This window comes from Gaetbulibacter sp. M235 (assembly GCF_043876835.1).
GTDB lineage: Bacteria > Bacteroidota > Bacteroidia > Flavobacteriales > Flavobacteriaceae > Yeosuana.
In genome coordinates this window covers 173,015-230,127 of record NZ_JBAWJZ010000001.1, presented here as the reverse complement: position 1 = coordinate 230,127, position 57,113 = coordinate 173,015, and the positions used below count along the sequence as shown (strand labels likewise).

The following is a 57,113-nucleotide window of genomic DNA, read 5'->3' as shown; positions in this document are numbered from 1 at the left end:
TAACCAAACCCCTGTAACTGTTTTGAGACTTCCCTGCAGAAATACCTTTTGAAATAATGGTTGACTTGGTATTTTTACCCAAATGAATCATTTTAGTTCCAGTGTCAGCTTGCTGATAATTATTGGTAACGGCTATTGAATAGAATTCACCAACAGAATTATCACCTTTTAAAACACAGCTAGGGTATTTCCAGGTTACAGCACTTCCGGTTTCTACTTGAGTCCAGGATATTTTTGCATTGGTTTCACAAAGCCCACGTTTTGTAACAAAATTAAAAACACCACCTTTGCCTTCAGCATTTCCTGGATACCAGTTTTGAACGGTAGAATATTTTATTTCTGCATTGTCGAGCGCAATAAGTTCAACAACTGCAGCATGTAATTGGTTTTCATCTCTACTTGGTGCTGTACAACCTTCTAAGTAACTTACATAGCTACCTTCATCTGCAATAACAAGGGTTCTTTCAAACTGACCTGTACCTGCTTGATTAATCCTGAAATACGTTGAAAGTTCCATTGGGCAATGCACTCCTTTTGGGATGTAGCAGAAAGATCCATCACTAAAGACAGCGCTGTTAAGAGCAGCATAAAAATTATCTTTTTGAGGAACTACCGTGCCAATATATTTTTTTACAAGTTCTGGATGCTCTTTAATAGCTTCAGAAATACTCATAAAAATGATTCCTTTTTCTCCTAGTGTCTTTTTAAATGTAGTAGCAACAGAAACTGAATCGACCACAACATCCATAGCTACATTGCTTAGTTTTTTTTGCTCATCAATAGATATACCCAATTTTGCAAAAGTTGCTAATAATTCTGGGTCAACTTCATCAAGACTATTATATTTAGGCTTGCTGTTTGGAGCAGAATAATATGAAATTGCCTGAAAATCTGGTTTGGCATAATGAACATTTGCCCAGTCTGGTTCTATCATTTCTTTCCAAGCTTTAAAAGCTTCAAGTCTCCAGTCTGTCATCCATTGTGGTTCTTCTTTTTTAAGAGAGATTGCTTTAACAATTTCTTCGTTGAGGCCAACAGGGAATGTGTCTGATTTTATATCAGTATAAAAACCATATTCATATTCTTTGGTTTTTAATTCTTCTCTTAAATCGTCTTCAGTATATTTATTCATTCTTTTTGTTCTTCAGTATGCAGATTATTAAAGTGAAAAAGATTCACCACAACCACAAGTTCTATTTGCATTAGGGTTATTGAAAACAAACCCAGTTCCGTTTAGGCCTCCTGAATATTCAAGAGTTGTTCCAATTAAATATAAAAAGCTTTTTTTGTCAACAATAATTTTTACCTCGTTATCAACAAATACCTTGTCTCCTTCATGGTTTTCTTTATCAAACTTTAAATCGTATGATAAACCAGAACAACCACCACTTTTCACACCAACACGAACATAATCTGTAGATGGATTATAACCATCTTCTTGCATAAGTTCAATGACTTTTTTCTTAGCTGTTTCCGAAACTTTAATCATAATTATTTAAAATAGATTTATAACTTTTAACTGATATTTTGGGAACCTTTTATTAAGAAGGTTTCTAAATAGGCTACAAATATACAATATAAGTCAGGGATTTCCATATAAACTAACATTATATTAGCATATAGTTTTATAGGTTTTTTTTATTGATTTAGAAAGGAAGAATTATTGATGAAATATATAAATAAGCTTCTTATTTTTGCACCATGATAGAAGATAAAGACCAACAACGCACTCAACTAAGTGATTTAGGAGAATTTGCACTTATAGATCATTTAACTAAAAACTTTAAAGTGAAGCAAACATCAACTATTAAGGCAATTGGTGATGATGCTGCTGTTTTAGATTTTAAGAATAAAAAAATTGTTGTTTCAACCGATTTATTAGTTGAAGGTGTTCACTTTGATTTAAGCTATATGCCTTTAAAGCATTTAGGATACAAATCAGTAGTAGTAAACCTGTCTGATGTTTGTGCTATGAATGCTGTTCCTACACAAGTAACAGTTTCGATTGCTTTGTCAAACAGATTTCCATTAGAAGCTTTAGAGGAACTTTATGCAGGTATTGAAACTGCCGCAGCAATTTATAATGTAGATGTTGTAGGTGGAGACACTACATCTTCAACTAAAGGGTTATTGATTTCGGTTACCGCTATTGGGACTTTGGAAGGAGATAATGAAGTTTATAGAAGTGGTGCAAAACCTAATGATTTATTGGTGATTTCCGGTGATTTGGGAGGTGCTTATATGGGGCTTCAAATTCTTGAAAGAGAAAAAGAAGTTTATAAAGTAAACCCAAATAGTCAACCAGATTTAGAGCCATACAGTTATATTATTGAGCGTCAATTAAAACCAGAAGCTAGAAAGGATATTATTAAACTTTTTAAAGATTTAGATGTTAAACCAACGTCTATGATTGATATTAGCGATGGGTTGTCTTCTGAAATCATGCATATTTGTAAGCAAAGTGAAGTTGGTTGTGATTTATTTGAAGAAAAAATTCCTTTAGATCCTGTTGTAATCTCAACTTGTGAAGAATTTAATATAGACAGTACAACTGTTGCGTTAAATGGGGGAGAAGATTATGAATTGCTGTTTACAATTTCTCAGGAAGATTATCCTAAAATAAAAGCGAATCCAAGTTTAACGGTAATAGGTTTTATTAAAGAAAAAGAAGCAGGGATACATTTAGTAACCAGAGCAGAAACCAGAATTCCGATTAAGGCCCAAGGATGGAAAAATTTTAGTGCTTAAAAACCAATAAGTTTTCAAATAAAATTTTTTCTCTTAATTTCTTTTTGTTGCGTTTCGTATGAATACGCTCTAACACATCATTTATTTCTTTAAACTTAGGAGTTAGTTTAACAAGCTCGCCACTTACACCAGTGGTTAATTGTTTATGGCATCGGGTACAAGTATATTCTTTGACATGATAGGTAACGTTTCTGGAGATATGATAATCATGCCCAAACATCTTGCAATGTATTTCTTTCATAAACTTTTAATTGTATCTTAGGAGAGACGACTAAAAGTATAAAAATCAATTTAAAATGTTTAACAACTTATTAATAAATCGACGAAGTGGCCAATTTTACCTTTGAACGTTGAGTTCTGGAATTGTGGATTCTTTCTAAAATGCTATTTATCTCTTTAAACTTTGGAGTTAGCTCGATTAAATTCCCATTGCTGTTAGTGGTTAACTGCTTCTTGCAGTGTTTGCAAGTGTATTCTTTAACATGATAGGTAACTTTCTTTGTAACTTCAAAATCATGACCAAAAAGGTAGCAATACATGGTTGGGATGAATGCCGGCTTATTAGTAGTTTTTTTCATAAATTTCAGATTTAGAACACTCTAAATATAGAAATAAAAACGACAAAAGCGATGAAAATATAAAATTATTCGATGAAATGCATAATATTATGTAAGAATTGGTCTCTATTTTCAACATGACTCATATGTCCGTCAGGAAATATTGCTACATTTATGTTTGTTTTGTTAGTTTGTTTAATTAATGATTCAAAATCTAAAACCGGATCTTTTTTACTAATAATCATTAACTTTTTAAAATTCACTTTTTTAAAGAATTGTTCTCTATCCTTTCTTATTTTCATACCTTCTAAAGCGGCTATAATTCCTTGAACAGGTGTTTTTAAAGCTTCTTCTTTTATATGCTTAATTTTTTCGGAGAATATCTTTCTGTTTTTAGGTCTGAATAAATTAACAATGGCTATTCTTACAAAAGCTTTATAATTATTCTTTACGGCAATAATGGCTCTATCTCTGTTTTTCTTGCGCACATTGCTATCTTCATTTGGAGTGGAATTCATTAAACAAACACCTTTTACAATTTCAGGGTAGTTTTCAGCAAAAGCTAAGCAAACATAACCTCCCATTGAATGACCAATTAATGTAGCTTGATTTATTTTTAAATGGTTGAGGACTTGCTTAACAGTTTCGGCCATCAATTCCATGGTGTGAATATATCCTAAGCAACCTGTTTTTCCATGACCTAGTAGATCAATACAAATAACTCTATTATTTTTAGAAAGTTCAGGAATAAATTCGTCCCACATAGTTGAGTTTTCTAAAAAACCATGAAGCAAAACAATGGTATTGCCTTTACCATTATCAGTATAAAATATGTTTATGCCTTTGTATTGTAAAATCATTTTTATAGTATATTAGGCAAAGATATAATTGAGTTATGAATAAAACTAAACAAACCTTTGTATTTGGCTTTGCTTTATTTGCTGGTTTTTTTGGTGCTGGCAATTTAATTTTGCCTCCTTTATTAGGATTCAATTCCGGGCCAGATTGGTGGTTAGTTACTTTAGGGTTTATTATTTCTGCTACGATTATTCCGCTACTAGCTTTATTTGGTCATGCCAAACTTCAAGGAACCATGATTGAGTTTGGTAATAAAGTGTCTCCAATATTCAGTTTAATTTTTTGCCTTTGCATTTACATCATTATTATTGCATTACCTTGCCCTAGAACAGCTGCTGTAACCCATGAAATGGCCATTGCTCCTTTTTTCAATACAAGTCCTTTACTAACTAGCATTATATATTTTTCTTTAGCATTTCTTTTTGTTGTTAATAGAAATAATGCATTAGAAATACTTGGTAAATACTTAACGCCTATAATAGTTTTAATATTATTTGCTATAATTATAGTTGGTGTTTTTTGTGATGTAGCACCAATGAGAGGTTCCAATTTTGAATCTCCTATGGTTAGTGGATTGTTAGAAGGATATCAAACTTATGATGCTATAGCAGGACTTGTTACGGGTGGAATTGTAATAATTTCTATTAATAATTCAACAGGCAATATGTCGTTCATAGACAAAAAGATAATGATAGCTAAATCTGGATTTATAGCTATGGCAGGATTGTTTATTATTTACACAGGGCTAATTGCTCTTGGTGCTTTTTATAATTCTGAATTTCCAAGTGATATTTCTAGAGCAGAATTGCTTTCTGGACTAGCAACAAAAACTTTAGGGAATTTTGGGGGTGCCTTTTTAGGCGTTTTGGTTGGGTTAGCTTGTTTTACAACAGCAGTGGCAATAATTATGAGTACGGCAGATTTTTTTAAAGCACTATTTAAAGAATCACAAAGAGCATATATTATAACAACTATTGTATGTTGTGTAACGGGAATTTTTATTGGGCAATTTCAGGTTTCTTATATTATAACTATTGCATTACCTTCTTTAATGCTTATTTATCCGTTATGTATTGTTCTTATTTTATTAAATGTAATTCAAGAGAAGTATGCATCTAAATTGGTTTTTAGATGGGTTGCTTTTATCACTTTTTTATTTAGTTTACCTGATTTTTTACAATTTGTAATGCCACCCGAACAATTGGAACCTGTCACAAGTTATATTCTTTTTGCAAAGCAAAATTTAGGATGGGTTTTACCAGCCTTAACGACATTTATTGTTGTGAGTGTTTTTTTAAAACTTAAAAGTAGAGAAGCTAAATTTTAAATTAGTTTTTAAGTTTTTTAATCGCTAAAAAAGCATTATCCACATAATTTTCTTCGACTAAAATAGTGAATTCGTTGGTTGTTGATATTACTTCATATAAAACAACACCTTCCCAAGCCAATCGTTTAAAAAAGTGATAGTATAATCCAGCAATTTTTGAATTGTCTTCAGGTAAATTAATACTTATCGCAGTTAACCCTTCTTGAACAGCAATAAAGGTTTCATCTTGAAAATGAGTGTTTACATAATCGTTTAAACTGCTTGAAACGATGATGTTACTTTCATGAATTCCTCTTGTAAATGTGTAAAAAAGTTTGGTTTCTTCATTAATCTTTTTTAAAATCTGAGAATGGTTATCAATTAAGGTTTCAGAATTTTTAACGGTAAAGTCTGTTAAGTTCGATCTTACAGTAATATCGCCCAAGTTCTGAATAACCTTTTTCATTTTAACAGTATTTGATAACGAAACAGGTGGATTGTAGCGTCTTAAAGCCATCATGATAGCACCAGGTTTTACCTCTTTTTTAAGCATTTTGCTTATAGGTTCTGTTAATTCTATTGCTAAAGCGCTAAAATTTATGATATTTCTTGAAAGCGCTTCTTCTAAATAAGGTTGCGCAATTAAAATATCTTCTACACAGTTTGATACGGTTTTCATGTTAATTATTTAACAATTTGTGCAAAAGTAATCTTTTTTTTTAATAAATATCTTATTTTGAGTAATGTACTATACTTTCGCTGTATAAATTGATTAAAAATGAAAGTATTAAAATTTGGAGGGACTTCTGTAGGTAGTGTTGAAAACATGTGTAATGTAAAAAATATTATCAACGATGGAAGAAAAAAAATTGTGGTTTTATCAGCCATGTCTGGTACTACAAATATTTTAGTTTCTATAGCAAATAACATTGCACACGATATGACTAACGAGGCTATTGAAAAGATAAATAAATTACATGAAACGTATTTTAACACCATTGACAAATTACTTTTAGATGAGTCTTTGAACATCGATGTTAAAAATTATGTAACAGGAATATTTAATTTTTTAGTTGAATGTACATACCAGGAATATTCACTTCATTTAGAAAATAAAATTGTTGCTCAAGGTGAGTTGCTTTCAACTTATATGTTTAACAGCTATTTGGCACAAGAAGATGTAACATCTACTTTGTTGCCAGCATTGAACTTTATGCGTATTGATAATCACAAGGAGCCAGATATGTTTTATATAAAACAAGATTTTGAAGCCGTTTTTAATGAAGCTCCAGATGTTGATATTTACATTACCCAAGGTTTTATTTGTTTAGATGAAGAAGGTAACATTTCAAATTTACAACGTGGAGGAAGTGATTATACTGCCACAATTATTGGTGCAGTAATTAAAGCAGAAGAAGTAGAGATCTGGACAGACATAGATGGGATGCATAATAACGACCCAAGATATGTTGAAAACACAAAACCTATTTCTAATATATCTTTTGATGAGGCTGCTGAGTTGGCCTATTTTGGAGCAAAAATTTTACATCCGCAAACAGTTACTCCAGTAAGGGCAGATAATATCCCTGTACGATTAAAAAACACCATGGATCCTGAAGCTTATGGAACTTTAATTAATGATGATCACACAGAAAATGGCGTTAAAGCTATTGCGGCAAAAGACAACATTACTGCCATAAAAATCAAATCTGGGCGCATGTTATTGGCACATGGGTTTTTGAGAAAAGTTTTTGAAATATTTGAAGTTTATGAAACTTCAATCGATATGATTACAACTTCTGAAGTTGCCATTTCACTTACTATTGATGACGATAGAAATTTAGATAAAATTTTAACCGAATTAGAGAAGTTTTCTGTGGTAGAAGTAGATAAAAATCAAACTATCGTTTGTTTGGTTGGTCACTCAATAGTAAATCATCATGAAACTTACAGATTGTTTCAAATTTTACAAGATGTTAAAATTAGAATGATTTCTTACGGTGGAAGCAGAAATAATATTTCATTATTAATAAATGCAAACGATAAAATTAAAACGCTAGGCAAACTAAATGATTATCTATTTGAATTAGTCACTCTTTAAAATAAAATTTTAGTCAGGTTAGCAAAAGGGTCGTTTTAAACGACCCTTTCTTCTTTTATTTTGAATTCATTAATTCTTCAATTTCATCGGCTTCTATAGGTATATTGCGCATAAGATTAAACGGTTCACCAGTTTTTTGGATAACCACATCATCTTCTAAACGAATGCCAAACCCTTCTTCTGGAATGTAAATTCCAGGTTCAACAGTAAAAACCATATTTGCTTTCATGGGTTCAGTTAATATCCCGTAGTCATGTGTGTCTAATCCCATGTGGTGGGACGTTCCGTGCATGAAATACTTTTTGTAAGCTGGCCAGTCTGGATCCTCATTTTGAACATCGGCTTTATCTAATAGTTTTAGCCCTAGTAATTCCGATGTCATCAATTTTCCAACTTCTTTATGATACTTTGCCCAATCTGTCCCAGGAAGAAGCATTTTGGTGGCTTCATTTTTAACTCTGTTCACTGCATTGTAAACTTCTTTTTGTCTTTTTGTGAATTTTCCAGAAACAGGAATTGTTCTAGTCATGTCACTTGAATAATTTGCATATTCAGCGGCTACGTCTAATAAAATTAAATTTCCTGATTTACACTGTTTGTTGTTTTCAATATAATGTAAAACGTTTGCACTATTGCCTGAAGCTATTATAGGAGTATAAGCAAATTTTCTGGAACGGTTTCTGGTAAATTCGTGGATAAACTCTGCTTCAATTTCATATTCCCAAACATCTGGTTTTACAAAATTTAAAACACGTCTAAATCCTTTTTCTGTAATATCACAGGCTTGCTGGATTAAATCTATTTCAATAGGATTTTTAACAGATCTTAAACGCTGTAAAATTGGATTACTTTTAGCGACAGAATGAGCAGGGTATTTATTTTTTAACCATGTAGTAAAACGATCTTCACGAGTTTCTGTTTCAACATTTGCTCTGTAGTGTTCATTGGTATTTATATAAACCATGTCACATTGAGTCATTAGCTCAAACATGATTTTTTCCATGTCTTGAAGCCAGTAAACAGTTTTAATTCCACTGGTTTCAAAAGCAGCTTCCTTGGTTAGCTTTTCGCCTTCCCAAACGGCAATATGATCATTGGTTTCTTTTAAAAATAATATTTCACGATGTTTATCTTTTGGGCAATCTGGAAATAATACTAATATACTTTCTTCTTGATCTACGCCACTTAAATAAAAAATATCCCGGTGTTGTTCAAAAGGTAAAGTACTATCTGCGCTTATTGGATAAATATCATTTGAATTAAATACAGCCAGACTATTTGGTAACATTTTAGCTGTAAAATTTCTTCGGTTTTGTATAAATAGATTTCTCTTTATAGGATGGTATTTCATGGAATTAGAATTTAACGATAAAATTACAAAAACAAATAAAACTTTATTAATAATTCTGTATTTTTGAGATATATAGAATCTAACATTATGAAAACGAATCTCTTAAGTATATTTATTGTTGGGTTATTTTTAACAACTAGCAATTTGATATCTCAAGTGATGCTAAGAGAGATACCCTTAAAGCAACAGATAGAAAATGCCTCTTTGGTAGTTGAAGGGAAGGTTCTTTCTAAAAAATCTTTTTGGGATGTAAAACATGAAAAGATATACACGGCTAATACAATTGAGGTTTATAAGGTTTTTAAAGGAGAACCTGTTGCAACTATCGATGTTATTACAAAAGGAGGCGTTGTAGGAACGGATTTTCTAATAGTGTCTTCTGCGTCAAAAATAAAGGAGAATGACAAAGGTGTTTTTATGTTGCAAAACACAAACATTGGACATGGTACCAATGATAAAATAATCACCAAAAAATACAAACCCTATGGTGCTGTTCAAGGGTTTTATAAGTATGATTTGTATAGTGATATCGCAGTAAATCCTTTCAATAAAAAACAAGGTATTTTCTCATCATTTTATAATGAAATAATGGATATTACAAAGACAGGTTTTGTTGAGGTTGCTAAATATAATGTTAGTGAAACTAATAAAAGTCTTAATGTAAGCAAAGCTTTGGGAACACCTATTGTCTCAAGTTTTAACCCCACAACGCTTACGGCTGGAACAAAATCGCAACTTACTATTAATGGGTCTGGTTTTGGTAGTTCTGGAAAAGTAAGTTTCCCAGATGCAAATAATGGAGGTTTTCTCTTTACTGATGCGCTAGCATCTCAAATTGTCTCTTGGAGTGATACACAAATTGTTGTTGAAGTCCCTTCAGATGCCGGAACAGGAAAATTCCGAGTAACCAATGATGACTCTCCTACACCTTTAAGTAGAGTTGCATCTACCGATTTAACAATATCTTATTCTGAATCAAATATTGAATATGATCCAGGAACAGGCTTACAAGCATATCCGCTTCAACATTATGATGAAAATGGAAATGGCGGATATGAATGGGAAATGCAAACAGATTTTTTTAATGATACAGAACATCCAGGTGCCAAAGCTTCTTTTGAAAGAGCAATGGACACTTGGAGATGTAATACAAAAATAAATTGGACGATAGCTAATTCTGCTACGAATATAGATGTTGTAGCTAGAGATGGTACAAATATAGTGAGATTTGATAATGGTGATGAGTTAGAAACGGGAGTTCTAGGTGAGTGTTCTTATTGGCCAAATTATTACACAGGATGTGCCATAGGAGAATCAGTACAATTTTATGTAAAAGAATTAGAAATTGTGTTTGATGATGCTACTTCTTGGTATTTTGGTACTGGAGATCCAGGATTAAACTATGATTTTGAAAGTGTAGCGGTACACGAATTAGGACATGGTCATCTATTAGGTCATGTTATTGATACCAATGCAATAATGCATTATAATTTAGGCCTTGGTGAGTTTAATAGAATTTTAAGTATTAATGATATTAATGCTGGTCTAGATGTACAAAGTAGAAGTACATCTACTTCAGTTTGTGGTACATTAGATCCTATGACTGATTATACAGGTACATGCAATTTAAGTGTAGATGATATAGCCTTTAATGAAGCGGTTAAAGTCTATCCTAACCCATCAAATGGACAATTCTATATAAATAATAAATTAGGCTTAAACTTAACTAAAGCAGTGGTTTTTGATATGAGTGGAAGACTGATCTCAGTATTTGATATTTTAAATTCATCAAACACCAAGCAAATTAATTTAACTGGTTTATCAAAAGGTATTTATTTAGTAAATATTCATTCTAACTATGCATTTGTAACCAAAAAATTAGTTTTGGAATAATGAAAACCTAAATAAATAGATAAAAAGGCACCATTTGGTGCTTTTTTATTTACCTAATTTAACTTCTTTAAAATGATTCTAAATAAATATTTAAGTGCATAAGTTTTTGTCTATAATGGTAATGAAGTGTATTTTTGTGTACATATTTTTAACTTCTAAATAATGGGCGGATTTTTTAAATCTTCGATTGGAAGAAAGGTAGCCATGTCGCTTTCAGCTTTTTTCCTAATGTTTTTCTTATTAATGCACGTTTCAATAAATTTATTATCAGTTTTTAGTGAAGAAACTTTTAATGCGGCGTCACATTTTATGGGAACAAATTGGTTGATACAGTTTGTAATGCAACCAGTTTTAATTTTTGGTGTAGTGTTCCATTTTGTGATGGGATTTGTATTAGAAATCAAAAACAAAAAAGCACAAGGTGTCGCTTACGCAAAAAATAATGGAGCTGCAAATTCAACTTGGATGAGCAGAAACATGATTTACAGCGGATTGGTGATTTTAGCTTTTATAGCAATACACTTTGCAGATTTCTGGCTTCCAGAATTAAATTACAAATACATTGAAGTAAACCCAGAAGATCCAACTCGTTATTTTCATGAATTACACGAAAAATTTGTTCCAATTTGGAGAGTTGCTGCTTATGTTGTTGCATTTGTATTATTAGGTTTGCATTTAGCTCATGGTTTCACATCAGCATTTCAATCTTTGGGAATAACAGCCGGAAGGAAGAAAACTCTACAATCTATTGGGAAAGCATATGCTATTTTGATTCCACTAGGATTTATTTTTATTGCACTTTATCATCATTTTAACCATTAATCTTAAATAAGTATGACTTTAAATTCAAGAGTACCAGAAGGTCCAATTAAAGATAAATGGACAGATTATAAAAACCATATCAATTTAGTAAATCCGGCTAATAAAAGGCATATAGATATTATTGTAGTTGGAACAGGATTAGCAGGAGGTTCAGCAGCTGCAACGTTAGCAGAATTAGGATATAATGTGAAAGCATTTGCATATCAGGATTCTCCACGTAGAGCACATTCAATTGCAGCTCAAGGAGGTATTAATGCTGCTAAAAATTACATGGGCGATGGAGATTCAACATATAGATTATTTTACGATACTGTAAAAGGTGGTGATTACCGTTCTCGAGAAGCTAATGTTTATCGTTTAGCTGAGGTTTCAGCAAATATAATTGACCAATGTGTGGCACAAGGTGTTCCTTTTGCTCGCGATTATGGTGGATTGTTAGATAACCGTTCATTTGGTGGCGTGTTGGTTTCTAGAACATTTTATGCAAAAGGACAAACAGGACAGCAGTTATTATTAGGAGCTTATTCTGCAATGAACCGTCAGATTGCCCGTGGTAAAATTGAAATGTTCAATCGCCATGAAATGCTTGACGTTGTTAAAATAGATGGCAAAGCAAGAGGAATTATTGCTCGTAATTTAATTACAGGCGAAATAGAAAGACATTCGGCACATGCTGTTGTTATAGCAACCGGTGGTTATGGAAATGTATATTTCTTATCAACAAACGCGATGGGAAGTAATGCAACAGCAGCTTGGAAAATTCATAAAAAAGGAGCATTTTTTGCGAATCCTTGTTTTACACAAATTCACCCAACATGTATTCCGCGTTCGGGAGATTATCAGTCTAAATTGACTTTGATGTCAGAATCGCTTCGTAACGATGGACGTATTTGGGTGCCTAAAAACATTGAAGATGCCAAAGCCGTTCAACAACGAAAAATGAAGCCTACTGAAATTGCTGAAGAAAACAGAGATTATTTCTTAGAGCGTCGTTATCCAGCTTTTGGTAATTTAGTGCCTCGTGATGTAGCTTCAAGAGCAGCAAAAGAGCGTTGTGATGCTGGTTTTGGTGTAAATGCAACAGGTGAAGCGGTTTATTTAGATTTTGCTTCAGCTATAGAGCGTTATGGTAAAACACAAGCTAAGATTCATAATATTGAAAACCCTTCAAAAGAAAAAATATACGAATTAGGTCAGGCTATTATTGAAGAAAAATACGGAAACTTATTCCAAATGTACGAGAAAATAGTTGATGAGAATCCGTATAAAACTCCAATGATGATTTACCCTGCTACTCATTACACAATGGGTGGTATTTGGGTCGATTATAATTTAATGACAACCGTCGATGGCTTATATTGTATTGGTGAGGCAAACTTCTCAGATCATGGTGCAAACAGATTAGGAGCTTCTGCCTTAATGCAAGGTTTAGCCGATGGATATTTTGTATTGCCTTATACTATTGGGGATTATTTGTCAAAAGAAATTAGAACAGGAAAAATTCCAACAAATACGCCTGAGTTTGATGAGGCAGAAAGAGAAGTAAAAGACAGAATAGATTTCTTCTTAAATAATAAGGGGACAAAATCTGTTGATTACTTCCATAAACGACTTGGAAAAGTAATGTGGGATAAAGTAGGAATGGCACGTAATGAAAAAGGTTTAAAAGAAGCCATGGCAGAAATTAAACAAATTCGTGAAGAATTTTGGAAAGATGTTAAAGTTCCGGGGACTGCAAATGAAATGAACCCAGAACTTGAAAAAGCAGGACGTGTGGCAGACTTTTTAGAATTAGGTGAGTTATTTGCTAAAGATGCCTTAATGAGAGAAGAATCTTGTGGAGGTCATTTCCGTGAAGAATCGGTAGAATTAGATGGTGAGCAAAAAGGTGAAGCAAAGCGTAACGATAAAGATTTTGCATTTGTAGCTGCTTGGGAATATAAAGGAGAACCTGCAGATGCTGTTTTACACAAAGAACAATTAGAATTTAAAGATATTGAACTAAAACAACGTTCATACAAATAATAAAGGCACTATGAATTTAACACTTAAAATTTGGAGACAAAAAGACTCAAAATCAAAGGGTCAAATGGTCGATTATAAAGTAACTGATATTTCAGAACATATGTCTTTTTTGGAAATGATGGATGTTTTGAACGAGCAATTAGTAAATAGTGGAGAAGAACCTGTAGCTTTCGATCACGATTGTCGTGAAGGTATTTGCGGGATGTGTTCTATGTATATTAATGGTGAAGCTCATGGACCAGATAGAGGCGTTACTACTTGTCAATTACATATGCGTATGTTTAAAGATGGAGACACCATTACCATTGAACCATTTAGAGCGGCAGCTTTTCCAGTAATTAAAGACTTAGTTGTAGATAGAACAGCTTTTGAACGTATTCAACAAGCTGGAGGATATATTTCGGTAAATACTTCAGGGAACACTCAAGATGCTAACTCAATTCCAATTTCGAAACATGCAGCCGATGAAGCAATGGATGCTGCAACCTGTATTGGTTGTGGAGCTTGTGTTGCTACTTGTAAAAACTCAAGTGCTATGTTATTTGTTGGAGCAAAAGTATCACAATATGCTTTATTGCCTCAAGGACAAGTTGAAGCTGCCGATCGTGTGCGTAATATGGTAGCACAAATGGATTTAGAAGGTTTTGGTAACTGTACAAATACTGGTGCGTGTGAAATAGAATGTCCTAAAGGTATTTCTTTAGACAATATTGCAAGAATGAATAGAGAGTTAATGAAAGCTAGCTTATCATAATTATTTCCTTTCATCGATAATTAAAAAACCCTTGCTCTCGCATGGGTTTTTTTGTTTAGTTTTGGCTTCTTAATTTTTAAAATGAACAAAATAATCTGCTTTTGTGTATTTATATGCTTCTTAAGTATTAAAAGTAATGCACAATCAATAAGTGAAAATATCACTAATAAAAACAAGGTATTGTTTAATGAGACAATGTTACTTCAAAATATAAAAACATTATCATCGGATGCTTTTGAAGGTAGGCGGACAGGAACAAAAGGTGCCAACAAAGCAAAAGAGTATATAGCAAATCAATTTTATCATCTTAATGTATTGCCTTTGGGTGAAAAATTTGAACAATCATTTTATTTTTCTAGTAAAGGGAAAAGTTATAATGGCACCAATATTTTAGGGTTAATAAAAGGAACTGAGAGCAACGAAAAATATATAATTATAAGTGCACATTATGACCATGAAGGCATAAAAAAAGGACTTATTTATAATGGAGCTGATGATGATGCTTCTGGTGTTAGTGCGTTAATTAGTTTTGCAGAGTATTTTAAAAATAACCCACCAAAGCATTCCATAATTTTAGCTGCTTTTGATGCGGAAGAGTTAGGGCTTCAAGGCTCAAAATATTTTGTAAACAATTCTATTGTTCCAATAAACAAAATCATGGTTAATTTAAATATGGATATGATTAGCCGAAGTGATACCAATGAATTATTTGCTGTAGGAACAAGATTTAATAAAACACTTAAAGAGGTTATTTCAAATTTGAAACAATCAAAAACTGTAAAGCTTATAGCTGGTCATGATGGAATTGATGGTCTTGAAGACTGGACAGATTCATCTGATCATGCCTCGTTTCACAAAAAAGGAATCCCTTTTATTTATTTTGGGGTTGATGACCATAGAGATTATCATATGCCAACGGATGATTATGAAAATATTCAACCAGAATTTTACAAAGAATCTGTAAAAGTAATTATGGAAGTTTTTAATAAAATTGATAAGCTTAATTTTTAAAAATAAGCTTTTAACTGTACAGTTCCGGTGTGAATAGTTTTGCTTGTTTCTGTTTTTCTTCCAAAATAACTTAGGTTTAAATCCAAAAATTTCGTCAGTTTTTTTTGTGCTAACAAACTCCATGTAAAATTTATCCCAGGTTGTAAACCTTCTAACATTTGATAGGAAACGGGAGAATTCGGGTTGCCTTTAAAATTATTTGAAAAGTAATTAAACTCACCATTTAAAGCTCCTTTTTGATTACTCGAAAAAGTAAAAGAAGCACCATATTTTTGTTGTTTTAAAGATTCTAAATCTCCTATTGAATTATTGGTTGAAGCATATTGATAAAATATATCAAAACGAGCATTATCATTAAATAAGTAAGATAATTTAGGATTGTATTTTTGCTTATTAAAGTTATAGTTTTTGCTAGCATAATTTTCGCTTAAACTTTCATTGGAATCGAAAGCAGTTAGAAGATCTATTAACCACGATTCTTCAATTTTATGGTTGAAATTAAATTGATGGCTTTTTAAACTATTTTCAATAAACCCAATTGATAAAATGTTTTTAGATTTATTAGATAAATAGGTGTAGGAAGCTGTGTAATGTTGTTTTCCGCGATTTAAAAACAAAACATTTCTTAGATTTAATTGTAGTCCTAATTGATTAGCTGCGTCTGCCTGAAACGGATTTATATTAAAATTATTTCCATCTCTTTTTATTTTTCTATCAATCAAATAGCTGGTTTGATTATAAAAATGAGACCAGAATTTTCCAGTTTTATTTTCACTTATATTTAATTGTTGTGGGTTAATAGTTAAGGTTTGACTCAATCTATTTTGATGTGTTTTTATGAAAACACGGTTAGGTAAAAGAACCCTGATGTATTTTCCTTGATCTTGAAATTGAGCAATTTCAAATTCTTCCAATTCCTGAATTCCGTTGTTATTATAATCAATCCAAGTATAAGTTCCTTGTCCTGGCTCCACTTCAACATAGGTAAAATCCTGTTGAGCTAAACTCCCGGAATTGGTTTCAAAAACAGTATTCCACTGAATAAGTTGTTTTAAAAACTTTTGATTGTATAACAATCTTGAGTTAATAGACTGCTCATCATCAATGTCTTTATCGATATTGTTTAGTGTTCTATAATTAATGTACAGGGATAAATTAGTGTTTGTATTTTGAATAATTCTGGAGTCTAAATAAAATGTATTCGAGGTGTTTACTTTTTGTAATTCATTATTTCTTAAACTGTCATTAACTCTGTTTTTATAACCAAATTCTGCAAAAACTTTGGTGCTATCGCCAATACCATAAAATGCCTCGTATGATTTAAATTTCTGGCTCAAAGGTGTGAGTGTTGAAGTTGTTTTGTCTTTTTGTTTATTATCTTCAACAGCAAGTTTTAAACCTATCCAGCTTTTATTCATACTATAAGAAACTCTATTGTAAGACCTTAAAAAAGTTGATGAATTAATATCAGATTCAGCATTTAAAAAACTGGAATAGGACACGATGTTGAATTTATTTAAAGCCAGATTTAAATTCGCTACATGTCTGTTACCATTAAAATTTTCAGAGTATCCTAAATGTTCAAACTGGTATGAAGCAATTCCTTTTTCAGGGTGATTTAATTGCAATCCGGTAATGAAAAGCTGTTGATTTCCCAAAGGGTTTTCAATGTTCCAATCTCTTGAAAATTCAGCTTTATATAAACGCTCAATGGTTTTAAAATTCTTTTGAATATAGTCAACATCCACAAAGGCATTTAAGTTCCAAAGGCTGTCTTTTTTTATAAGATTTTGAGAGATTTTAAGTTTGCCAGCAAAACCATCATTATTTGAATCGTCTATGTTTGAAAATAAATTCAGGTCATTTTTACTACCAGCTATTTCAAAATTAATAGCCATTTTTTCTGAAGGATTATAGCTTCCGTTTAACACGGCTATCTGAAGTTTTGTTGGCGCAATAAGTTGAACAATTGGCGCATAATTTCCTTGTGGAATTCCTGCAATTGGTTCTACATATTCATAAATATTGCTAATGGCATTAATAGTACTTAAAACGTAATCGCCTTTGTTTGAACCAACTAAACTGAAAGTAACTCTATATAATTCATCATCAGGATTATTGGAAAACACAAAAGCTTCAACACCATTAATGAGTTCTTTTTTGTACAAAATCCTATTGTCACTATAACTGTCTAAAACATCTGAAGGAGCAACCATTAATTTTTTATCATCGCCAGCATTAGCAAGAATTTGTACTTGTTCTTGTGATAGATTTTGCTGCAAAGGCTGGTTTTTAGCATCGTTTTCAGAATATATAGAAACACCTATATTAAGTATTTCACTTTCAAATTTAGCACCACCATAAGCTACTAAGCGCGAATAATTACGCTCACTGTATTGGTAATCAACTGTAATTCGCATTTCAGAAGTTATAGGAAAAGTTGAATTAAAAATAATTTCACCAGCATTATAATCAATAATATAATCTTCATTTTCACCACGTTTTAGTGCAACTCCGTTCACATAAACGGTTTCACTTCCAGAAACAATAAGAACATACAATTCGCCATTTTGACCTTGTAATTTATAAGGACCCTGATTGCCTTCTTGAGCAGTAAACTGGCTTCTTGTAAATTGGCCTCTTACTAAAGCACCAGCAGCAAACAGATTGGTTTTGTGTTCGTCATCACCTAGGTTTACATTTACAAATAAGCCTTGAACACGTTTGGAGAAATTGGCAAAATATGAATTGGTGTTAATCAAATCAATGTCGCCAGCACGCACGTTCCATTTATCGCTAAATAGTTCAATAAACACTTGGTCAAATTCATCCAAACGTTGCGAATATCCGCTTTCTTGCAGTGGAATATTAGCATCTTGAATAGAAGCTCTAAGCGATACTTTATCATTTAGCTTTCCAGTAATTTGTAGGTCTAATTCGCTTTTTAAAACAGAGTTTTGATTGTTTCCAATGGTAACACCACGAGAAATACTACCAGAAGTTGTTAAACCATCAAAGGGAACAAAATTAGATTCTTGATTGCTTTGAGACAGTTTATAAAGCGTTTGGATGTTATCATTGTTTTCGACAATTATTTTCTCATCCAATTGCTTATAGGTTTTAGTCAAAAAATCAGGAAAACGCAAGTAATTTATAATGATAGAATCGGTTTCGACAGACTTTTTAAATGTCAAAATAGCCTTTGGGAAATCAACAGTATAAAAACTAGTATCAAGATATAAGTTCTCTTTTGTTTTAATGGAAAAGAAATTAGAATTGATACTTACACTATCTATCAAAATAGTATCATTTACAGCAACTTTTTTAGTTCTATAATTAGAATTCTGATTTTGGGCAAAAGCACAAAACCCAATAAAAAAGACAAAAAGAAAGGCTATAAATTTCATCTGATACTTAAACTACAAATAGTTTAAAATATTTTGTTAATAGTTTTCGTTAAAAGTGCTATAAATTAATAGTGTAAAAGTAACGTAATATTTATTTTAGCTAAAATTCTTATTTTATTTCATGAAGATAATCTCATATAACGTAAATGGTATCAGAGCTGCAATTAACAAAGGATTTCTAGATTGGTTAAAAAGTGCCAATCCAGACATGATTTGTTTACAAGAAATTAAAGCTTTGCAAGAGCAATTGGATTTAGACCTTTTTGTTGAAGCAGGTTACAAATATAACTATTGGTTTAGTGCTCAAAAAAAAGGATATAGTGGTGTAGCTATATTAAGCAAAATAAAACCAAATCATGTTGAATATGGCACAGGAATTGCATCAATGGACCATGAAGGACGAAATCTTAGAGCTGATTTTGATAACTTTTCAGTGATGAGCTTGTACTTGCCAAGCGGTACAAATGATGACCGTTTAGACCATAAATTAGAATACATGGATATGTTTCAAGAGTATATTGATACACTTAAAAAAAAGATTCCAAATTTAATTATTTGTGGCGATTATAATATTTGCCATGAAGAAATTGATATTCATAATCCAAAAGGATTAAGTAATGTTTCAGGGTTTTTGCCGGTTGAAAGGAAATGGATTGGCAGTTTTATTGATAGCGGATTTATTGATTCTTTCAGACATTTAAATAAAGAGCCTAACAATTATACATGGTGGAGTTATCGAGCGAATTCAAGAGCTAATAATAAAGGTTGGCGATTAGATTATGCTATGGTTTCAAAACCATTACAAGAAAAAATCAAAAGAGCCGTTATATTGTCAAATGCAGTTCATAGTGATCATTGCCCCATTTTAGTAGAAATAGAAAATTAATTTAAAACGAACCAAAATCAGAACTTAAAAAATGATAAAAAAGATTTCATTAGCAGTAATAACTTTAGCACTTGTAGCATCTTGTGTGTCTCCTAAAGTTTATAAAGAATTAGAAGGGAAGTATACCAATTTAAAACAAGAAAACAGAAAACTATCAGAAGAAAATGAATCGCTTTTAAGTGCGAAAACAGCTGCTGAAAATGAACTAAAGCAACTACAATCTGCATATGATGAAGCAGTTGCTGAGCGCGATAGATTACAAAGCGACTATAATGCAGCTAAAGCCAATTTAGATAATTTAAAAGCTTCTTATGATGCTTTAGAAAAGAATAGTTCTGCTGCCATTGCAGCCAATTCACAAAAAAACAGAGAACTATTGGCACAATTGGAAGCTAAAGAACAAGCCTTAGCTGCAGAAAATCAACGTTTAGAAAGTCTTAAAAAAGCATTAGAAGATCGCTCTAACAGAGTAGCGGAACTTGAAAAAGTTATTGCCGATAAAGACGCTGCAATGACTGCTTTAAAAAATGCGATTTCAAGAGCCTTAACCGATTTCGAAGGAAAAGGTTTAACCGTAGAACAACGTGACGGAAAAGTGTATGTTTCTATGGAGAATAAACTATTGTTTAACTCAGGAAGTTGGGCTGTTGGAACTGAAGGGAGAAGAGCTGTACAGCAATTGGGAAGTGTGTTAGGGCAAAATCCAGACATAGCTGTGTTGATAGAAGGACATACCGATAATGTGCCTTATAAGGGTGACGGACAATTAAGTGGTAACTGGGATTTATCTACAAAACGTGCAACGGCTATTGTAAATATTCTTAGAGAAAATGCTGCTATTAATCCTGAGAACTTAACTGCTGCAGGACGAGGAGAGTTTGCGCCTATAGCCACAAATGATACAGCAGAAGGAAAAGCAAAAAACAGACGTATTGAAGTTATTTTAACACCTAAGTTAGATGAACTTTCAAAGTTGTTAAAAGACAATTAACACCAAATCTTAATAAAGTATTAAACCTTTCAGTTACCATATAACTGAAAGGTTTTTTTATCTTTAAACTTTAAAAATAAATTCAAATTCATGAAATATACATTACTTCCTAATACCAATATAAAAGTCAGTAAAATTTGTTTAGGCACCATGACCTGGGGAAATCAAAACACTGAAGCAGAAGGTCATGCTCAAATGGATTATGCCCTTGAAAAAGGAGTTAATTTTTTTGATACTGCTGAAATGTATCCGGTTCCAGCATCACCCGATACCCAAGGTAGAACCAGTAAGATTATTGGAACCTGGTTTAAAAAAACGGGTAACAGAGATAATGTTGTTTTAGCAAGTAAAATTATTGGACGTTCTAGTGATTATTCAGCTCATATCAGAACCACAGGGATTACTTCAGATTCAATAAAGGAAGCGGTTGATAAAGAATTGCAAAGATTACAAACCGATTATATTGATTTATATCAAATTCATTGGCCAGAGCGTTTAACGAATACGTTTGGTATAAGAGATTACAAGCATGACCCAAATGATGAATGGAAAGATAATTTTAATGAAGTACTTCATTCACTTGAAGAGCAAATAAAAGCTGGAAAAATTCGTCATATAGGTATGTCTAATGAAAAGGCCTGGGGAGCGATGCGTTATATTGAAGAATCAAAAAAAGGTTTACCTAGAATGATTACCATTCAAAATGCATATTCCTTAATAAACAGAGTTTTTGAAGGCGATATGGCCGAAGTTTCTATAAGAGAGAACTTAGGATTATTAGCATATTCACCAATGGCATTTGGAGTCTTGTCAGGAAAATATATAAAAGGAACAGCTGGCCCAGATACCAGATTAAAACTGTTTCCTCGTTTTGCAAGATATAGTAGTGAACAGTCAACCGAAGCAGCCAAACGTTACTTAAAAATTGCAGAAGATAATAATTTGTCCTTCGCGCAGATGAGTTTAGTCTTTGTAAACCAGCAACCTTTCGTTACCAGTAATATTATTGGTGCTACAAGTTTAGAGCAATTAAAAGAGAATATAGGAAGTATTAACATTACTCTTAATAATGATATTTTAAATCAAATTGAAGCTGTTCATGCTGCAATTCCTAATCCAGCTCCATAGTTTCATTATGTAAATCTTAATAAAATTATATGTAAATTGGAACACTTAATAAATTTGATAATTTTATGAAATGGCAAGGCAGAAGGCAAAGTTCTAATGTTGAAGACCGTAGAGGTCAAGGTAGTTCCGGACAAGGAATAGGAGGATTTAATCCTATGTTATTGAGACCATTGGTTAAAATTCTTTTTTCAAAAGTTGGGCTATTTATTGTTGGGCTTTTTTTGATAATATCATTAGTTATGGGCAAAAACCCACTAACTTTAATCAGTCAGTTTTTAAATGGAGGCACTTTGCAAACAGAGTCTTCTGTACCATATAAGTCTACAGCGAAAGAAGAAGAATTAGCCGATTTTAGTAAAACAGTTTTGGCGGATACCGAAGATATATGGAATAAGCTTTTAGATAATTATAGAGAACCAACCTTAGTGCTTTTTACAGGTTCGGTGTCTTCAGCCTGTGGTTCTGCTTCTAGTTCTACAGGACCTTTTTATTGTCCGGGTGATGAAAAATTATATTTAGATTTAAGTTTCTTTGATGATATGGAAAGACAGTTGAATGCACCAGGAGATTTTGCCCAAGCCTATGTGATAGCTCATGAAGTTGGTCATCATATTCAAAAAATTACTGGGATTACAGATAAAATGCAACGATTAAGAGGGCAAGTCAGTCAAACAGAATACAATAAATATTCGGTTAGACTCGAGCTTCAAGCCGATTTTTTAGCAGGTGTTTGGGCGCACTATTCTCAACAAATGACAAGCATGATGGAATCTGGTGATCTTGAAGAGGCTTTAAATGCTGCTAATGCCATTGGTGATGACCGGCTTCAGAAGCAATCTAGTGGTAGAGTGGTTCCAGACTCATTTACACATGGTACTTCTGCGCAGCGCATGAGATGGTTTAAAAAGGGATTTGATACTGGGGATTTATCGCTAGGTGATACTTTTAGTGCTACTTCGTTATAAGAGTTATTTTTTAAGGTATTTAGATAGATTTACGCTGTCTTGTCATACGCAACCGCTAAGTTCTGCTTAGTGACGGTAAGAGTTAGTATTAAAATAAATTAATTCTATAATTTTGAAGCTAGGACTGAACTCCGCAATAGCGATTGCAGCGGCATCCTTTTTAAAAACATAAATAAGCCGTCATTACGAGAAGGCACGATGAAGTAATCTCTTAGAAATAATGAGATTGCCATAGGTAATTAAAAATCACCTTCGCAATGACGTTTTTTAAAAAGATATAGCGGAAAGCGCGGTGCTTTAGCAATTGCCCAAATTCTCGATATATTAAATAGATTGCCACGTCCTTCGTCCTCGTAATGACATTTAAAAACAAAAAACCCGCTAATTCTAAAAATAGCGGGTTTTTTAATTATTTAATTTGTTTACCATTTTTATCAAAAAAATGATATTCTAAATATGTGTAAGCATCTCTTGGTAAAACTTTAACCCATTTTTTGTGTTCAAAAAACCATTTTGAACGTGTTGATGGAAAACCTTTTGTTAAAAAGGCCGCTATAAAAGGATGTGTGTTTAAAGTCAGCTTCTTATAGTCTTTTTTTAATAGTTGTTCTAGGTCGTGTGTTATTTTAGACACAATTCCTATAGGTGCTTCAACCTCAGATCCGTTAATAATTGCATCGGGGTTTTCCTCTTGCGTTTTTATATTCATCTCTGGGCGAACGCGTTGTCTAGTAATTTGTATCAATCCAAATTTACTTGGAGGCAATATTTTATGCTTTGCTCTATCATCTTTCATTTCGTCACGAAGGTGATTAAACAGCTGTTGCCTGTTATCAGCATTGGTCATATCTATAAAATCTACTACTATAATGCCGCCCATATCACGCAAGCGTAATTGACGAGCTATTTCTGTAGCAGCTATAATATTCACTTCTAATGCTGTGTCCTCTTGGTTATTGGCTTTGTTTGATCTGTTTCCGCTGTTTACATCTATTACATGTAATGCTTCTGTATGCTCTATAATTAAATAAGCACCCTTAGCCATTGAAACTGTTTTACCAAATGAGGTTTTAATTTGTCTTTCTATCCCAAATTTTTCAAAAATGGGAACATTTGCTTGATACAACTTAACTATTGATTCTTTGTTTGGTGCAATTTCTTGCACATAATCTTTAATTTGAATATAAAGCTCTTCATCATCAACATGAATACTTGTAAAAGTGTCATTAAATATATCTCGTAACATGGACGAGGCTTTATTCATTTCTCCTAGTACTTTACTTGGTTGATGGGCTTTATTTAATTTTTTACACATTGCTGTCCAACGACTTAGCAAATTTTGTAAATCTTTATCTAGTTCGGCTACTTTTTTGCCTTCTGCTACTGTACGAACAATAATTCCAAAACCTTGTGGTGTGATACTTTTTACTAATCGTTTTAATCGGTCTTTTTCTTCTTTACTTTCTATTTTTTGAGAAATAGAAATACGATCAGAAAAAGGAACTAAAACAATGTATCTACCAGCTATAGAGAGCTCAGAACTTATTCTGGGGCCTTTAGTTGATATGGGTTCTTTTACTATTTGTACTAATAGCGATTGATTTGATTTTAAAACATTAGCAATGCTTCCGTCTTTATCAATATCTTTTTCAAATGGGAAATTTTTTAAAGAAAAATCTTTTAGTTTACCTGTGCTTACACTTTTTGTGAATTTTAAAAGGGAAGGAAGTTTTGGACCTAAATCATGATAATGCAGAAATGCATCTTTTTCATAGCCAACATTCACAAATGCGGCATTTAGACCAGGAACAGCTTTTCTTATTTTGGCTATAAACACATCACCAACAGAAAAGTCGTTACTTTCTTCATCTTTTTGTAATTCAATAAGTTTTCCATCTTTTAATAAGGCAAAATCAACATCTTCTGAACTAGATCGAATAATCAATTCTTTATCCATTAAGTTAATTTTTATCCATACAATTAAGTACAGATGGATTATACATTATTTTCACAGGATTTTTAATATCCGTGGAGTTCATAAAACACCAAAAAGTGCTTAAAATTTTAATGAACTCATTTCAAAGAACGTTTTTTGTTTTTACCAAAAAAAAGTAGCTTATAGAACTACTTTTTTTGGCTTATTTTTTCTTTTTGTGACGATTAGCGCGTGCACGTTTTTTACGTTTGTGCGTTGCAACCTTATGTCTTTTACGTTTTTTACCGCTTGGCATAAATTATGTTTTTTAAATTATTAATATAATGTTTTTATTTAACGTCAACATTTGTTTTTACGCCTTCAACAAAAACTTTTGCTGGTTTAAAAGAAGGAATATTGTGTGCAGGAATTTTTATTGTAGTATTTTTTGAAATATTTCTACCTGTTTTTTCTGCTCTTGTTTTGATAATGAAGCTACCAAATCCTCTTAAGTAAACATTATCTCCACTTTCTAATGAAGTTTTTACTTCGTCCATAAATGATTCAACAGTTGCTTGAACATCACCTTTTTCTATTCCTAATTTTTCAGAAATTTTTGCTACTATATCAGCCTTAGTCATTTTTAATATTTTATTTTAGTTACTATATAATTTAAGGGGATGCAAATATAGGAATTTAATATTCAATATTTCAAACCTAAATCATTAAAATTTAAGATTATAAACGTTTATTTTTGCGTTTGGTATAAAAACAATAATGATATTTTCAAAAATATTAAATCGCTGGTATTCAAATAATAAGAGAGAACTTCCTTGGCGACTTACTAAGAGTCCTTATTATATATGGTTATCTGAAATTATTTTACAGCAAACACAAATTAAGCAAGGGTTGCCTTATTATGAGGCGTTTATAGAAGAATTTCCATCAGTTTTTCATCTTGCAAAAGCTAAAGAAAGTCAGGTTTTAAAGTTATGGCAGGGGTTGGGTTATTATTCTCGCGCCAGAAATTTACATGCTACTGCCAAATATATTGTTGAAGAATTAAAAGGTGAATTTCCAAACAACTATAAAGAACTTTTAAAATTAAAAGGAGTTGGTGATTATACGGCAAGTGCCATAGCATCCATTTGTTTTAATGAGCCAACAGCTGTGGTCGATGGTAATGTGTATAGAGTTCTATCACGCTATTTTGGAATTGATACACCTATAAATTCTTCAAAAGGAGCAAAAGAGTTTAAACAATTGGCGCAAAAACTAATTGATAAAAAGAATCCAGCCGATTTTAACCAGGCTATTATGGAGTTTGGTGCTGTACAGTGCAAACCTCAAAATCCAGATTGTAAAATATGTCCATTTAAAAATAACTGTATTGCATTTAATGAAAATAGAATAAATGAATTACCAGTAAAAATTAAACCGAATAAAGCTGTTAAGAAATATTTTAATTTTTTGGTCATCATTTCAAAAAATCAAAAAACAATTCTTGAAAAAAGAAAGGTTAAAGGTATTTGGCAGAATCTTTACCAGTTTCCATTAATTGAAACATCTAGTGAAATAGATTTTAAAGAATTTCAAACAATTATTAAAGAACAAGACTTGTTTGAACAAATAGAGTTTGAGTTATCATTATATAATGAAGATGTAATAATCCATAAGCTTTCACATCAACATTTGCACACTAAGTTTTGGATTGTTAATGTTGAAAATTTAGAGGAAGCAAAAATCCCCATTAGTGAGATACATCAATATCCAGTACCTATTTTAATCGGTAATTTTATTGAAAGTTTTAATTTTTAGATGTTTAGTACTTAAATCATATTTTTTTATTAATTTTAAAAAAATGAGAAGCAATTAATTAATTTTGCTTTTTAAATTCAACAAAATTTTATGTCTGGAACATTAAATAAAGTAATGCTTATTGGTCATTTAGGAGACGAAGTAAAAATGCACTATTTTGAAGGAGGTGGTTGTGTTGGTCGTTTTCCGTTAGCAACCAATGAAACTTACTTGAGCAAACAAACAAATGAACGTGTTACAAATACAGAATGGCATAATATTGTGGTAAGAAACAAAGCTGCTGAAATTTGTGAAAAATATTTAAGCAAAGGAGATAGAATTTATGTTGAAGGAAGACTGAAAACCAGAAAATGGCAAGATGAAAGTGGAAATGAAAGATATTCTACTGAAATTCAATGTACAGACTTTACGTTTTTAACTACTAAAAAAGAAAGTGAAGGACAAATGTCAAGCAAACCAGCAACTCCAAAACAAATTGAAAATCAACAAATGGCTAACGAGCCTATTGGAGAAGAGGATGATGACCTTCCATTCTGATTGTTTAACTAATACTATAATATTTGGATCCCGATCCCCCGAGTTTAAAGGCATTATTTTTTACAACTGATTTTTCAGTTGTTACGGGCATTGCTTTGTTGTTTTTATTACTGTTTTTTTCAGCGCTTATTTCTGGAGCAGAAGTAGCATTGTTCTCTCTCACAAGAACCGATATTGATGAAGGACTAGAAGCAAAATCCAAGCGCATCCAAATCATTTCAAGGCTTTTAGAGCGTCCTAAAAAATTACTGGCAACAATATTGGTTGCGAATAACTTTATAAATATAGGTATCGTTATTTTGTTTGCTTATTTAGGAGAATTTATGTTTGAAGGCATAACATCTGTTATTTTAAGATTCATTCTTGAAGTTGTAATTGTTACCTTTTTAATATTACTTTTTGGTGAAATACTGCCTAAAATATATGCAAGCAGAAATAAGGTGAAGTTTTCAACATTTATGGCATATCCATTACATGTTTTAGATATTCTTTTTTCACCGTTAAGTTTGCCAATGCGTAGTGTTACTATTGCTATTCAAAACAAATTAGGTAAGCAAAAATCAAATCTTAGTGTAGATCAATTATCACAAGCATTGAGGCTTACAAGTGAAGATGATACCACAAAAGAAGAGCAAAAAATATTACAAGGTATTGTGTCTTTTGGAAATACAGATACAAAACAAGTTATGCGTCCCCGAATTGATATTTTTGCTTTAAGTGTCGATCAAAAGTATACAGAAATAATGGAAGAAATTGTTGAAAATGGCTATTCCAGAATACCTGTTTACAAAGATAATATTGATAAAATTCAAGGCATCCTTTACGTGAAGGATTTGCTGCCATATATTGAAAGAAAGCAATTTGACTGGACAACTTTATTACGCGAACCTTTTTTTGTGCCTGAAAACAAAAAGCTTGATGATTTGATGGCAGAATTTCAAGAAAAAAAAGTGCATCTTGCTGTTGTTGTTGATGAGTATGGAGGAACATCAGGATTGATTTCTTTAGAAGATATCATTGAAGAAATTGTAGGAGACATAAGCGATGAGTTTGATGATGAAGATTTAAAGTATTCAAAGCTTGATGATCATAATTTTGTGTTTGAAGGCAAAACGGCTCTTAAAGATTTTTACAAGATTATAAAAGTAGAAGATGAAACTGTTTTTGAAGAAAATAAGGGAGAAGCAGAAACCGTGGCAGGGTTTGTTCTAGAAATCTCAAAGAATTTTCCAAAACTGAATAGTAAAATAAATTTCAAAAATTACGTTTTTACTATTGAAGCTTTAGATAAAAAGCGCATCAAATTTGTAAAATTCACTAAAACAGAATGAAGCAGTTTTATTTTTTAAGTTTAATATTTGTTTTTTGTATAGCATGTAATGATGATATTGTTCCTAAACCCAAAGGCTATTTGCGGTTACAATATCCAGAGGCAAATTATATAAAAACAGAAGTTAATGCAGTGCCTTTTTCTTTTGAGGCAAATAAGTTAGCTAATAAAATTACTTCTAAAAATCTTAAAAGTACTACTCAAAGCTATGCTATAAACATTGAGTATTCTGAGCTAAAGGGAACCATATATTTAACCTACAAATCAATAGATAATAACCGAGATAATTTGATAGCTTTCTTAAAAGACGCACAAAATTTTACCCAAAAGCATACTAGTAAAGCCGATGAAATAAATGAAAATGAATATATTAATAAGCTTAATAATGTATATGGTATGTTTTATGAAGTAGGTGGGAATGCTGCATCACAATCACAATTTTACCTAACAGATAGTACCCAACATTTTTTAACTGGTTCTTTATATTTTTATGCCAAACCAAATTATGATTCTATTTTTCCTGCTGCAAAATATTTGGAAAAAGATATAAGGCATATCATGGAAACTGTTAGATGGAAATAAAAAAAGCTTCTCATTTTGAGAAGCTTTTTTTATATGTTTAAACAATTATTATGCTTTAGATTTATTAGCACAACAAGATTTTTGACCGTCTTTTGCACAAGCCATTTTTTCAGCCTCAGTTTTATTGGCACAATTTGCTTTACAAGCTTCAGCTTTTGCTTTGCAATCCGCACAATCTTTTTTTGTACAGTCTGGGTTGCATTTAGCAGTACATTCTTTGTTAGCGGTAGAAAAGGCATCAACGGTTTTCATATCGCTTACCTTGTAAATATCAGCCACTTTTGCCACTGTTTCTTCAAGAGAAGCAGGTGTGACTTTAGCTTCATTATATTCAACCATGGCTAATTTACGATCAAAATCTACAGTTGCAGATTTTACACCATCCATTCCAGAAATTTTCTTTTCAATAGTTTTAGCACAACCTATGGCGCAAGTCATACCTTCAATGGTGAATTCTGCTTTTGCATAAGTAGCATTCGGATCAGTTTCTTTTGTAGCATTTGAAGCATTCTCAACTTCAATGGTTTTAACTTCAGGTTTCGTTTCGTTTTTACAGCTAACAGAAAACAAAACCACAACTAAAATAGCTATGATGTTTTTAATGGTATTCATTTAAATTAAAATTAAAAAATTATCTACAAAAATACTAAATAATGGGGTTTTAATATTACAAACACACTTTTTATTGCTCAAATTAATTTAATAATTGAAAATGATTTAAAGTATTGTAAACTATTCATTAGCAAACTTTTAAAATTATATAAATTATTTTATCTAATTTATTTTTCTGATATTTAATAAAACAATTGAAATAATTATGAAAAAAATAATCCTTCCCATTAGATATGGTCTTGTTACAAGCGCCATTTTAATTGCTTATTTTTTGGTGTTAGCAATGTTTGACAAACAAACGAATCCTGTTTATAGTTTCCTTAATGCTGGAATTACAACCTATGGTATTTATGAAGCAGTTCGGATTTTTAAATTGGAACAAAAAGAACTCTTTAATTACACAAATGGATTTACAACAGGGCTTATTACAGGCGGAACAGCAACTATTGTGTTTACGTTTTTCTTTTTGTTTTATTCAACCGAAGTAAATCAAGATTTTCTTCCCCAATTATTAAATTCTTTACAGGGAAACTTTGATATTAACAATGGTATGGTAACCTTTATTGTAGCCATTATGGGCTTTACAACTACTGTTGTTGCAACCTTAACAGTAATGCAATTTTTTAAAAACAGTGGAAATATTCCCCAAAAAAAATAAAACGTTTGTAAATTAATTTATTAGCAGTATATTTGCACTCATTTTTAAATAATTTAATTAATAAAACGTTACGCTATGTACGCAATTGTAGAGATAGCAGGGCAACAATTTAAAGTTGTAAAAGACCAAAAAGTTTTTGTTCACCGTTTACAAACTGAAGAAGGAAAGCAAGTAGCTTTTGATAATGTTCTTCTTATTGGTGATGGTGAAAAAGTAACTGTAGGCGCCCCAGCTATAGACGGAGCTCAAGTAGGAGCAAAAGTCTTAAAGCACCTTAAAGGTGATAAAGTTATAGTTTTCAAAAAGAAAAGACGTAAAGGATACCGTGTAAAAAATGGTCACCGTCAATCTTTAACAGAAATTATCATTGAAAGTATTGCTGCTTCTGGAGCTAAAAAAGCTGCTCCTGCAAAAGCAACAGTAAAAGCAGAACCAAAAGTTGAAGTTGCTGCGCCTAAAGCAGAAGCTAAACCAACTGCTAAAGTTGAAGCTACTCAAGATTTAAACAGTTTAACTGTCGCTGAATTAAAAGAGATGGCAAAAGCTAAAGGAATTGAAGGAATTTCTGCAATGAAAAAAGCTGATTTAATTGCTGCTTTAAGTTAATTTTAAAATCTAAAATCGAAATAAAATGGCACATAAAAAAGGAGTCGGAAGTTCGAAAAACGGTAGAGAATCAGAATCAAAACGCTTAGGAGTTAAGATTTTTGGTGGTCAAGCTGCAATAGCTGGAAACATTATCGTTAGGCAAAGAGGAAATACTCATCACCCAGGTGAAAACGTATATTCTTCAAAAGACCATACATTACACGCTCAAGTTGATGGCGTTGTAAAATTTACTAAGAAAAAAGACAACAAATCATACGTTTCTATTGAGCCTTTTGAAGCTTAAGAAACATTTTTCTTAAAAAATATAAGCCCTTTCTGTTTTCAGAAAGGGTTTTGTTTTTATAAAAACTAGTTCTTCCAATCTAAAAAAATCAACACATCATTAATGCATTTATGCAAATCGGTTTTAATCTCCTGTTCCCAAAACCTGAAAACGGTATAGTCCATATCTGCCAATAGTTGGTTTACTTCATCATCCCGTTGTATATTGCGTTCTATCTTTGGTATCCAAAAGCCGCGGTTACTGTTTATGGTTTCCTTACGTTCATTCCAGTTATAACCATGCCAAAACTCACCATCAATAAAAATGGCAAGCCTAAATTTTTGAATGGAAATATCTGGTTTTCCAGGAAGTTTTTTGGAATTGATTCGATAGCGAATGCCTTTCTTCCATAGTGCTTTTCTAAACAACAATTCAGGTTTTGTGTTTTTGCCACGAATCTTGCTCATAATTTTTGAGCGTTTTTTTGTGGTATAAAAACCTGACGCTTCGTTAAAGCGAGGGACGATTATTTTAGGCTTTTTATATTCCATAATTATTAATGGAATGTAATAATTTTAAATGAAAACAAAAACCCTCACATGTCTGTAAGGGTTTCTTTGTTTAAAAGAGATGCTGAAACAAGTTCAACATGACAAGATATTCTAATATCTGTAATATTCTGGTTTGAATGGTCCTTCAACTGTTACACCAATATAATCGGCTTGATCCTTACGGAGTTCTGTTAATTCCACACCAATTTTTGCTAAGTGTAATTTTGCTACTTTTTCATCTAAATGTTTTGGCAGCATATATACTTCGTTTCCGTAAGCTTCACTATTTGTCCATAACTCAATTTGAGCCAATGTTTGGTTTGTAAAAGAGTTACTCATTACAAAACTTGGATGTCCTGTTGCACAACCTAAATTCACCAAACGACCCTCGGCTAAAATAATAATATCTTTTCCGTTAATAGTGTATTTATCAACTTGTGGTTTGATAGTATTTTTAGTATGACCATAATTTTTGTTTAACCAAGCCATATCAATTTCATTATCAAAATGCCCTATGTTACAAATAATAGTTTTGTCTTTTACAGCTTCAAAATGTTCGCTACGTACAATATCTTTATTTCCTGTTGTTGTAATAATGATATCTGCATTGCCAACAACACTTTCTAAACGTTTCACTTCAAAACCATCCATAGCAGCTTGTAGTGCACATATTGGATCGATTTCGGTGACTGTTACAATACTACCAGCACCTTTAAAGGAAGCGGCTGTACCTTTACCAACATCGCCATATCCACAAACTACTACACGTTTACCAGCAAGCATTACATCGGTAGCTCTTCTAATAGCATCTACAGCACTTTCTCTACATCCGTATTTATTGTCAAATTTACTTTTTGTAACACTATCATTCACATTAATTGCAGGCATTGGTAAAGTTCCTTCTTTCATACGTTCGTATAATCTGTGAACGCCTGTAGTTGTTTCTTCACTTAAACCTTTGATACCGGAAATCAATTCTGGATAACGGTCAAAAACCATATTGGTTAAATCGCCACCATCATCAAGAATCATGTTTAACGGTTTTTTTTCTTCGCCAAAGAAAAGCGTTTGCTCAATACACCAGTCAAATTCGGTTTCATTCATTCCTTTCCATGCGTAAACTGCAGTTCCGGCAGCGGCAATCGCAGCAGCGGCTTGATCTTGGGTTGAGAAAATATTACATGAACTCCAAGTTACTTCTGCACCAAGAGTTTGTAGGGTTTCAATTAAAACAGCTGTTTGAATGGTCATGTGTAAACAGCCTGCAATTCTGGCACCTTTTAGTGGTTGAGAATGTTTGTATTCTTCACGAAGACTCATTAATCCAGGCATTTCTGCTTCGGCTAATTCAATCTCTTTTCTTCCCCAAGCAGCTAGTGATATATCTTTTACCTTATTAGGAACGTAAGCAATTGTTTTTGTGTTCATATTAGTATATTTGTATTTCAGAAATTTTTGCTGCAAAGATAACTAATAACTTTCAGAATATTAAATGCCTCTTTATAAAACCATTACCCCAAACTCACAAACAACTGTTAAAATCTGGAAGATTACAGAGACTTATGATGATTTGATGAAAGGAATTACTTTAAAACCTGAAAATATTGAACGGGTTTTGGGTATGAAAAGTGAACTGCACCAAAGAGGCTTTCTTAGTGTACGCAATTTGTTGAAAGAATTTGGTTATCAAGATTCTGATTTGTTTTACGATGAAAACGGCAAACCCCATTTAAAAGATGGCAAACACATTTCAATAACACATTCTTTTACATTTTCTGCAGTCATTGTTAGTGATGACGTAGTAGGTATTGATATTGAAAAACAACGAGATAAAATCACTATCATTGCTCATAAATTTATTGACTATGAATTTGATTATTTAAAAGAAGAAGAAGTTGATTATATAAAAAAATTAACTTCAATTTGGTGTGTTAAGGAATCATTATATAAGTTGTTTGCAACACCAGGATTGAGCTTTAAAGAGCATTGTTTAGTAATTCCTTTTTCTATTGAAGACGAGAAAACAACTGCTTGGATTGATTATGAAAATAAAAAATCCAGATACAACATTAACTTTTTTGAATTTGAAGGCTTTTCTTGTGCATATGCGATAGTTTAAATGACAAGTATTTATAAAAAAATAAAGACTTCAGTAAAAAATAACCATAAGTTATTTGCTGTTTTAATAGATCCTGAAAAGATAGTTTTTAGTGATATTTCCAGTTTTATCAAAAAGGTAAACAGTTCAATAGCAACGCACATTTTTGTTGGCGGAAGTACTATTGAAGAAAATGTAACAAAAAAAATTGTTGCAGAAATAAAGAGCCATACAAAATTACCAGTGGTTTTGTTTCCTGGTACTATTAATCAAATAGTTGATAATGCTGATGCGCTTTTATTTTTATCTTTAATTTCTGGGAGAAACCCTGAATATTTAATTGGAAAACATGTAGAATCTGTTTCAGAATTAAGAAATACAAATTTAGAAGTTATTCCAACAGGCTACATTCTTATTGAAAATGGCAAAAGAACCAGTGTTGAAAAGGTTACTGAAACAAAACCAATTTCTAGAAGTAACATTCAAAAAATAGTCGACACAGCTAAAGCTGGAGAATTGTTGGGAATGAAACTTATTTATTTAGAAGCCGGTAGTGGAGCTTTAGAACCAATAACAACAGATATTATAAGTTCTGTTAAGAGAGAATTGAAAATTCCACTTATTGTTGGTGGAGGTATAACAAACATTAACCAATTGGAAAACGCTTATCAATCAGGAGCCGATTTAGTAGTAATTGGTACGGCTTTTGAAAAAGATGAATTGTTTTTTGAACAAATAAAGAAAATCAAATAATGAAAATATCAGTAGATTTAACCTTGTCACCGTTGCAAAATGATTATGAAACACATGTTATCAGTTTTATAAAAACATTAAGGGCTTCAAAATTCACCGTTTTAGAAAATCCATTGAGTACACAAATTTATGGTGACTTTGATGCATTGATGCCATTTCTTACAGAAGCTATTAAAACCTCTTTTGAAGGAACCGATATTGCTGTTTTAACCATGAAAATAGTAAAAACAGATAGAAGTGATTATGAACCACATTTTTGATTTTTTCATAGATCCTTATCATGATGCACCAACTTATCAAATAGTTTTAGAAGCTATAGCTTTTGTATTTGGTATTATGAGTGTTTGGTATGCCAAAAAAGAAAATATTTTGGTGTATCCAACAGGACTTATCTGTACTGTTATAACGGTATATCTTCTTTATATTAGTGAGTATTTTGGTGATATGATGATGAATTTATATTATTCCATTATGAGTGTTTATGGTTGGTGGAACTGGTCGAGAAAAAAAGAGAACAAGTTTGTAGTGCCTATTTCAAGAACGACTTTAAAAGAAAAACAAATAGGCGTTTTGTTATTTGTATTGACCATGATTGTCACCTATTTTGTATATAAAGGATTTGATTATACGTTACAAATTCCCAATTATATTGATATAGTCACATCTGGTATTTTCTTTACGGCCATGTGGTATATGGCGATTAAAAAATTAGAAAATTGGACGCTTTGGATTATTGCAGATTTGATTACTATTCCACTTTATGCTTATAGAGGTTTAGGCATGTTATCACTTCAGTATTTAATCTTTACTATATTAGCAATTCAAGGATATATCGCATGGAAGAAAAGCTTAGACAACAACCGTCAAACTGTATAAAGATAGTTTTGTTTGGACCAGAATCTACTGGTAAAACAACGTTGTCCAATCATTTGGCAAGGTATTATAATTCCATTTGGGTGCCAGAATATGCGCGCGAATATCTTCAAAACAAGTGGAATGAAGAACGTAAAACTTGCGAACCAGATGATTTACTTCCAATTGCAGAAGGTCAAATGTTTTTAGAAAATAAGCTATCTAAAAAAACAGATACCGTATTAATTTGTGATACAGATTTGTTGGAAACCAAGGTGTATTCAGAAGCATATTATACCGGTTCATGCGATCCTATTTTAGAAAAATATGCGTTGGAAAATACTTACGATTTATATTTTTTGACGTATATTGACACGCCTTGGGAAGCTGACGATTTACGCGACAAACCCGATGAAAGAGAGCTAATGTTTAAAGCTTTTGAAAATGCCTTAATAAAATATAATAGACCTTATGTATTATTAAAAGGTGATAAAAAAGAACGTTTAGAATTAGCTGTAAAACATATTGACAAACTATTAAAAAATAAAAAGTGATATTTTCTGAAAAGGATCTTTCTCAAATAAAGAAAATGGGATTAACTACAGACAAAATAAATGCTCAAATGGCACTTATTAAGTCTGGCATGGCATATTCTAATTTAAAAAAGGCAGCAACTATTGGCAATGGAATTCTTAAAATTGAAGAAGAACAAGAGTCACATTATATTAATCTTTTTGATAGCAAAAGAGACCATTTGTCTATAGTGAAATTTGTACCAGCATCTGGTGCAGCAACTAGAATGTTCAAATTTTTATTTCAGCTTTTAAACGATTACAAAATTGAAGAAGATAGTATTGATTCTTATATTGAAAAATCAAACAATAATGGGCTTTCTAAGTTTTTTAACACCTTAGAAAAATTACCTTTTTTTGAAGAAGTAGTTCATAAAATACATGAAATAATCCCTGATTATAATGAACTGTCTTTTGAAAAAAGGAAAGGCGAATTTGTAAAAACCATTTTAGAGGCTGATAGATTAAACTATAGTTTTTTCCCAAAGGGATTATTGCCTTTTCATAAATATGAGAGTTATGTAGCAACTGCTTTTGAAGAGCATTTGTATGAAGGAGCCCTTTATGGGTCATCAAACAACAAAGCGAATTTGCATTTTACAATTTCTGAAAATCACGAGGAAAATTTTAAAAAAGAACTGAATCATATTGAAGAAGAGGTTGAAGAGAACACAGGCAATACTTTTAATATATCTTTTTCATTTCAAAAAAAGTCAACCGATACCATTGCTTTAACATCAAACAATGAACTTTTTAGAGATTCAGAAGGTTCAATTTTGTTCAGACCTTCTGGTCATGGCGCTTTGCTGGAAAATCTTAACGACCTTGATTATGATATTATTTTTATAAAGAATATTGATAATGTTGTTGTAAAAGAATACCATGAGGTTATTTCTAACTATAAAAAAATTCTGGCTGGAATTCTTTTAGAATTACAGGAGCAAACTTTTAAGTTTTTAAATCAGTTAGATGAAGACGATTTAATGGAAAATGATTTAGAATTAATGGTTCAATTTGTAACCAATAAATTAAATGTTGTTGTAACTCCAGAATTCGGATACTCTTCATTAGATTCCAAAATCTTCTATTTAAGAGATAAATTAAATCGCCCAATTAGAGTTTGTGGTATGGTTAAAAATGAGGGAGAACCTGGTGGTGGTCCTTTTTGGGTTCAAGATAAAAATGGAAACGTGTCATTACAAATTGTTGAATCAGCCCAAGTTGATAGTAGTAATGAGAGTCAAGTTGATATCCTTAAAAACGCAACCCATTTTAATCCTGTAGATTTAGTTTGTGGCGTCAAAAATTATAAAGGAGAAACCTTTGATCTCTTAAAATATGTTGATAATGAAGCTTCATTTATAACAAAAAAAAATCATTTAGGTATTGACATTAAAACATTGGAACTACCTGGTTTGTGGAATGGTAGTATGGCCTATTGGAATACCATTTTTGTTGAAGTTCCTTTAATTACGTTCAATCCCGTAAAAACAGTAAATGATCTTTTAAGAGATTCACATCAAGTATCGAAATGATTGAAGAAGAAGCATTAATCTCTGAATTAAATTTTAAAGCCATTAGAAGTTCTGGTAGTGGAGGTCAACATGTCAATAAAGTTGCTTCAAAAATTGAATTGGTTTTTAATGTTTCAGATTCATTAGCTTTAAATGAAGAACAAAAAGAAAGATTAATAAAGAAACTAAGCTCTAGATTAACTAAAGACAATATTTTAATTCTGCAATGTGAAGAAAGCAGAAGTCAGCATAAAAATAAAGAACTGGTTATAAAACGCTTTTTAGAGATTATTAAACAAGGTTTGATTGTCCCAAAAAAGCGCGTTCCAACAAAAATTCCAAAAGCAGTCATTAAAAAACGGTTAAAAGAAAAACGCAATCTATCTGAAAAAAAGGCAATTAGAAAAAAACCGGATTTAGAGTAAAAATAATTGTCATATAATAAATGCCAATTGTAAATTGTTTTTACCTTTGCACTGTTCTCAAAAAAGGGGTGCCTATAAACGGCTGAGATCATACCCAATGAACCTGAGCAGGTAATGCTGCTAAGGGACGGCGAAAGTCGCCATTTTTAATTAATATTAACCAGAATAATTACCTCTTTTTATTCGATTATAAACATCATAATCGTATGAAAAATTTGTTCGTATTTTTAGCACTAATTGTGCTTTCATTTCAATCATTTTCCCAGGAAAAAAAGCCAGACTCAACAGAAGTCCAAACTCTAGACGAAGTTTTAGTTAAAGCCATCAGGGTGGATGCAGATTCGCCAATTACCCATTCAAACATTAAAAAGGAAGCTCTTGAAAAACGTAATTTAGGGCAAGATTTACCAATTTTATTAAATTATTTGCCATCGGTAGTAACTACAAGCGATGCCGGTTCAGGTGTTGGCTATACAGGCATTAGAGTGCGTGGTGTAAGTGCACAATCAACAAATGTTACTGTTAACGGAATTCCTTATAATGATTCGGAATCACTTGGAACTTATTGGGTTGATTTACCAGATTTTGCATCTTCAGTAGAAAGTTTGCAATTGCAACGTGGAGTTGGTACATCAACCAATGGCTCAGGAGCTTTTGGAGCTAGTATTAATATTTTAACCGATGCTATTTCTGAAAAGGCAAGCGGGGAAATATCAAATGCCTTTGGAAGCTATAATACAAGAAAGCATAATGTTAAGTTTAGTACCGGAACTTTAAATGATCATTTTGAAATTGCGGGACGTTTGTCTCAAATAAACTCCGATGGATATATAGACAGAGCAAGCTCTGATTTAAAATCTTACTTTCTTCAAGCTTCTTATGTAGATGATAATACATTGATAAAAGCAATCACTTTTGGTGGCTATGAAAGAACCTATCAGTCATGGAATGGTCTTGAAGACTTAGATCTTTTAAAGAATCATAGAACATACAATACAGCAGGTATGTACACTGATGAAAATGGAGATATTAAATTTTATAAAAATGAAGTGGACGATTACAAGCAAGACCATTATCAACTGCATTGGAATGAGCGCTACAATAGTAATTGGTCAACTAATCTGGGCTTGAATTATACTTACGGAAGAGGTTATTTTGAGCAATATAAAGAAGATCAGGATTTTTCCGATTATGATTTAGAAGACATAACTGTTGGAGGAGAAACTATCAATACTACCGATTTAATTAGAAGACGTTGGCTTGATAACGACTTTTATGTTGTTAATGCCAATGCCAGTTATAAAGACGATGCTTTAAACTTTACTGTTGGAACATCTTATAGCAGTTATGTTGGAGATCATTATGGTGAAATTATTTGGGCAAGATATGCTAGTAATTCAGAACTTGGAGACCAGTATTATAAAGGAGTAGGCAAGAAAAAAGACATGAGTGTTTTTGCAAAAGCAACGTATAAATTAAATGAAAAAGTTAGTCTGTATGGAGACTTGCAAATGCGCTTTGTAAATTATAAAACATCTGGATTAACCTCAGATAGAGTTAATATGTTGATTGATGAAGATTATAATTTTTTCAATCCTAAAGCAGGAATTACCTATAAACTAAATACGAGTGATAACTTGTATTTGTCTTACGCAAGAGCTAGTAGAGAGCCAAACAGAGGTGATTTTGAAAGTAATCCAGATATTAAACCAGAGCAACTAAATGATTTTGAATTGGGTTGGAGACATAACACTAGCGCATTTAAGTTAAATGCCAATGCTTATTACATGTTATATAACGAGCAGTTAGTTTTGTCTGGGGCAATTGATGATGTAGGAAACCCTATTCGTTCAAATAGTGGAAAAAGCTACAGACTTGGTTTAGAATTTGATGCAGCCATTCAGGTTTCAAAACAAATTGCAATTCAGCCAAACTTTACGGTAAGCACTAATAAAAACAAAAAAACTATTTCTCAAATTGACGGAGTATTAGTCGATTTAGGAAAAACCAACATTTCATTTTCTCCAGATTTTGTTGCAGCAAACGCCTTGGTATTTCAACCGGCAAACAATTTTCAACTATCTTTTTTAAGTAAGTATGTTGGTGAGCAATTTATGGGAAATTCAGATTCTAATGCTTCAAAACTTGATAGCTATTTTGTAAATGATTTCAATGTTACTTATGAAATTAAACCAAATTCAATATTTAAATCTATTGTGTTATCTGGTTTAGTGAATAATGTTTTTGGAAAAAAATATGTGTCAAATGGTTATTATTATACTTATGATGATACATGGTCTAACCCAAATCAAACTACAACTATTGAAGGTGCGGGGTATTATCCACAAGCAACAACCAACTTTTTAGTAGGAGCAACTTTAAAGTTTTAACAATAAAAAAATGACTAAAAAAGCAACTCGAATGAGTCGCTTTTTAGTCATTATAAACTCTAATTATAGAACCAATCGCCTCAACTTTATAGCGAATTAATGGATAATCTCCTGTCGTACCTTCTCTTTTAATACCATTTAAAATTTCATAAGAATTACCGTCATTACAATCACAAGTAGCTATTATGCCTTCTACACTTAGTTTAGAGCAAGTACTTAAAGGATGATTTGGATCTGATATCTCAAAAGCATTATAATTTGTTCCTCCAGCATAATAAAGAACCAAGCCGTTTACTCCGTAAGGACTATCTAAAATAACAAAATTACCAGGAAATTTTAATTGACTAAATTGTGGCAAGTTAGTATTTATTAAGTTACCTGTATCAAAGCCATAATTGGGTAAATATGGATTTTTAACTAAATCACTATTTGTGCTACAACCAACCAAAAAGGCAAAACAAATTATATAAAAAAAGTATTTCATGTTTATATATATGATTATTTTCAATCTACAACATTAAGCAAATTGAGTTAAATATTTTGTATATTTGTATTTAATCTCGTGTGAACGGGATTTTTTTATTCCGAACTTGTTTCGGAATATTTGTATAAATAAACGATGAAGTTATGAGTAAAGTATCATACTATACACCTGAAGGACTAAAAAAGTTAAAAGACGAGTTAAATCAACTGAGAGATGTTGAGCGCCCAAAAGCATCACAAGCAATTGCAGAAGCTAGAGATAAAGGAGATTTAAGTGAGAATGCTGAATACGATGCAGCTAAAGAAGCACAAGGTATGCTTGAAATGAAAATTTCTAAATTAGAAGAAATTTTATCAAACGCCAGAGTTATTGATGAATCACAACTGGATGTTTCAAAAATACTTGTCCTATCAAAAGTTAAGATAAAAAATCAAACCAATGGTATGGAAATGAACTATACGTTGGTAGCTGACGGTGAAGCTAATTTAGCCGCAGGAAAAATTTCTGTAAATTCTCCTATTGGAAAAGGATTGTTGGGAAAATCGTTAGGTGATATTGCCGAAATTCAAGTGCCTAATGGTGTTTTAAAGTTTGAAATTTTAGAAATTTCAAGATAAAATAATTTTACTGTCAATTTACTCTCAAAATCATGGCATCAATATTCACCAAAATAGTTAAAGGAGAAATTCCTTGCTATAAGATAGCTGAAACCGAAGAGTTTTTAGCATTTCTTGATGTAAACCCTAATAGCAAAGGGCATACACTTTGTATTCCAAAGCAAGAAGTAGACAAAATTTTTGATTTAGATGAATCTACTTTTGGAAGGCTAATGAGTTTTTCACAAAAAGTAGCTAAGGCCATTGAAAAAACAATTCCATGTAAGCGCATTGGGATGACTGTTATAGGTTTAGAAGTACCTCATGCGCATGTGCATTTAATACCTTTGCACACTATGGAAGATGCTCGTTTTATTCAAAAAACAAAAATGTCTCCAGAAGAATTTCAAGAGGTTTCCAAGGCTATTCAAGCTAACTTATAGTTCGTTTTAAGGCTATTAAAAAGGTTGTGCCTTTGCCAATTTCAGAATGTAATACTTTTATTTTTCCATCATGGAATTCTTCAATAATGCGTTTGGTAAGCGATAAGCCTAAACCCCAACCACGTTTTTTTGTAGTATAACCAGGTTCGAAAATAGTATTGAATTTATTTTTTGGGATGCCTTTGCCAGTATCGGTAATAAGCACTTTAATATCATCTTCAAGTTCTGAAATTTCAATGGTGATTTTGCCGCGACCTTTCATGGCATCTATGGCATTTTTAACTAAATTTTCAATGGTCCAACTATAAAGCTGCTTATTAAGATTTACAATAATTTCTCCGCTTGGAGTTATAATTTCAAAATCAATAAGTTTAGAAGAACGTAATTTTAAGTAACTGTAAGAATCGATAGTTTCTTTAATAATATCAAGAGGTTCTAGAGTAGGTGCCGACCCAATTTTACTAAAACGTTCAGTAATAGTTTGTAATCTATCAATATCTTTTTCTATTTCACTAATATAATTTGGATTAACATTTTCACTTTTTAAAATTTCTGCCCAACCAATTAAAGATGATAAAGGTGTCCCAATTTGATGTGCTGTTTCCTTTGCCATACCTGACCATAATTTGTTTTCAATGGCATTTTTGTTACTTCTGTAAAAGAAAAAAACCACACCGGCAAAAAGAAGAATGATAAGCAATAAAGCTAAAGGATAGTATTTTAATTTATTCAGTAAAGCAGAGTTTCCGTAATAAATAGTAGACAAAACCTCATTTTGATAGCTTATTTCAATAGGCGTATTTTCATTTTTAAATTGAGAAACCAACTTTTTAACATAATTGTCATCAGACATTTTTTCATCATTAACATTGTTATAACTACTTAAACTTCCGTCAGTATTAATAACAATCATGGGAGTTGTAGTGTTACTTCTTAAAATTTTCAGTGTTAAATCTAAATTTGAATTTGTGTCACTATTTATAACATCGCTTTGAGCCTGTGCCCAAATGTCCATTTTGGTTCGTTCTTCAGCTTTAAAATTTTGAAAAAACACATAAGTATTCCACAAAATGAGGGAAATAATGATGAAAGAAATTATAATTATAATCCACCTAAATGAATTTCTATATTTTGTAAAAATCATTAAAAATTGAATTTGAATATGAATATAATGTAAATCTGTTAAAATTATTGTTTAAGATGATAGTAAATCAGTTTTTAGTTGTTTAATAGATTGGTTATATTTGCTTTTAAAGCTAATTTTTATTAATCCTGATTATGCTAAACTAACATGAGAGTTTTGTTAAGTATTAATAAAATAAATCGTTAGTTTTGTGAAAATTAAAAAGTTTAATGACATCTTTCAATCCAAAAGACCTTTCTCTCAATATTTTACAGGGTTATTTGCAAAGTGCCGTTGCGCCTAGGCCAATAGCATTTGCTAGTACTTTAGATATTCATGGAAACCCTAACTTGTCCCCATTTAGTTTTTTTAACGTGTTTAGTACAATTCCTCCAATTTTGGTATTTTCGCCATCAAGAAGAGTAAGAGATAATACAACAAAACACACTTTAGAAAATGCAGAGGCTACAAAAGAAGTGGTTATAAATGTGGTTAATTATGATATTGTCCAGCAAATGTCATTGAGTAGTACTGAATATCCTGAAGGTGTAAATGAATTTGAAAAGGCAGGATTAACCATGTTAAAATCAGATATTGTTAAACCATTTCGTGTTGCAGAATCGCCAGTTCAGTTTGAATGCAAGGTGAATGATATTATTAAATTGGGAACAGAAGGCGGTGCCGGAAATTTGATTATTTGCGAAGTCGTTAAATTTCATATTTCAAAAGATGTACTTAACAAAGACGAAACTATTAATCAAAAAAAATTAGACTTGGTTGCCAGAGCAGGAGGTAATGTGTATAGTAGAGCAAATAAAGGGTTTTTTGAAGTGCCTAAGCCATTATCAACATTAGGAATTGGTGTTGATAATTTGCCGGATGATGTAAAAAACAGCATGGTTTTAACGGGGAATGATTTAGGCATGCTTGCAAATGTTGAGGTTTTGCCTAGCAAAAAAATGGTAAAAGAATTTATAAAAAGTGTGGGAGAGCGTTATCCTAATATAAAAAATGCATCGCACAGAGACAAGCATAAACTGGCACGAAATTATTTAAGTTACGGTGATGTTGATAGTGCTTGGAAAATATTGTTAAGTTAAAAAATAGTAATTAATAGATATAAAATTGATAATTAATGGAAGTTCAAGGAAGAATTAAAATGGTAGGAGAAACTCAAACCTTTGGTGGTAACGGGTTTAGAAAAAGAGAAATTGTAATAACTACAGATGAGCAATATCCACAACACATTATGGTGGAATTTGTTCAAGATAAATGTGATTTATTAAATAGTTATAAAGTAGGTCAAGAAGTTAAAGTAAGCATTAATTTAAGAGGTAGAGAATGGGTGAATCCACAAGGAGAAACTAAATATTTCAACTCAATTCAAGGCTGGAGAATTGAAGCGCTTCAAGCAGCATCAACAGATACTGGTTTGCCACCAGTTCCTCCAATGGATGCTTTTGAACCAGCAGGTGATCTAAATGAAGATGATCATGATGATTTGCCTTTCTAATTAAAAAGGGTTTCCTGAGAATTCAGGAATTTAAAATAATAAACCTCAATGTTATTTATAATGTTGAGGTTTATTATTTTTATTAAGTATGATGTATCTAAACAAAAATATGCCGTTTCCAGATGTTACTGAATCCACCGAAGAAGGTCTATTGGCTGTCGGTGGTGATTTATCAGTTAACAGATTGATAGAGGCTTACAGTAAAGGAATATTTCCATGGTTTTCACAAGGTGAACCAATTTTATGGTGGTCACCAGATCCAAGATTTGTTTTGTTTCCAGAAAAACTGAAAGTTTCTAAAAGCATGAGACAAGTGTTAAGAAATAAAAACTATACCATTACGATAAATAAAGATTTTATGTCTGTTATAAAAGAATGTTCTTTGATTCAACGAGATGGTCAGCCAGGAACATGGATAACAGATGATATGATTGAAGCCTATGTTCAGTTGCATAAAATGGGTTATGCTAAATCTGTTGAAGTTTGGAAAAATGACCAATTGGTTGGAGGACTTTATGGTGTTGATTTAAATAATGGAGTGTTTTGTGGTGAAAGTATGTTTGCTAAAGAAAGTAATGCCAGTAAAGTTGGCTTTATTACGTTTATACAAAACACTAATTACAAGCTTATAGATTGTCAAGTTTATACCCAACATCTCGAAAGTTTGGGAGCTGAAGATATTTCAAGAGAAGAGTTTTTACAGCATTTAAAATCATCTATATAGTTTTGGTTTTTTAATCAGCTATTTCCATACTGAAATGGGGAAAATCAAATCGGTATTTCTTTATTTTTCTACATAAATTTCGTTACATTTATAGTAATAACTGAATGTTGAAATTATGTACTCGTCTTCCTTTCAACAAGTAACAAGCCCAAGGAAATGAATTTTATAGATTATTATAAAGTATTAGGTGTTGATAAATCTGCAACAGAAGCTGATATTAAAAAAGCCTATCGGAAGTTAGCACGAAAATATCATCCAGATTTAAACCCAAACAACAAAGAAGCCGAAAAAAAATTCAAAGAAATTAATGAAGCTAATGAAGTGCTGAGTGATGCTGAAAATCGAAAAAAGTACGATGCATATGGTAAAGATTGGAAACATGCCGAAGAGTTTGAAAGAGCCAAACAGCAACAATCTCAAAGGCAATCATATCAACAAGATTTTTCTGGTGGCGCCTATTCAGATCATGATTTTTCAGATTATTTCGAATCCATGTTTGGTGGCAAAAGAGCGTCTTCAAGGCAAAGCAGAAGTGTTCAATTTAAAGGACAAGATTTTAATGCCGAACTACAATTAAATCTAACAGATGTTTATGAAACCCATAAGCAGGAATTAACTGTAAATGGCAGTAAAATAAGACTTACTATTCCCGCAGGAGTTGAAAATGGGCAAATAATAAAAATAGCAGGCAAAGGTGGTAAAGGAATAAACGGTGGTCCAAATGGGGATTTGTATATAAAATTCACAATAAAAAACCACACCCAGTTTAAAAGAGATGGAAATAACTTATATGCCAATGTAGATTTAGATTTATATACATCAATATTAGGTGGAGAAACCACTATCGACACATTTAATGGGAAGGTTAAACTAAATATAAAACCAGAAACTCAAAACGGCACAAAAGTAAAGTTAAAAGGGAAAGGGTTTCCGGTTTATAAAAGGGAAGGACATTATGGTGATTTAATAATAACATATAACATTAAAACGCCTACTAATTTGAGTGAAAGAGAAAAAGAGCTCTTTAAGCAATTACAAAAAATAAGATAATATGGCTGCTAAAAACTTAATACAAATTCAAACACTTTGTTCGCATTACAACCTTGAATTCTCGTTTTTTGAAGATTTAAACAGAATAGGGCTTATTGAAATAGAGATTGTCGAGCAAAATAAATTCATTCACCAAAACCAAATTGGTGGTCTTGAAAAGATGATAAGGCTACATAATGAATTACATGTTAATCTGGAAGGGATTGATGTGGTGTTTAATCTTTTGGAAAAAGAAAGACAATTACACAATCAATTAAACGCACTTAAAAACAGATTAAGACTTTATGAAAACGATTAAAATTCAGATTCATTTATTTTATAATAATTAAAATCTACAAGGCATGATAGAACAATTAGTTGCCACAGAAAAAAAACATTTTAGTTATTGAAGCTATTGATGGCTTTACAGAAACAGATGAAAGGTTATGTCAAAAATTTTTTCAGGAAAAATTAGACCAAGGTTTTAAACAAGTTCATATAAAAACGTTTTCTAAATACTTTAACAAATAATTGAATGGAAAATTTTTGGGACACGCGTTTTAAACAAAAAGCATATGTTTATGGCACTTTGCCAAATGCATTTTTTAAGGAATATTTAGATAAATATAAACCGAAAGGGAATATTTTATTGCCAGCTGAAGGTGAAGGGCGTAATGCAGTTTATGCTGCAAAAAAGGGATTGAATGTTTATGCTTTCGATACCAGTATTGAAGGGAAAAACAAAGCGATGAAATTAGCAGAGCAAAATAATGTTATTGTTAATTATGAGGTCGGTAAGTTTTTTAACCTTAAATTACTTAGTTGGAAATTTGATATAGCTGCTCTTATTTATGCTCATTTTTCATCAGATATCATATCACAGTATCATAAAAAAGTTGCAGAGTTATTAAAACCAAAGGGACTGATCTTAATTGAAGGGTTTAGTAAAAATCATGTTGAATTTCAAAAGGTTAATCCCAATGCTGGAGGGCCAAAAAGTTTAGACATGTTATTTTCAATAGAAACCATCAAGAAAGATTTTCCAAATTTTGAAATACTTCAATTAGAAGAAGTGGAAATTGAACTTGAAGAAGGAGAATTCCACAAAGGAAAAGCTAAGGTTATCAGATTTATAGGAAGAAAAAATTAGAAGATTGATGGGTTTTTATAAGAATGTTATTAGCCTTTGCCTGTTTTTGTTTTCAATAGTGCTTCATTCACAGGAAAATAATATTCCTTTTAAAGTAAATAACCTTTTTAGTTTATAACAACCAAAAACATTAGTTGACATTAATGGGAAACCAGTTTTGGGTGTTATTGAGCAAGATGTTCAATGCATTAGAATTCCTATTGAAAGTTTGATTTATAAAATGAAATAAACCTAAATCACACCTCATTATATCTAAAACATCCAACCTCATGGTCATTAACCATACCTGTTGCTTGCATATGGGCATATATAACTGTGGATCCTACAAATTTAAACCCACGCTTTTTTAAGTCTTTACTTAGGGCATCACTTATGCTTGTTGTAGCAACTGCTTCTTTATGCGTTTTAAGGCTATTTTTTATAGGCTTACCATCTACAAATGCCCAACTGTATTTTGAGAAACTGCCAAATTCTTTTTGCACTTCCATAAACGCTTTTGCATTGGTAATGGTGGCCTGTATTTTTAACTTGTTTCTAATAATACCAGCATCTTGTAAAAGCGAGTCAATTTTATCTTGTTGGTAAGTGGCTATTTTTTTATAGTCAAAATTATCAAAGGCTTTTCTGAAATTTTCGCGCTTGCGTAAAATGGTAATCCAGCTTAAACCAGCTTGAAACGTTTCTAAAATTAAAAACTCAAATAAGGTGTCATCATCAAAGACAGGTACGCCCCATTCAAAATCATGATAATTCTCATATAAAGCATCACCAATACACCAACCACATCTATGTTTTTCCATATTTAAACTGTAAGTATTTATATAAAAGTATGACAAATATCATCTTAAATGAAACATCAAGATTGTAATTTTGTTTCATCAAATATAAAGATTATGAATTCAATTATTAAGGAAAGTTTAGAACGCAGTATGTCTTATTCAACTTATAGAAGTCTTGTTAAAAGATTGGTTGAAGACAATTCAAATTCAGGTATTGAAAAAAGCGAAAGTTTGGCTGAGTTTACTAAACTGAATGATAAACGAATGAATCGTTGGGACAAAACCTTAAAAATTTCAGATGAAGCTCAACGCAGATTAAATAATTTCGAGGAAAACATTACTTGGCTAGTTATTACCGAAAGCTGGTGTGGTGATGCAGCTCATATTGTTCCTGTTCTATACAAAGTTGCTGAGCTTATAAATATTAACTTTAGAGTGGTTCTTAGAGATGAAAATTTAGATCTGATGGACATGTTTTTAACAAATGGAGCCAGTGCAGTGCCTAAATTAATTATGATTGATAATGTGTCTGGAGAGGTTTTAAATACTTATGGACCAAGACCTACTGAAGCTACTCAAATGGTTATTGATTACAAAGAAAAACATGGTGCCATTACTGTTGAATTTAAAGAAGAATTGCAACATTGGTACAACAACAACAAAGGGCAAAATATTGTGGATGATTTAGCGGCAATGCTTTGCAAATTAGAGCCTAGTATTTGCCAACAAAATTAAAGGTAATTGAGCCTAACTGAGATTTTTTACCAGGACTGGCATTAAATTTTGCTTGTTTAGCATATTCAAGTGCACTTTCAATTAAACATTCATTTGTTGAGGTAGATGAAGAGTTTACATACGTGTCTATAACCTTGCCCTGTTCATTAACCGTAATGTTAATAACAATAGTTCCGCCTTCTTCACACAAGTAAATGGGTATTGGTAAAAATTCATCTGTACGGTCAACTAATGAGTAACGAATCGTGCTCTTTCTGTTTGAACTTTCAGGAGCATCCTTTTTTTTAGTACGGTTGTTTAAAATACTGTTTACTTTTGAAAAGGAAGAGATTTCTTCGTGATTTAAATCAGAAATGTCATTATTATTACTGGAAGATTCTTCAGAAAGATCTTGATTTTGATTAAAATCGGGTTTAACATAATCTTCTGGAGGCGCTATAGGTTTGTACGCTTCAGCAAATGATTTTTCTTTTGCCGTTTCGTTAAAAGCTTTGTTGGTTTCAGCTTTTGTATTATTTAGCTTTTCTAAAGCTTCTAAAATTTTCACCTCTTCTTCTGTAAGCTCCTTCTCAGGTTCAACTTCATAATAACTTTCTGAAGCCAGTTCGTTATGTTGATTTAAGCTTAAATTAAAAACAGACATCACCACAGTTCCAGAAAGGAAAAAGGTTATAAGTAGGGCTTTATGTTGATTTGTTAGGTTCAAAATATCTAAATATCATGTGAAACACATAGATATATATACGGCAATTTAGCATAAAAAGTTTAAAAAAACATAAATTCTAAGAAAATTGACACACTAGAAATCCCTTCAAGTGTTTTATAACCAAAGCGTTTTCTAGTAAAATCCAGTCCTATTAATACTGAATTATTGTTTTTTGACATAACACTTTGTGACCCAATTCCAAGCCTAAACATATTGCCTTTTTCGAATGATTTTCCTAAACCTAATAGGGTTCCATAACCGCCTCTTAAAAATATTTTGTCTTCAGCTGCATAAATATTGTATTGAAAACTTAAAAAGGCAGGCGCAAAATGAAGTCCTTGTTCAGAATGCCAATTGTACTCAAAGTTTAGCCCTATTAAAGAACGTCTGTCAAATTGATAGCCAATTGTATTGTTTACAAAAAGTGCGTTAGGTTCTATTAGTGTGCTTTCATCATCATCATCAAAAGCAACATAATCTTCATTTATTGTTAAAGTTGTAGCTAAAGAAAGTTTATAGAAGAGACCATTAGTTTTTATGGAGTCATTTTGAGAAAATGAATAAAGTGTTAAAAATGAAAGCAAAACAATTGAGAATGAGATCTTCATACACTTTCATATTACATTGTTTAACTAAATTTAAGTCAAAAATTAATATGAAGTTAAATTTGTAATGAAATTTTCAATCGAAATGGCATTTGCAACATTAAAGTCTCCAATTTTAGTGCGTCTTAAAGCAGATAGGTGAGCACCAGATTTAAGTGCTTTTCCAAAATCATGAGCTAACGACCTTATGTATGTGCCTTTACTGCAAACAATTCTGAAATCAACTTCGAGGCCCTCAATTTTTGTAATTTCAAATTCCTGAATAGTTATTTTTCTTGATTTAATCTCAACTTCTTCTCCAGCTCTAGCAAACTGATATAACCGTTTTCCATCTTGCTTTAAAGCTGAAAATACTGGTGGAATTTGATCAATCTCTCCAATGAATTGTTTTGTGGTTTGATGTATTAAATCTTCAGTGATATGTTCTGTAGAAAATGTTTCGTTTATTTCAGTTTCTAAATCATAAGAAGCTGTTGTGCTACCTAAAACCAATGTGCCAGTATATTCTTTAACCTGACCTTGGAATGAGTCTATTTGTTTGGTCATTTTACCTGTGCAAAGTACTAATAAACCTGTTGCCAATGGATCTAGTGTGCCAGCATGACCAACCTTAATATTTTTAATATTAAAGGTTTTTTTTATTTCATAACGTAGTTTGTTTACTACTTGAAATGAGGTCCAATGTAATGGTTTATCAATTAATAAAACTTGACCAGAAAGATAGTCTTCTACCGTTAACATTATATAGTTGTTAATGGGTAAATAAAGAAATGGATAAGTAATAGAGCCATACCTAAAATAATGCGATAATAACCAAAAATTTTAAATCCTCTTTTACTTAAATAATCTATAAAAGATTTAATGGCTAAAAGCGCCACAATAAATGCTACAACATTGCCAATAATTAAATAGTTAATTTGGTCACTACTAAGTTCAAATCCTGCTTGGTAATAATCGTACAATTTTTTTGATGTGGCACCAAACATGGTAGGAACGGCCAAGAAAAATGAAAATTCTGCAGCTGTTTTACGATTTAATTTTTGAGTCATTCCCCCAACGATTGTAGAACCACTTCTGGAGGTTCCAGGAATCATGGCAATGCATTGAAAGAAACCTATTTTTAATGCAGTGAGATAACTTATTTTAGTGTGAGCATCTGGATTAGTTTCATCATACACTTCATTTGATTTAAACCAGTCATCTACTTTAAGCAAAATAATTCCTCCAAGAATTAACGAAATGGCTACAACAAGTGGGCTTTCAAGCAATTCGTCAATAACATCATTTAAAAATAAACCTAAAATTACTGCAGGAATAAAGGCCACCAGTAGTTTGAAGTAAAAATCCAAACTTTGAAAAAAGCGTTTCCAATACAATACTAAAACCGATAAAATGGCTCCCAGTTGAATAACTATCGTGAAAAGTTTTGTGAAATCATCACCAGCTATTTTCATAAGTGATGAGGCAATTATCATATGGCCGGTTGATGAAATTGGAAGATATTCAGTAATACCTTCAATAATAGCTAAAATAATGGCTTCAATACTAGTCATTATTCTTATTAGGGTTCAATAAAATAGCATAAATCTGGATTCCAAAACCAATAAGTACAAGCGTTGGCGCAATTCGTATGCGTCTAAAATTAAATATTTCAGGATTAAAAACATTGGGATCATCACTTCCGCCGCCAGACATTAAAATAAAACCAAGAGCAATACAGGCAATGCCTATAAACATAAACTTATAATTTTTCATTCCAAAAACAAATATGCTTCCAGAAGCTTCTTTACGTTTTTTCTCTCCCATAATTAGGTCTTAATTTTTAAAATAATGGTTGCAAAGTAAAAGATTTATTTAAAAAACTGAGTTAATAATATGTAAAATTATAGTTTTTAAAAATTAATTTTAATAATACAACTGGTCTGTTTTCAAATTTAAAAAGCGTTGAGTTGCAATATGAGTGCTAATCCAAGTGATGATGATTCCTAAAGTAAACACAAAAACAAACAATAAAGTAACCAGTACAGGATTGCTTAACAATTCTAATTCTGGAAAGGTTTTATTCATATAATATAGTACTATTGCCATTCCAACTAAGGCTAAAACGCCGCCAATAATTCCTAAACGAACACTTTTCCAAACAAAAGGTCTTCTAATGAATTGTTTTGTTGCCCCAACCATTTGCATGGTTTTAATGGTGAAACGTTTGGAATAAACGGCAAGCCTAATAGAGCTATTAATTAGTAAAACGGCTATTAAAGTAAAAATGCCGCTGATTACCAAAACCCAAAAACTTATTTTTTTAACATTATTATTCATTAAAGTAACCAAGTCATTGTCATAAGTTACTTCATCAACGAAGTTTTTGCTTAGGGCTTCTTCTGAAATTTTTTCTAATTGATCAGAAGTTACAAAATCAGCTTTTAAATGAACATCAATGCTGTTTTGAAGTGGATTATATCCTACAAAATCCATAAAATCTTCACCGTTTTCAGCTTTCATAAATTCAGCAGCTTGCTCTTTTGAAACATATTCAGTTGATTTTACATAATCGGCCATTGCCAAACTTTTTTCAAGCTGTTTGGTTTCAACTTCTTTAGCAGTATCTTTTAAATAGATGGTCAAAACAACCTGCTCTTTAAAATAATCCGATACTTTTTTGGCATTAAGCACCAGCATACCTAGTAAGCCTAATAAAAATAAAACCAAAGCAATGCTTAACACTACTGAAAAATAGGATGAAATAAGTCGGCGTTTTTGGTGATTTTCAAATGATAAACTCATAAAAATGGATTAATGATGTAAAAATAATAAAGTATATTTAAACTATATTTATATAAACTAAAACATATGAACATTGTTGTAATTGGAGCTGGTGGAGTAGGAGGTTATTTTGGTGGAAAATTAGCCAAAGCTGGGTTTGAGGTTACTTTTATAGCTCGTGGGAAACATTTGGAAGCCATAAAAAAGAATGGGTTGCAAGTAAAAAGTATTTTAGGGGATTTTACTGTACACCCAAAAGTAACAGATGTTATTAACGATATAAAAAATCCTGACCTTATTATTTTAGGTGTTAAATCTTGGCAAGTTTTAGAGGTTGCAAAACAACTAAAAGGGGTTATTACAAAAGACACCATGGTGTTGCCACTTCAAAATGGAGCAGATAATGCAGATAAGTTACTTTCAATTTTACCAAAAGAAAACGTACTAGCAGGACTATGTAAAATTGTTAGTAAGGTTAAAGCTCCTGGAATTATCAGTCATTTTACTTTTGAGCCCGAGATTGTTTTTGGTGAATATGATAACAAAAAAACAGATCGCGTTAAGCAATTAAAAAAAGTGTTTGACAAAGCAGAATTTAAAAACACGCTTTCAGACGATATTCATTTAGACATTTGGAAAAAATTTCTATTTATTGGGACTATAAGTGGAATAGGTGCATTAACGCGAGCAGTTTTTGGTGTGATGAGAGAACATATAGGGATAAGAAATATAATTTATGACACAGCAAATGAAATGGTTGCTGTTGCCAATGAAAAAGGAATTGGATTAACTGAACAAGATGTTGAAAAGACTGTAAAAGTCATTGATAGTTTAGATTATAATACAACAGCATCTATGCAACGCGATGTTATGGAAGGCAAACCAAGCGAACTGGAAAATTTCAATGGATATATTGTAGCACAAGGAAAATTATTAGGAATTGAAACCCCAACAAATACTTTTATTTACAATTGTTTAATGCCTCAGGAAGAAAAAGCAAGAAGCTAATTAGTGCTCTTTGCTTTTTTACTTACTAAATACACTCCAAAAACAACTAGCAAACAACTCACTATTTTAACAAGATTAATATCTTGTATATATTGTTTTTGTGAAAAAACTTCAACATAAATCGTTACCATTATAAAACTTATTAGTGGCTGCAAATAAATATAGCTACTGGTAACTGAAGGCGATACATAATTTAGAGAATAAATGTTGAATAAGTAAGCAAAAAAAGTGGTAAATAATACAACAAACGCAACAACCAAATAAGTGTTCAATGTAAAAGCAGCAAAATCTGTATTCATAAAATCGTTAATTCCGAAAGGAAACGTAAATAGGAAACCAAATAAAAATACCCAGCTAATAACGGTAATAGCCTTGTATTTTTTCATAAGAGGTTTTACAAATACAAGGTAAAGACCATAACTAGTGGCATTAAGAAAAATAAAAAGGTTTCCAAGTAGTGAACTGGAACCAGCAACTTTACTTCCGTATAAAATTAAAGTTATGGCACCAATACCACCAATAATTATTCCCAGTAATTTGTTTTTGGTAATGTGCTCTTTTAGTAACAAAGAGCTAAAAACGAGTACAATAACCGGTACAACCGTCATGATAATTGACGCGTCAATTGGAGAGGTTAGATTGATTCCGTGAAAAAACAACAATTGGTTTGTAGCTGCTCCAAGTAAACCACAAAGTACCAATCGTGGTATGTCACTTTTAGCAACACGTTCTTTAACAACAAAGGTATTTAAAATCCAAAACAGAGGTGTTGCAAAAAGCAATCGTATAAACACAAAAGATGAAGGCCCAATTTTATCAGGCATAATCCCTTTGGCTATAATATAATTTACACCATAAATTAGGTTGGCTCCAAGTAAAGCTAAATGCGCTTTATATGTGTTTTTGTTCAATGTTTTTTTGTTTTAAGGTGCAAAAGTAATTGATAATACAATACTATCTCTTGTTTTGTAAAACAAAGGCAACTATTTATTAGGCACTAAAGGTTTTACAGTTTGTTTATAAAACGTAAATTTGCGCTTTCAAAAAGAGGAAGACTGTATAATGAAGTATCATTTTAACGAGATAGAAGCCAAATGGCAAAAATATTGGGCAGAGAACCAAACATTTAAAGCTGAAAACAATTCGGAAAAACCCAAATTTTATGTTTTGGATATGTTTCCTTATCCAAGTGGTGCAGGTTTGCATGTTGGACATCCATTAGGATATATTGCTTCCGATATTTATGCACGCTACAAACGCCATAAAGGGTTTAATGTATTACATCCGCAAGGGTACGATAGTTTTGGTTTGCCAGCTGAACAGTATGCCATTCAAACAGGTCAGCATCCGGCATTAACTACCGAAGAAAACATAAAAACTTATCGTCGTCAATTAGACCGAATTGGGTTTTCTTTTGACTGGTCTCGCGAAGTTAGAACGTCCGATCCAAGTTATTACAAATGGACGCAGTGGATTTTCATTCAGTTATTCAATTCCTGGTACAATAAGGATGCTGATAAAGCGGAAAATATTTCAACTTTAGAAACTATTTTTGCTTCTGAAGGAAATGCTAATGTTAATGCGGTTTGCGATGATAATATTGAGCCTTTTTCTGCGGCTGATTGGAACAAATTTTCTTCAAAAAAACAACAAGAAATTTTACTGCAATACCGATTAACTTATTTAGCCGAAACCGAAGTGAACTGGTGTCCTGCTTTAGGAACTGTGTTGGCAAACGATGAAATAGTAAATGGTGTTTCAGAACGTGGTGGACATCCGGTTATTAGAAAAAAAATGACACAATGGAGTATGCGTATTTCGGCTTATGCAGAACGTTTGCTTCAAGGTTTGGAAAAAATAGACTGGACAGATTCACTTAAAGAGAGCCAGCGTAACTGGATTGGAAAATCGGTTGGTGCAGCTGTTTCTTTCAATGTCATTCCGACAGAGCATAGCGACGAGGAATCTCATGTTATTGATGTCTTCACCACAAGACCCGACACCATTTTTGGAGTGAGTTTTATGACCTTGGCTCCAGAACACGAATTAGTAACACAAATAACAACTCCTGAGCAAAAAGCAGAAGTTGATGCTTATATTTTAGCTACTGCAAAACGTAGTGAACGCGATAGAATGGCTGATGTAAAAACCATTTCTGGTGCATTTACTGGTGCTTATGTTGAGCATCCGTTTACCAAACAACCTATTCCGGTTTGGATTGGAGATTATGTATTGGCAGGATACGGAACTGGTGCAGTGATGTCTGTTCCATGTGGTGACCAACGTGATTATGATTTTGCAAAGCACTTTAATATTCCCATTCCGAATATTTTTGAAGGTGCCAATATTTCTGAAGAAGCTTTTGCAGATAAAGACAAGACCATCATCGCTAACAGTGATTTCTTAAACGGATTAACCTATAAAGAAGCTACTAAAAAAATTATTCAGGAACTTGAAAAATTAGGGCAGGGACAAGGGAAAACAAATTACCGTTTGCGCGATGCCGTTTTTAGTCGTCAGCGTTATTGGGGAGAACCATTTCCGGTGTATTATGTTGATGGCATGCCACAAATGATTGATGCAAAACATTTACCAATACGTTTGCCAGAAGTTGAAAAATATTTACCAACCGAAACGGGCGAGCCACCACTAGGAAACGCTACGGTTTGGGCATGGGACACTACTAAAAACGAAGTCGTTTCTAACGACTTAATTAATCATGAAACTGTTTTTCCGTTAGAGCTTAACACCATGCCAGGTTGGGCAGGCAGTTCGTGGTATTTTAATCGTTATATGGATGCACATAACAAAAATGAGTTTGCCAGTAAAGAAGCTCTTAATTATTGGAAAGATGTCGATTTATACATTGGCGGAAGCGAACATGCTACAGGACATTTATTGTACTCTCGTTTTTGGCAAAAATTCTTATTCGATAAAGGTTTTGTGCCAGTTGATGAATATGCAAAAAAACTGATTAACCAAGGGATGATTTTAGGGACGAGCGCTTTTGTCTATAGGTGGAATTCAAATTCTTTTGAAGAACCATTATTTTTTAGCAAGAGTGTTTATGAAAAGATTATTTCGATAGGAAAGCCATTAAAGCATTCTGAAAAGATCTCCATTATACTGAATAAGCTAACTCCAAAAGAGCCTATGCCAGGAGGAGAAGCTTTT

General features: G+C 31.9%; 61 protein-coding genes (2 of these 61 running past the window's edge). 38 read left to right on the top strand and 23 right to left on the bottom strand.

Going from position 1 to position 57,113, the window contains the following annotated elements; all coding sequences use genetic code 11:
* Positions 1–1,132, bottom strand: the 5' portion of a protein-coding gene (gene sufB, locus V8G69_RS01095) for a Fe-S cluster assembly protein SufB (RefSeq protein ID WP_394879841.1). 317 nt of this gene lie to the left of the window's left edge; 1,132 of the gene's 1,449 nt are visible here — the first part of the coding sequence; it begins with the start codon at positions 1,130–1,132; its stop codon lies off the left edge, out of view.
* Between the two features lie 27 nt (positions 1,133–1,159).
* Complete coding sequence (locus V8G69_RS01090) at positions 1,160–1,489, bottom strand: HesB/IscA family protein (RefSeq protein ID WP_394879840.1); 330 nt, start codon at positions 1,487–1,489, stop codon at positions 1,160–1,162.
* A 212-nt stretch (positions 1,490–1,701) separates the two neighbouring features.
* Here V8G69_RS01090 and thiL point away from each other — a divergent pair, with 212 nt between their 5' ends.
* Positions 1,702–2,748 carry a thiamine-phosphate kinase gene (gene thiL / locus V8G69_RS01085; protein WP_394879839.1) on the top strand — a complete coding sequence of 349 codons (1,047 nt, stop codon included), beginning with the start codon at positions 1,702–1,704 and terminating at the stop codon, positions 2,746–2,748.
* Here the strand turns inward: thiL and V8G69_RS01080 are convergent.
* The 3 genes from V8G69_RS01080 to V8G69_RS01070 form a co-directional block, all read right to left on the bottom strand.
* On the bottom strand, positions 2,738–2,989 hold the full coding sequence (locus V8G69_RS01080) for a DUF1660 family phage protein (RefSeq protein ID WP_394879838.1): 252 nt from the start codon (positions 2,987–2,989) through the stop codon (positions 2,738–2,740). The genes thiL and V8G69_RS01080 overlap by 11 nt on opposite strands.
* A gap of 70 nt (positions 2,990–3,059) precedes the next feature.
* Entirely contained in the window at positions 3,060–3,326 is a 267-nt protein-coding gene (locus V8G69_RS01075) for a hypothetical protein (protein ID WP_394879836.1), read from the bottom strand.
* A gap of 65 nt (positions 3,327–3,391) precedes the next feature.
* Positions 3,392–4,165, bottom strand: coding sequence for an alpha/beta fold hydrolase (locus V8G69_RS01070; protein ID WP_394879835.1), 774 nt, complete (start codon positions 4,163–4,165; stop codon positions 3,392–3,394).
* A gap of 35 nt (positions 4,166–4,200) precedes the next feature.
* On the opposite strand from V8G69_RS01070, the gene V8G69_RS01065 reads away from it, so the two are divergent.
* The gene (locus V8G69_RS01065) at positions 4,201–5,490 is read left to right on the top strand and encodes a branched-chain amino acid transport system II carrier protein (RefSeq protein ID WP_394879834.1); all 1,290 of its coding nucleotides are present in this window, start codon (positions 4,201–4,203) and stop codon (positions 5,488–5,490) included.
* Position 5,491: 1 nt separating this feature from the next.
* On the opposite strand, the gene V8G69_RS01060 is transcribed toward V8G69_RS01065, so the two are convergent.
* Positions 5,492–6,148 carry a hypothetical protein gene (locus V8G69_RS01060; protein WP_394879833.1) on the bottom strand — a complete coding sequence of 219 codons (657 nt, stop codon included), beginning with the start codon at positions 6,146–6,148 and terminating at the stop codon, positions 5,492–5,494.
* Between the two features lie 99 nt (positions 6,149–6,247).
* On the opposite strand from V8G69_RS01060, the gene V8G69_RS01055 reads away from it, so the two are divergent.
* On the top strand, positions 6,248–7,570 hold the full coding sequence (locus V8G69_RS01055) for an aspartate kinase (RefSeq protein WP_394879831.1): 1,323 nt from the start codon (positions 6,248–6,250) through the stop codon (positions 7,568–7,570).
* 55 nt (positions 7,571–7,625) lie between these two features.
* Here the strand turns inward: V8G69_RS01055 and V8G69_RS01050 are convergent, their stop codons facing one another.
* Positions 7,626–8,921: an aminopeptidase P family protein gene (locus V8G69_RS01050; protein ID WP_394879829.1), complete on the bottom strand. Its 1,296-nt coding sequence runs from the start codon at positions 8,919–8,921 to the stop codon at positions 7,626–7,628.
* 87 nt (positions 8,922–9,008) lie between these two features.
* Between V8G69_RS01050 and V8G69_RS01045 the strand changes: the two genes are divergently transcribed.
* From V8G69_RS01045 to V8G69_RS01025, 5 genes are all read left to right on the top strand, one after another.
* Positions 9,009–10,814, top strand: coding sequence for a T9SS type A sorting domain-containing protein (locus V8G69_RS01045; RefSeq protein WP_394879828.1), 1,806 nt, complete (start codon positions 9,009–9,011; stop codon positions 10,812–10,814).
* A gap of 162 nt (positions 10,815–10,976) precedes the next feature.
* The gene (locus tag V8G69_RS01040) at positions 10,977–11,636 is read left to right on the top strand and encodes a succinate dehydrogenase cytochrome b subunit (RefSeq protein ID WP_394879827.1); all 660 of its coding nucleotides are present in this window, start codon (positions 10,977–10,979) and stop codon (positions 11,634–11,636) included.
* A gap of 12 nt (positions 11,637–11,648) precedes the next feature.
* Positions 11,649–13,661, top strand: coding sequence for a fumarate reductase/succinate dehydrogenase flavoprotein subunit (locus tag V8G69_RS01035; RefSeq protein ID WP_394879825.1), 2,013 nt, complete (start codon positions 11,649–11,651; stop codon positions 13,659–13,661).
* A 10-nt stretch (positions 13,662–13,671) separates the two neighbouring features.
* The gene (locus V8G69_RS01030; protein ID WP_394879823.1) at positions 13,672–14,415 is read left to right on the top strand and encodes a succinate dehydrogenase/fumarate reductase iron-sulfur subunit; all 744 of its coding nucleotides are present in this window, start codon (positions 13,672–13,674) and stop codon (positions 14,413–14,415) included.
* Positions 14,416–14,496: 81 nt separating this feature from the next.
* Positions 14,497–15,426 (top strand): M28 family peptidase, encoded by a 930-nt coding sequence (locus V8G69_RS01025; RefSeq protein ID WP_394879821.1) that lies wholly within the window; start codon positions 14,497–14,499, stop codon positions 15,424–15,426.
* Here V8G69_RS01025 and V8G69_RS01020 read toward each other — a convergent pair.
* On the bottom strand, positions 15,423–18,833 hold the full coding sequence (locus V8G69_RS01020) for a hypothetical protein (protein ID WP_394879820.1): 3,411 nt from the start codon (positions 18,831–18,833) through the stop codon (positions 15,423–15,425). The genes V8G69_RS01025 and V8G69_RS01020 overlap by 4 nt on opposite strands.
* 121 nt (positions 18,834–18,954) lie before the next feature.
* On the opposite strand from V8G69_RS01020, the gene V8G69_RS01015 reads away from it, so the two are divergent.
* From V8G69_RS01015 to V8G69_RS01000, 4 genes are all read left to right on the top strand, one after another.
* The gene (locus V8G69_RS01015; protein WP_394879819.1) at positions 18,955–19,719 is read left to right on the top strand and encodes an exodeoxyribonuclease III; all 765 of its coding nucleotides are present in this window, start codon (positions 18,955–18,957) and stop codon (positions 19,717–19,719) included.
* A 31-nt stretch (positions 19,720–19,750) separates the two neighbouring features.
* A complete protein-coding gene (locus V8G69_RS01010) occupies positions 19,751–20,710 on the top strand; it encodes an OmpA family protein (RefSeq protein ID WP_394879818.1) in 960 nt (319 codons plus the stop codon).
* 90 nt (positions 20,711–20,800) lie between these two features.
* On the top strand, positions 20,801–21,838 hold the full coding sequence (locus V8G69_RS01005; RefSeq protein WP_394879817.1) for an aldo/keto reductase: 1,038 nt from the start codon (positions 20,801–20,803) through the stop codon (positions 21,836–21,838).
* Between the two features lie 65 nt (positions 21,839–21,903).
* On the top strand, positions 21,904–22,803 hold the full coding sequence (locus tag V8G69_RS01000; RefSeq protein WP_394879816.1) for a neutral zinc metallopeptidase: 900 nt from the start codon (positions 21,904–21,906) through the stop codon (positions 22,801–22,803).
* 409 nt (positions 22,804–23,212) lie between these two features.
* Here V8G69_RS01000 and V8G69_RS00995 read toward each other — a convergent pair whose 3' ends face one another.
* Both V8G69_RS00995 and V8G69_RS00990 read right to left on the bottom strand, forming a co-directional pair.
* Positions 23,213–24,760, bottom strand: coding sequence for an Rne/Rng family ribonuclease (locus V8G69_RS00995; protein WP_394879815.1), 1,548 nt, complete (start codon positions 24,758–24,760; stop codon positions 23,213–23,215).
* A 308-nt stretch (positions 24,761–25,068) separates the two neighbouring features.
* Positions 25,069–25,359, bottom strand: coding sequence for an HU family DNA-binding protein (locus tag V8G69_RS00990; RefSeq protein WP_394879814.1), 291 nt, complete (start codon positions 25,357–25,359; stop codon positions 25,069–25,071).
* A 136-nt stretch (positions 25,360–25,495) separates the two neighbouring features.
* Here V8G69_RS00990 and mutY point away from each other — a divergent pair, with 136 nt between their 5' ends.
* The 4 genes from mutY to gldD all read left to right on the top strand — a co-directional run bounded on the left by mutY (position 25,496) and on the right by gldD (position 28,985).
* Positions 25,496–26,536, top strand: coding sequence for an A/G-specific adenine glycosylase (gene mutY, locus V8G69_RS00985; RefSeq protein WP_394879813.1), 1,041 nt, complete (start codon positions 25,496–25,498; stop codon positions 26,534–26,536).
* 90 nt (positions 26,537–26,626) lie between these two features.
* Positions 26,627–27,073, top strand: coding sequence for a single-stranded DNA-binding protein (locus tag V8G69_RS00980; RefSeq protein ID WP_394879812.1), 447 nt, complete (start codon positions 26,627–26,629; stop codon positions 27,071–27,073).
* A 23-nt stretch (positions 27,074–27,096) separates the two neighbouring features.
* Positions 27,097–28,404: a gliding motility-associated protein GldE gene (locus V8G69_RS00975; protein ID WP_394879811.1), complete on the top strand. Its 1,308-nt coding sequence runs from the start codon at positions 27,097–27,099 to the stop codon at positions 28,402–28,404.
* On the top strand, positions 28,401–28,985 hold the full coding sequence (gene gldD / locus V8G69_RS00970) for a gliding motility lipoprotein GldD (RefSeq protein ID WP_394879810.1): 585 nt from the start codon (positions 28,401–28,403) through the stop codon (positions 28,983–28,985). The genes V8G69_RS00975 and gldD overlap by 4 nt, the downstream gene beginning before the upstream one ends.
* Before the next feature lie 48 nt (positions 28,986–29,033).
* On the opposite strand, the gene V8G69_RS00965 is transcribed toward gldD, so the two are convergent.
* Positions 29,034–29,597, bottom strand: coding sequence for a heavy-metal-associated domain-containing protein (locus tag V8G69_RS00965; RefSeq protein ID WP_394879809.1), 564 nt, complete (start codon positions 29,595–29,597; stop codon positions 29,034–29,036).
* A gap of 205 nt (positions 29,598–29,802) precedes the next feature.
* Here V8G69_RS00965 and V8G69_RS00960 point away from each other — a divergent pair, with 205 nt between their 5' ends.
* The 3 genes from V8G69_RS00960 (at position 29,803) to rpmA (ending at position 31,147) form a co-directional block, all read left to right on the top strand.
* Positions 29,803–30,255, top strand: coding sequence for a DUF4199 domain-containing protein (locus V8G69_RS00960; RefSeq protein WP_394879808.1), 453 nt, complete (start codon positions 29,803–29,805; stop codon positions 30,253–30,255).
* A 75-nt stretch (positions 30,256–30,330) separates the two neighbouring features.
* Positions 30,331–30,861, top strand: coding sequence for a 50S ribosomal protein L21 (gene rplU, locus V8G69_RS00955; RefSeq protein WP_394879807.1), 531 nt, complete (start codon positions 30,331–30,333; stop codon positions 30,859–30,861).
* Between the two features lie 25 nt (positions 30,862–30,886).
* Positions 30,887–31,147, top strand: a complete 261-nt coding sequence (gene rpmA / locus V8G69_RS00950) for a 50S ribosomal protein L27 (RefSeq protein ID WP_166960674.1) — start codon at positions 30,887–30,889, stop codon at positions 31,145–31,147.
* A 65-nt stretch (positions 31,148–31,212) separates the two neighbouring features.
* Here the strand turns inward: rpmA and V8G69_RS00945 are convergent, their stop codons facing one another.
* Both V8G69_RS00945 and ahcY read right to left on the bottom strand, forming a co-directional pair.
* A complete protein-coding gene (locus V8G69_RS00945) occupies positions 31,213–31,677 on the bottom strand; it encodes a very short patch repair endonuclease (RefSeq protein WP_394879806.1) in 465 nt (154 codons plus the stop codon).
* 111 nt (positions 31,678–31,788) lie between these two features.
* Positions 31,789–33,105: an adenosylhomocysteinase gene (gene ahcY / locus V8G69_RS00940; protein ID WP_394879805.1), complete on the bottom strand. Its 1,317-nt coding sequence runs from the start codon at positions 33,103–33,105 to the stop codon at positions 31,789–31,791.
* Between the two features lie 64 nt (positions 33,106–33,169).
* Between ahcY and V8G69_RS00935 the strand changes: the two genes are divergently transcribed.
* The 8 genes from V8G69_RS00935 to V8G69_RS00900 all read left to right on the top strand — a co-directional run bounded on the left by V8G69_RS00935 (position 33,170) and on the right by V8G69_RS00900 (position 40,281).
* On the top strand, positions 33,170–33,796 hold the full coding sequence (locus V8G69_RS00935) for a 4'-phosphopantetheinyl transferase family protein (RefSeq protein ID WP_394879803.1): 627 nt from the start codon (positions 33,170–33,172) through the stop codon (positions 33,794–33,796).
* Positions 33,797–34,528 (top strand): geranylgeranylglyceryl/heptaprenylglyceryl phosphate synthase, encoded by a 732-nt coding sequence (locus V8G69_RS00930; protein WP_394879802.1) that lies wholly within the window; start codon positions 33,797–33,799, stop codon positions 34,526–34,528.
* Positions 34,528–34,788, top strand: a complete 261-nt coding sequence (locus V8G69_RS00925) for a hypothetical protein (protein WP_394879800.1) — start codon at positions 34,528–34,530, stop codon at positions 34,786–34,788. The genes V8G69_RS00930 and V8G69_RS00925 overlap by 1 nt, the downstream gene beginning before the upstream one ends.
* Positions 34,772–35,404: a nicotinamide riboside transporter PnuC gene (gene pnuC, locus V8G69_RS00920; RefSeq protein ID WP_394879799.1), complete on the top strand. Its 633-nt coding sequence runs from the start codon at positions 34,772–34,774 to the stop codon at positions 35,402–35,404. Before V8G69_RS00925 ends, pnuC begins: the two co-directional genes overlap by 17 nt.
* Complete coding sequence (locus V8G69_RS00915) at positions 35,365–35,934, top strand: AAA family ATPase (protein WP_394879798.1); 570 nt, start codon at positions 35,365–35,367, stop codon at positions 35,932–35,934. Before pnuC ends, V8G69_RS00915 begins: the two co-directional genes overlap by 40 nt.
* Entirely contained in the window at positions 35,931–37,487 is a 1,557-nt protein-coding gene (locus tag V8G69_RS00910; RefSeq protein WP_394879797.1) for a DUF4301 family protein, read from the top strand. Before V8G69_RS00915 ends, V8G69_RS00910 begins: the two co-directional genes overlap by 4 nt.
* Entirely contained in the window at positions 37,484–37,891 is a 408-nt protein-coding gene (gene arfB / locus V8G69_RS00905) for an alternative ribosome rescue aminoacyl-tRNA hydrolase ArfB (RefSeq protein WP_394879796.1), read from the top strand. The genes V8G69_RS00910 and arfB overlap by 4 nt, the downstream gene beginning before the upstream one ends.
* Positions 37,892–38,097: 206 nt before the next feature.
* Positions 38,098–40,281 carry a TonB-dependent receptor gene (locus tag V8G69_RS00900; protein WP_394879795.1) on the top strand — a complete coding sequence of 728 codons (2,184 nt, stop codon included), beginning with the start codon at positions 38,098–38,100 and terminating at the stop codon, positions 40,279–40,281.
* Between the two features lie 43 nt (positions 40,282–40,324).
* Here V8G69_RS00900 and V8G69_RS00895 read toward each other — a convergent pair whose 3' ends face one another.
* Positions 40,325–40,765, bottom strand: a complete 441-nt coding sequence (locus tag V8G69_RS00895; RefSeq protein WP_394879794.1) for a hypothetical protein — start codon at positions 40,763–40,765, stop codon at positions 40,325–40,327.
* Positions 40,766–40,908: 143 nt separating this feature from the next.
* Here V8G69_RS00895 and greA point away from each other — a divergent pair, with 143 nt between their 5' ends.
* Both greA and V8G69_RS00885 read left to right on the top strand, forming a co-directional pair.
* The gene (gene greA / locus V8G69_RS00890; protein ID WP_394879793.1) at positions 40,909–41,382 is read left to right on the top strand and encodes a transcription elongation factor GreA; all 474 of its coding nucleotides are present in this window, start codon (positions 40,909–40,911) and stop codon (positions 41,380–41,382) included.
* 32 nt (positions 41,383–41,414) lie between these two features.
* Positions 41,415–41,804 (top strand): HIT family protein, encoded by a 390-nt coding sequence (locus tag V8G69_RS00885; RefSeq protein ID WP_394879792.1) that lies wholly within the window; start codon positions 41,415–41,417, stop codon positions 41,802–41,804.
* Here the strand turns inward: V8G69_RS00885 and V8G69_RS00880 are convergent.
* On the bottom strand, positions 41,794–42,948 hold the full coding sequence (locus V8G69_RS00880) for a sensor histidine kinase (RefSeq protein ID WP_394879790.1): 1,155 nt from the start codon (positions 42,946–42,948) through the stop codon (positions 41,794–41,796). The genes V8G69_RS00885 and V8G69_RS00880 overlap by 11 nt on opposite strands.
* Positions 42,949–43,157: 209 nt before the next feature.
* Here V8G69_RS00880 and V8G69_RS00875 point away from each other — a divergent pair, with 209 nt between their 5' ends.
* The 6 genes from V8G69_RS00875 (at position 43,158) to V8G69_RS00850 (ending at position 47,343) form a co-directional block, all read left to right on the top strand.
* The gene (locus V8G69_RS00875) at positions 43,158–44,027 is read left to right on the top strand and encodes a flavin reductase family protein (protein ID WP_394879789.1); all 870 of its coding nucleotides are present in this window, start codon (positions 43,158–43,160) and stop codon (positions 44,025–44,027) included.
* A 35-nt stretch (positions 44,028–44,062) separates the two neighbouring features.
* Positions 44,063–44,440 (top strand): DUF3127 domain-containing protein, encoded by a 378-nt coding sequence (locus V8G69_RS00870; protein WP_394879788.1) that lies wholly within the window; start codon positions 44,063–44,065, stop codon positions 44,438–44,440.
* Positions 44,441–44,528: 88 nt separating this feature from the next.
* Positions 44,529–45,164: a leucyl/phenylalanyl-tRNA--protein transferase gene (aat, locus tag V8G69_RS00865; RefSeq protein WP_394879787.1), complete on the top strand. Its 636-nt coding sequence runs from the start codon at positions 44,529–44,531 to the stop codon at positions 45,162–45,164.
* 156 nt (positions 45,165–45,320) lie between these two features.
* On the top strand, positions 45,321–46,214 hold the full coding sequence (locus V8G69_RS00860) for a DnaJ C-terminal domain-containing protein (protein WP_394879786.1): 894 nt from the start codon (positions 45,321–45,323) through the stop codon (positions 46,212–46,214).
* A gap of 1 nt (position 46,215) precedes the next feature.
* A complete protein-coding gene (locus V8G69_RS00855; protein WP_394879785.1) occupies positions 46,216–46,512 on the top strand; it encodes a chaperone modulator CbpM in 297 nt (98 codons plus the stop codon).
* A 216-nt stretch (positions 46,513–46,728) separates the two neighbouring features.
* Entirely contained in the window at positions 46,729–47,343 is a 615-nt protein-coding gene (locus V8G69_RS00850) for a class I SAM-dependent methyltransferase (RefSeq protein WP_394879784.1), read from the top strand.
* Positions 47,344–47,579: 236 nt separating this feature from the next.
* Here V8G69_RS00850 and V8G69_RS00845 read toward each other — a convergent pair whose 3' ends face one another.
* Positions 47,580–48,143 carry a DNA-3-methyladenine glycosylase I gene (locus V8G69_RS00845; protein ID WP_394879782.1) on the bottom strand — a complete coding sequence of 188 codons (564 nt, stop codon included), beginning with the start codon at positions 48,141–48,143 and terminating at the stop codon, positions 47,580–47,582.
* A 93-nt stretch (positions 48,144–48,236) separates the two neighbouring features.
* Between V8G69_RS00845 and V8G69_RS00840 the strand changes: the two genes are divergently transcribed.
* The gene (locus tag V8G69_RS00840; RefSeq protein WP_394879781.1) at positions 48,237–48,857 is read left to right on the top strand and encodes a thioredoxin family protein; all 621 of its coding nucleotides are present in this window, start codon (positions 48,237–48,239) and stop codon (positions 48,855–48,857) included.
* Here V8G69_RS00840 and V8G69_RS00835 read toward each other — a convergent pair.
* From V8G69_RS00835 to V8G69_RS00810, 6 genes are all read right to left on the bottom strand, one after another.
* Complete coding sequence (locus V8G69_RS00835) at positions 48,835–49,563, bottom strand: energy transducer TonB (protein ID WP_394879780.1); 729 nt, start codon at positions 49,561–49,563, stop codon at positions 48,835–48,837. The two genes, V8G69_RS00840 and V8G69_RS00835, sit on opposite strands and share 23 nt — an antisense overlap.
* A 59-nt stretch (positions 49,564–49,622) precedes the next feature.
* Positions 49,623–50,171: a hypothetical protein gene (locus tag V8G69_RS00830; protein ID WP_394879778.1), complete on the bottom strand. Its 549-nt coding sequence runs from the start codon at positions 50,169–50,171 to the stop codon at positions 49,623–49,625.
* A 42-nt stretch (positions 50,172–50,213) separates the two neighbouring features.
* Entirely contained in the window at positions 50,214–50,909 is a 696-nt protein-coding gene (gene truB / locus V8G69_RS00825) for a tRNA pseudouridine(55) synthase TruB (protein ID WP_394879777.1), read from the bottom strand.
* Positions 50,909–51,721, bottom strand: coding sequence for an undecaprenyl-diphosphate phosphatase (locus tag V8G69_RS00820; RefSeq protein WP_394879775.1), 813 nt, complete (start codon positions 51,719–51,721; stop codon positions 50,909–50,911). Before V8G69_RS00820 ends, truB begins: the two co-directional genes overlap by 1 nt.
* Positions 51,714–51,974 (bottom strand): DUF3098 domain-containing protein, encoded by a 261-nt coding sequence (locus V8G69_RS00815; protein WP_394879774.1) that lies wholly within the window; start codon positions 51,972–51,974, stop codon positions 51,714–51,716. The genes V8G69_RS00820 and V8G69_RS00815 overlap by 8 nt, the downstream gene beginning before the upstream one ends.
* Positions 51,975–52,073: 99 nt before the next feature.
* Positions 52,074–52,952 (bottom strand): cell division protein FtsX, encoded by an 879-nt coding sequence (locus tag V8G69_RS00810; protein ID WP_394879773.1) that lies wholly within the window; start codon positions 52,950–52,952, stop codon positions 52,074–52,076.
* A gap of 66 nt (positions 52,953–53,018) precedes the next feature.
* On the opposite strand from V8G69_RS00810, the gene V8G69_RS00805 reads away from it, so the two are divergent.
* Positions 53,019–53,939, top strand: a complete 921-nt coding sequence (locus tag V8G69_RS00805) for a ketopantoate reductase family protein (protein WP_394879771.1) — start codon at positions 53,019–53,021, stop codon at positions 53,937–53,939.
* On the opposite strand, the gene V8G69_RS00800 is transcribed toward V8G69_RS00805, so the two are convergent.
* Complete coding sequence (locus tag V8G69_RS00800) at positions 53,936–54,850, bottom strand: DMT family transporter (RefSeq protein WP_394879770.1); 915 nt, start codon at positions 54,848–54,850, stop codon at positions 53,936–53,938. The two genes, V8G69_RS00805 and V8G69_RS00800, sit on opposite strands and share 4 nt — an antisense overlap.
* A 151-nt stretch (positions 54,851–55,001) precedes the next feature.
* Between V8G69_RS00800 and V8G69_RS00795 the strand changes: the two genes are divergently transcribed.
* Positions 55,002–57,113 carry the 5' portion of a leucine--tRNA ligase gene (locus tag V8G69_RS00795; protein ID WP_394879769.1) on the top strand. 891 nt of this gene lie beyond the right edge of the window, so the window shows 2,112 of its 3,003 coding nt (coding positions 1–2,112); its start codon is at positions 55,002–55,004; the stop codon falls past the right edge of the window.

What these genes read in the sequence shown, in the direction of transcription:
- V8G69_RS01090 (WP_394879840.1), bottom strand. Translation starts at nt 1,489, where the DNA reads ATGATTAAAGTTTCGGAAACAGCTAAGAAAAAAGTCATTGAACTTATG.
- thiL (WP_394879839.1), top strand. Translation starts at nt 1,702, where the DNA reads ATGATAGAAGATAAAGACCAACAACGCACTCAACTAAGTGATTTAGGA.
- V8G69_RS01080 (WP_394879838.1), bottom strand. Translation starts at nt 2,989, where the DNA reads ATGAAAGAAATACATTGCAAGATGTTTGGGCATGATTATCATATCTCC.
- V8G69_RS01075 (WP_394879836.1), bottom strand. Translation starts at nt 3,326, where the DNA reads ATGAAAAAAACTACTAATAAGCCGGCATTCATCCCAACCATGTATTGC.
- V8G69_RS01070 (WP_394879835.1), bottom strand. Translation starts at nt 4,165, where the DNA reads ATGATTTTACAATACAAAGGCATAAACATATTTTATACTGATAATGGT.
- V8G69_RS01065 (WP_394879834.1), top strand. Translation starts at nt 4,201, where the DNA reads ATGAATAAAACTAAACAAACCTTTGTATTTGGCTTTGCTTTATTTGCT.
- V8G69_RS01060 (WP_394879833.1), bottom strand. Translation starts at nt 6,148, where the DNA reads ATGAAAACCGTATCAAACTGTGTAGAAGATATTTTAATTGCGCAACCT.
- V8G69_RS01055 (WP_394879831.1), top strand. Translation starts at nt 6,248, where the DNA reads ATGAAAGTATTAAAATTTGGAGGGACTTCTGTAGGTAGTGTTGAAAAC.
- V8G69_RS01050 (WP_394879829.1), bottom strand. Translation starts at nt 8,921, where the DNA reads ATGAAATACCATCCTATAAAGAGAAATCTATTTATACAAAACCGAAGA.
- V8G69_RS01045 (WP_394879828.1), top strand. Translation starts at nt 9,009, where the DNA reads ATGAAAACGAATCTCTTAAGTATATTTATTGTTGGGTTATTTTTAACA.
- V8G69_RS01040 (WP_394879827.1), top strand. Translation starts at nt 10,977, where the DNA reads ATGGGCGGATTTTTTAAATCTTCGATTGGAAGAAAGGTAGCCATGTCG.
- V8G69_RS01035 (WP_394879825.1), top strand. Translation starts at nt 11,649, where the DNA reads ATGACTTTAAATTCAAGAGTACCAGAAGGTCCAATTAAAGATAAATGG.
- V8G69_RS01030 (WP_394879823.1), top strand. Translation starts at nt 13,672, where the DNA reads ATGAATTTAACACTTAAAATTTGGAGACAAAAAGACTCAAAATCAAAG.
- V8G69_RS01025 (WP_394879821.1), top strand. Translation starts at nt 14,497, where the DNA reads ATGAACAAAATAATCTGCTTTTGTGTATTTATATGCTTCTTAAGTATT.
- V8G69_RS01020 (WP_394879820.1), bottom strand. Translation starts at nt 18,833, where the DNA reads ATGAAATTTATAGCCTTTCTTTTTGTCTTTTTTATTGGGTTTTGTGCT.
- V8G69_RS01015 (WP_394879819.1), top strand. Translation starts at nt 18,955, where the DNA reads ATGAAGATAATCTCATATAACGTAAATGGTATCAGAGCTGCAATTAAC.
- V8G69_RS01010 (WP_394879818.1), top strand. Translation starts at nt 19,751, where the DNA reads ATGATAAAAAAGATTTCATTAGCAGTAATAACTTTAGCACTTGTAGCA.
- V8G69_RS01005 (WP_394879817.1), top strand. Translation starts at nt 20,801, where the DNA reads ATGAAATATACATTACTTCCTAATACCAATATAAAAGTCAGTAAAATT.
- V8G69_RS01000 (WP_394879816.1), top strand. Translation starts at nt 21,904, where the DNA reads ATGAAATGGCAAGGCAGAAGGCAAAGTTCTAATGTTGAAGACCGTAGA.
- V8G69_RS00995 (WP_394879815.1), bottom strand. Translation starts at nt 24,760, where the DNA reads ATGGATAAAGAATTGATTATTCGATCTAGTTCAGAAGATGTTGATTTT.
- V8G69_RS00990 (WP_394879814.1), bottom strand. Translation starts at nt 25,359, where the DNA reads ATGACTAAGGCTGATATAGTAGCAAAAATTTCTGAAAAATTAGGAATA.
- mutY (WP_394879813.1), top strand. Translation starts at nt 25,496, where the DNA reads ATGATATTTTCAAAAATATTAAATCGCTGGTATTCAAATAATAAGAGA.
- V8G69_RS00980 (WP_394879812.1), top strand. Translation starts at nt 26,627, where the DNA reads ATGTCTGGAACATTAAATAAAGTAATGCTTATTGGTCATTTAGGAGAC.
- gldD (WP_394879810.1), top strand. Translation starts at nt 28,401, where the DNA reads ATGAAGCAGTTTTATTTTTTAAGTTTAATATTTGTTTTTTGTATAGCA.
- V8G69_RS00965 (WP_394879809.1), bottom strand. Translation starts at nt 29,597, where the DNA reads ATGAATACCATTAAAAACATCATAGCTATTTTAGTTGTGGTTTTGTTT.
- V8G69_RS00960 (WP_394879808.1), top strand. Translation starts at nt 29,803, where the DNA reads ATGAAAAAAATAATCCTTCCCATTAGATATGGTCTTGTTACAAGCGCC.
- rplU (WP_394879807.1), top strand. Translation starts at nt 30,331, where the DNA reads ATGTACGCAATTGTAGAGATAGCAGGGCAACAATTTAAAGTTGTAAAA.
- rpmA (WP_166960674.1), top strand. Translation starts at nt 30,887, where the DNA reads ATGGCACATAAAAAAGGAGTCGGAAGTTCGAAAAACGGTAGAGAATCA.
- V8G69_RS00945 (WP_394879806.1), bottom strand. Translation starts at nt 31,677, where the DNA reads ATGGAATATAAAAAGCCTAAAATAATCGTCCCTCGCTTTAACGAAGCG.
- ahcY (WP_394879805.1), bottom strand. Translation starts at nt 33,105, where the DNA reads ATGAACACAAAAACAATTGCTTACGTTCCTAATAAGGTAAAAGATATA.
- V8G69_RS00935 (WP_394879803.1), top strand. Translation starts at nt 33,170, where the DNA reads ATGCCTCTTTATAAAACCATTACCCCAAACTCACAAACAACTGTTAAA.
- V8G69_RS00930 (WP_394879802.1), top strand. Translation starts at nt 33,797, where the DNA reads ATGACAAGTATTTATAAAAAAATAAAGACTTCAGTAAAAAATAACCAT.
- V8G69_RS00925 (WP_394879800.1), top strand. Translation starts at nt 34,528, where the DNA reads ATGAAAATATCAGTAGATTTAACCTTGTCACCGTTGCAAAATGATTAT.
- pnuC (WP_394879799.1), top strand. Translation starts at nt 34,772, where the DNA reads ATGAACCACATTTTTGATTTTTTCATAGATCCTTATCATGATGCACCA.
- V8G69_RS00915 (WP_394879798.1), top strand. Translation starts at nt 35,365, where the DNA reads ATGGAAGAAAAGCTTAGACAACAACCGTCAAACTGTATAAAGATAGTT.
- arfB (WP_394879796.1), top strand. Translation starts at nt 37,484, where the DNA reads ATGATTGAAGAAGAAGCATTAATCTCTGAATTAAATTTTAAAGCCATT.
- V8G69_RS00900 (WP_394879795.1), top strand. Translation starts at nt 38,098, where the DNA reads ATGAAAAATTTGTTCGTATTTTTAGCACTAATTGTGCTTTCATTTCAA.
- V8G69_RS00895 (WP_394879794.1), bottom strand. Translation starts at nt 40,765, where the DNA reads ATGAAATACTTTTTTTATATAATTTGTTTTGCCTTTTTGGTTGGTTGT.
- greA (WP_394879793.1), top strand. Translation starts at nt 40,909, where the DNA reads ATGAGTAAAGTATCATACTATACACCTGAAGGACTAAAAAAGTTAAAA.
- V8G69_RS00885 (WP_394879792.1), top strand. Translation starts at nt 41,415, where the DNA reads ATGGCATCAATATTCACCAAAATAGTTAAAGGAGAAATTCCTTGCTAT.
- V8G69_RS00880 (WP_394879790.1), bottom strand. Translation starts at nt 42,948, where the DNA reads ATGATTTTTACAAAATATAGAAATTCATTTAGGTGGATTATAATTATA.
- V8G69_RS00875 (WP_394879789.1), top strand. Translation starts at nt 43,158, where the DNA reads ATGACATCTTTCAATCCAAAAGACCTTTCTCTCAATATTTTACAGGGT.
- V8G69_RS00870 (WP_394879788.1), top strand. Translation starts at nt 44,063, where the DNA reads ATGGAAGTTCAAGGAAGAATTAAAATGGTAGGAGAAACTCAAACCTTT.
- aat (WP_394879787.1), top strand. Translation starts at nt 44,529, where the DNA reads ATGATGTATCTAAACAAAAATATGCCGTTTCCAGATGTTACTGAATCC.
- V8G69_RS00860 (WP_394879786.1), top strand. Translation starts at nt 45,321, where the DNA reads ATGAATTTTATAGATTATTATAAAGTATTAGGTGTTGATAAATCTGCA.
- V8G69_RS00855 (WP_394879785.1), top strand. Translation starts at nt 46,216, where the DNA reads ATGGCTGCTAAAAACTTAATACAAATTCAAACACTTTGTTCGCATTAC.
- V8G69_RS00850 (WP_394879784.1), top strand. Translation starts at nt 46,729, where the DNA reads ATGGAAAATTTTTGGGACACGCGTTTTAAACAAAAAGCATATGTTTAT.
- V8G69_RS00845 (WP_394879782.1), bottom strand. Translation starts at nt 48,143, where the DNA reads ATGGAAAAACATAGATGTGGTTGGTGTATTGGTGATGCTTTATATGAG.
- V8G69_RS00840 (WP_394879781.1), top strand. Translation starts at nt 48,237, where the DNA reads ATGAATTCAATTATTAAGGAAAGTTTAGAACGCAGTATGTCTTATTCA.
- V8G69_RS00830 (WP_394879778.1), bottom strand. Translation starts at nt 50,171, where the DNA reads ATGAAGATCTCATTCTCAATTGTTTTGCTTTCATTTTTAACACTTTAT.
- truB (WP_394879777.1), bottom strand. Translation starts at nt 50,909, where the DNA reads ATGTTAACGGTAGAAGACTATCTTTCTGGTCAAGTTTTATTAATTGAT.
- V8G69_RS00820 (WP_394879775.1), bottom strand. Translation starts at nt 51,721, where the DNA reads ATGACTAGTATTGAAGCCATTATTTTAGCTATTATTGAAGGTATTACT.
- V8G69_RS00815 (WP_394879774.1), bottom strand. Translation starts at nt 51,974, where the DNA reads ATGGGAGAGAAAAAACGTAAAGAAGCTTCTGGAAGCATATTTGTTTTT.
- V8G69_RS00810 (WP_394879773.1), bottom strand. Translation starts at nt 52,952, where the DNA reads ATGAGTTTATCATTTGAAAATCACCAAAAACGCCGACTTATTTCATCC.
- V8G69_RS00805 (WP_394879771.1), top strand. Translation starts at nt 53,019, where the DNA reads ATGAACATTGTTGTAATTGGAGCTGGTGGAGTAGGAGGTTATTTTGGT.